Source organism: Pseudomonas sp. NPDC087697, from assembly GCF_044743155.1.
In the GTDB taxonomy this organism is placed as follows: domain Bacteria; phylum Pseudomonadota; class Gammaproteobacteria; order Pseudomonadales; family Pseudomonadaceae; genus Aquipseudomonas.
Map to the genome: position 1 here is coordinate 1 of NZ_JBIUVW010000002.1, position 57,671 is coordinate 57,671.

General features: G+C 59.5%; 39 protein-coding genes and 3 pseudogenes (1 of these 42 running past the window's edge). 22 read left to right on the forward strand and 20 right to left on the reverse strand.

What is annotated here, in order from left to right; translation table 11 throughout:
- Positions 1-111 precede the first annotated feature (111 nt).
- The 5 genes from ACIPIN_RS02295 to ACIPIN_RS02315 form a co-directional block, all read right to left on the reverse strand.
- Positions 112-1,263 carry an HlyD family secretion protein gene (locus ACIPIN_RS02295; protein WP_401114725.1) on the reverse strand — a complete coding sequence of 384 codons (1,152 nt, stop codon included), beginning with the start codon at positions 1,261-1,263 and terminating at the stop codon, positions 112-114.
- Positions 1,260-2,927, reverse strand: coding sequence for an MFS transporter (locus ACIPIN_RS02300; RefSeq protein ID WP_401114728.1), 1,668 nt, complete (start codon positions 2,925-2,927; stop codon positions 1,260-1,262). Before ACIPIN_RS02300 ends, ACIPIN_RS02295 begins: the two co-directional genes overlap by 4 nt.
- A gap of 83 nt (positions 2,928-3,010) precedes the next feature.
- Complete coding sequence (locus tag ACIPIN_RS02305; protein WP_401114731.1) at positions 3,011-3,811, reverse strand: sulfite exporter TauE/SafE family protein; 801 nt, start codon at positions 3,809-3,811, stop codon at positions 3,011-3,013.
- Positions 3,812-3,820: 9 nt separating this feature from the next.
- On the reverse strand, positions 3,821-5,065 hold the full coding sequence (locus ACIPIN_RS02310; RefSeq protein WP_401114734.1) for an FAD-dependent oxidoreductase: 1,245 nt from the start codon (positions 5,063-5,065) through the stop codon (positions 3,821-3,823).
- 46 nt (positions 5,066-5,111) lie between these two features.
- Complete coding sequence (locus tag ACIPIN_RS02315) at positions 5,112-5,447, reverse strand: helix-turn-helix transcriptional regulator (RefSeq protein WP_123424882.1); 336 nt, start codon at positions 5,445-5,447, stop codon at positions 5,112-5,114.
- A 103-nt stretch (positions 5,448-5,550) separates the two neighbouring features.
- Between ACIPIN_RS02315 and ACIPIN_RS02320 the strand changes: the two genes are divergently transcribed.
- The 11 genes from ACIPIN_RS02320 (at position 5,551) to ACIPIN_RS02370 (ending at position 23,167) form a co-directional block, all read left to right on the forward strand.
- Positions 5,551-6,414: an MBL fold metallo-hydrolase gene (locus ACIPIN_RS02320; protein ID WP_401114737.1), complete on the forward strand. Its 864-nt coding sequence runs from the start codon at positions 5,551-5,553 to the stop codon at positions 6,412-6,414.
- 555 nt (positions 6,415-6,969) lie between these two features.
- Positions 6,970-8,538, forward strand: coding sequence for a glycogen synthase GlgA (gene glgA / locus ACIPIN_RS02325; RefSeq protein WP_401114740.1), 1,569 nt, complete (start codon positions 6,970-6,972; stop codon positions 8,536-8,538).
- A gap of 13 nt (positions 8,539-8,551) precedes the next feature.
- Positions 8,552-10,357 (forward strand): malto-oligosyltrehalose trehalohydrolase, encoded by a 1,806-nt coding sequence (treZ, locus tag ACIPIN_RS02330; RefSeq protein ID WP_401114743.1) that lies wholly within the window; start codon positions 8,552-8,554, stop codon positions 10,355-10,357.
- Positions 10,354-12,435 (forward strand): 4-alpha-glucanotransferase, encoded by a 2,082-nt coding sequence (gene malQ / locus ACIPIN_RS02335; protein WP_401114746.1) that lies wholly within the window; start codon positions 10,354-10,356, stop codon positions 12,433-12,435. The genes treZ and malQ overlap by 4 nt, the downstream gene beginning before the upstream one ends.
- The gene (locus ACIPIN_RS02340) at positions 12,432-15,218 is read left to right on the forward strand and encodes a malto-oligosyltrehalose synthase (protein WP_401114749.1); all 2,787 of its coding nucleotides are present in this window, start codon (positions 12,432-12,434) and stop codon (positions 15,216-15,218) included. The genes malQ and ACIPIN_RS02340 overlap by 4 nt, the downstream gene beginning before the upstream one ends.
- Before the next feature lie 21 nt (positions 15,219-15,239).
- Positions 15,240-15,548 (forward strand): DUF2934 domain-containing protein, encoded by a 309-nt coding sequence (locus tag ACIPIN_RS02345; RefSeq protein ID WP_401114751.1) that lies wholly within the window; start codon positions 15,240-15,242, stop codon positions 15,546-15,548.
- A gap of 122 nt (positions 15,549-15,670) precedes the next feature.
- Positions 15,671-17,830: a glycogen debranching protein GlgX gene (gene glgX, locus ACIPIN_RS02350; protein ID WP_401114753.1), complete on the forward strand. Its 2,160-nt coding sequence runs from the start codon at positions 15,671-15,673 to the stop codon at positions 17,828-17,830.
- A 231-nt stretch (positions 17,831-18,061) separates the two neighbouring features.
- Complete coding sequence (locus tag ACIPIN_RS02355) at positions 18,062-18,820, forward strand: PIG-L deacetylase family protein (RefSeq protein ID WP_401114756.1); 759 nt, start codon at positions 18,062-18,064, stop codon at positions 18,818-18,820.
- Positions 18,821-18,917: 97 nt separating this feature from the next.
- Complete coding sequence (locus ACIPIN_RS02360; protein WP_401114758.1) at positions 18,918-19,718, forward strand: endonuclease/exonuclease/phosphatase family protein; 801 nt, start codon at positions 18,918-18,920, stop codon at positions 19,716-19,718.
- A gap of 248 nt (positions 19,719-19,966) precedes the next feature.
- Complete coding sequence (proS, locus tag ACIPIN_RS02365; protein WP_401114760.1) at positions 19,967-21,457, forward strand: proline--tRNA ligase; 1,491 nt, start codon at positions 19,967-19,969, stop codon at positions 21,455-21,457.
- A 642-nt stretch (positions 21,458-22,099) separates the two neighbouring features.
- Complete coding sequence (locus ACIPIN_RS02370) at positions 22,100-23,167, forward strand: autotransporter domain-containing protein (RefSeq protein ID WP_401114763.1); 1,068 nt, start codon at positions 22,100-22,102, stop codon at positions 23,165-23,167.
- A 61-nt stretch (positions 23,168-23,228) separates the two neighbouring features.
- Here ACIPIN_RS02370 and glgB read toward each other — a convergent pair whose 3' ends face one another.
- The 3 genes from glgB to ACIPIN_RS02385 form a co-directional block, all read right to left on the reverse strand.
- Positions 23,229-25,448: a 1,4-alpha-glucan branching protein GlgB gene (glgB, locus tag ACIPIN_RS02375; RefSeq protein ID WP_401114766.1), complete on the reverse strand. Its 2,220-nt coding sequence runs from the start codon at positions 25,446-25,448 to the stop codon at positions 23,229-23,231.
- A 10-nt stretch (positions 25,449-25,458) separates the two neighbouring features.
- Positions 25,459-28,800 (reverse strand): maltose alpha-D-glucosyltransferase, encoded by a 3,342-nt coding sequence (gene treS / locus ACIPIN_RS02380; RefSeq protein ID WP_401114768.1) that lies wholly within the window; start codon positions 28,798-28,800, stop codon positions 25,459-25,461.
- A 151-nt stretch (positions 28,801-28,951) separates the two neighbouring features.
- Positions 28,952-30,949, reverse strand: coding sequence for an alpha-1,4-glucan--maltose-1-phosphate maltosyltransferase (locus ACIPIN_RS02385; protein ID WP_401114771.1), 1,998 nt, complete (start codon positions 30,947-30,949; stop codon positions 28,952-28,954).
- Between the two features lie 124 nt (positions 30,950-31,073).
- On the opposite strand from ACIPIN_RS02385, the pseudogene ACIPIN_RS02390 reads away from it, so the two are divergent.
- The 3 genes and pseudogenes from ACIPIN_RS02390 to mapR form a co-directional block, all read left to right on the forward strand.
- A pseudogene (locus ACIPIN_RS02390) lies at positions 31,074-31,168 on the forward strand (DUF3203 family protein); the annotation flags it as partial.
- A 195-nt stretch (positions 31,169-31,363) separates the two neighbouring features.
- Positions 31,364-32,776, forward strand: a complete 1,413-nt coding sequence (gene ccoG, locus ACIPIN_RS02395) for a cytochrome c oxidase accessory protein CcoG (protein WP_401114774.1) — start codon at positions 31,364-31,366, stop codon at positions 32,774-32,776.
- A gap of 97 nt (positions 32,777-32,873) precedes the next feature.
- On the forward strand, positions 32,874-34,283 hold the full coding sequence (gene mapR, locus ACIPIN_RS02400) for a GntR family transcriptional regulator MpaR (RefSeq protein ID WP_401114776.1): 1,410 nt from the start codon (positions 32,874-32,876) through the stop codon (positions 34,281-34,283).
- Between the two features lie 122 nt (positions 34,284-34,405).
- Here mapR and ACIPIN_RS02405 read toward each other — a convergent pair whose 3' ends face one another.
- The gene (locus ACIPIN_RS02405; RefSeq protein ID WP_401114778.1) at positions 34,406-35,152 is read right to left on the reverse strand and encodes an SDR family oxidoreductase; all 747 of its coding nucleotides are present in this window, start codon (positions 35,150-35,152) and stop codon (positions 34,406-34,408) included.
- Here ACIPIN_RS02405 and ACIPIN_RS02410 point away from each other — a divergent pair.
- Complete coding sequence (locus ACIPIN_RS02410) at positions 35,151-35,294, forward strand: hypothetical protein (RefSeq protein WP_401114781.1); 144 nt, start codon at positions 35,151-35,153, stop codon at positions 35,292-35,294. The two genes, ACIPIN_RS02405 and ACIPIN_RS02410, sit on opposite strands and share 2 nt — an antisense overlap.
- Positions 35,295-35,368: 74 nt before the next feature.
- Here the strand turns inward: ACIPIN_RS02410 and ACIPIN_RS02415 are convergent, their stop codons facing one another.
- From ACIPIN_RS02415 to ACIPIN_RS02445, 7 genes are all read right to left on the reverse strand, one after another.
- The gene (locus ACIPIN_RS02415; protein ID WP_401114783.1) at positions 35,369-37,450 is read right to left on the reverse strand and encodes a putative bifunctional diguanylate cyclase/phosphodiesterase; all 2,082 of its coding nucleotides are present in this window, start codon (positions 37,448-37,450) and stop codon (positions 35,369-35,371) included.
- Between the two features lie 242 nt (positions 37,451-37,692).
- On the reverse strand, positions 37,693-39,186 hold the full coding sequence (locus ACIPIN_RS02420; RefSeq protein WP_401114786.1) for an efflux transporter outer membrane subunit: 1,494 nt from the start codon (positions 39,184-39,186) through the stop codon (positions 37,693-37,695).
- Positions 39,183-42,290 carry an efflux RND transporter permease subunit gene (locus ACIPIN_RS02425; RefSeq protein ID WP_401114789.1) on the reverse strand — a complete coding sequence of 1,036 codons (3,108 nt, stop codon included), beginning with the start codon at positions 42,288-42,290 and terminating at the stop codon, positions 39,183-39,185. Before ACIPIN_RS02425 ends, ACIPIN_RS02420 begins: the two co-directional genes overlap by 4 nt.
- Entirely contained in the window at positions 42,287-45,391 is a 3,105-nt protein-coding gene (locus ACIPIN_RS02430; protein ID WP_401114792.1) for an MdtB/MuxB family multidrug efflux RND transporter permease subunit, read from the reverse strand. The genes ACIPIN_RS02425 and ACIPIN_RS02430 overlap by 4 nt, the downstream gene beginning before the upstream one ends.
- Positions 45,388-46,728: an MdtA/MuxA family multidrug efflux RND transporter periplasmic adaptor subunit gene (locus ACIPIN_RS02435; protein WP_401114795.1), complete on the reverse strand. Its 1,341-nt coding sequence runs from the start codon at positions 46,726-46,728 to the stop codon at positions 45,388-45,390. The genes ACIPIN_RS02430 and ACIPIN_RS02435 overlap by 4 nt, the downstream gene beginning before the upstream one ends.
- A gap of 177 nt (positions 46,729-46,905) precedes the next feature.
- Positions 46,906-47,406: a thiol peroxidase gene (gene tpx / locus ACIPIN_RS02440; RefSeq protein WP_007940656.1), complete on the reverse strand. Its 501-nt coding sequence runs from the start codon at positions 47,404-47,406 to the stop codon at positions 46,906-46,908.
- 265 nt (positions 47,407-47,671) lie between these two features.
- A complete protein-coding gene (locus ACIPIN_RS02445; RefSeq protein WP_401114798.1) occupies positions 47,672-48,115 on the reverse strand; it encodes a polyketide cyclase in 444 nt (147 codons plus the stop codon).
- Between the two features lie 153 nt (positions 48,116-48,268).
- On the opposite strand from ACIPIN_RS02445, the gene ACIPIN_RS02450 reads away from it, so the two are divergent.
- The 5 genes and pseudogenes from ACIPIN_RS02450 (at position 48,269) to ACIPIN_RS02470 (ending at position 51,973) form a co-directional block, all read left to right on the forward strand.
- Positions 48,269-48,463: a hypothetical protein gene (locus ACIPIN_RS02450; protein WP_401114800.1), complete on the forward strand. Its 195-nt coding sequence runs from the start codon at positions 48,269-48,271 to the stop codon at positions 48,461-48,463.
- A gap of 33 nt (positions 48,464-48,496) precedes the next feature.
- On the forward strand, positions 48,497-49,903 hold the full coding sequence (locus ACIPIN_RS02455; protein WP_401114802.1) for a DUF1254 domain-containing protein: 1,407 nt from the start codon (positions 48,497-48,499) through the stop codon (positions 49,901-49,903).
- An 86-nt stretch (positions 49,904-49,989) separates the two neighbouring features.
- A pseudogene (locus tag ACIPIN_RS02460) lies at positions 49,990-50,946 on the forward strand (multiheme c-type cytochrome); the annotation flags it as partial.
- A 30-nt stretch (positions 50,947-50,976) separates the two neighbouring features.
- Positions 50,977-51,150 (forward strand): annotated as a pseudogene (locus ACIPIN_RS02465) (tetratricopeptide repeat protein); the annotation flags it as partial.
- A 322-nt stretch (positions 51,151-51,472) separates the two neighbouring features.
- Entirely contained in the window at positions 51,473-51,973 is a 501-nt protein-coding gene (locus ACIPIN_RS02470; protein WP_401114804.1) for a hypothetical protein, read from the forward strand.
- Between the two features lie 54 nt (positions 51,974-52,027).
- Here the strand turns inward: ACIPIN_RS02470 and ACIPIN_RS02475 are convergent, their stop codons facing one another.
- Positions 52,028-52,522, reverse strand: a complete 495-nt coding sequence (locus tag ACIPIN_RS02475) for a DUF934 domain-containing protein (protein WP_401114807.1) — start codon at positions 52,520-52,522, stop codon at positions 52,028-52,030.
- Complete coding sequence (locus tag ACIPIN_RS02480; RefSeq protein ID WP_401114809.1) at positions 52,519-54,192, reverse strand: nitrite/sulfite reductase; 1,674 nt, start codon at positions 54,190-54,192, stop codon at positions 52,519-52,521. The genes ACIPIN_RS02475 and ACIPIN_RS02480 overlap by 4 nt, the downstream gene beginning before the upstream one ends.
- 431 nt (positions 54,193-54,623) lie before the next feature.
- On the opposite strand from ACIPIN_RS02480, the gene ccoN reads away from it, so the two are divergent.
- Together ccoN and ACIPIN_RS02490 are read left to right on the forward strand one after the other, a co-directional pair.
- Positions 54,624-56,051 (forward strand): cytochrome-c oxidase, cbb3-type subunit I, encoded by a 1,428-nt coding sequence (ccoN, locus tag ACIPIN_RS02485; protein WP_401114812.1) that lies wholly within the window; start codon positions 54,624-54,626, stop codon positions 56,049-56,051.
- 58 nt (positions 56,052-56,109) lie between these two features.
- Positions 56,110-56,331 carry a cbb3-type cytochrome c oxidase subunit 3 gene (locus tag ACIPIN_RS02490; RefSeq protein WP_401114815.1) on the forward strand — a complete coding sequence of 74 codons (222 nt, stop codon included), beginning with the start codon at positions 56,110-56,112 and terminating at the stop codon, positions 56,329-56,331.
- 133 nt (positions 56,332-56,464) lie between these two features.
- Here ACIPIN_RS02490 and ACIPIN_RS02495 read toward each other — a convergent pair whose 3' ends face one another.
- Entirely contained in the window at positions 56,465-56,959 is a 495-nt protein-coding gene (locus tag ACIPIN_RS02495) for a hypothetical protein (RefSeq protein ID WP_401114817.1), read from the reverse strand.
- A 70-nt stretch (positions 56,960-57,029) separates the two neighbouring features.
- Positions 57,030-57,671, reverse strand: partial view of a helix-turn-helix domain-containing protein gene (locus tag ACIPIN_RS02500; protein ID WP_401114820.1) — the 3' portion only. The gene runs 129 nt beyond the window's last position; 642 of the gene's 771 nt are visible here — the last part of the coding sequence; its start codon lies beyond the right edge, outside the window; its stop codon occupies positions 57,030-57,032.

Here is a 57,671-nt window from a genome sequence, read left to right on the forward strand (position 1 = left end):
GCCTAAGGAGCTGCGCGGCTTCCAGGTCCCTCCCTCGATGATCAGTCGAGAACTATCGCTCCTGACGGAGCGATAGTCGAGATACAAGGAGCTGCGTCAGCGCTCAGGCCTCTACGGATTGTCAGCGACAGCATCGCCTTGCCCGGAGGTATCGATACTCACCACCACCGACATCCCCGGCCGCAGGCGTTCGCTCTGCGCCTGGTCCGCGTCGACGGTGATGCGCACCGGCACGCGCTGGGCGATTTTGACGAAGTTGCCGGTCGCGTTGTCGGCTTGCAACAGGCTGAACTCGGAGTCGGTGGCCGGTGAAATGCGCTGTACCCGACCGTGAAATTTCTGGTGGTTCAGGGCGTCGACGGTGAAGTTTGCCGGTTGGCCAATATGAATGTTGTTCATCTGGGTTTCTTTCATGTTGGCGATCACCCACAACTGACTCGGCACCAGTGCCATCAACTGCGCGCCAGAGTTGACGTAGGCGCCAAGGCGCACGCCGATCTGCCCGAGCTGGCCGTCTTGCGGGGCAACCACGCGGGTGTTGGACAGATCGATCCGCGCCAGCTCAACCGCCGCTTCGGCGCTGGCCACCGCCGCCTCCAGCGAACCTCGATTGACGATCACCGTTTGCAGGTCCTGCCGGGCGATTTCCAGACTGGCCTGGGCCTGAGCCACCGCGGCGATGGTTTGCGCGTTGGCCGCACGGGTCACGTCCAGCTCACGCTTTGAGACCGATCCGTCGCTGATCAACGCTTCGTTACGCCGCAAGTCCGCCGCGCTTTTTTGCACCTGAGCCTGACTGTCGGTCAGCGCCGCCTGGCGTAACTTGATGGTCGCCTCGGCGCTGTTGCGTTGCTGCACCGCATTGGCCAGCGCGGCTTTCTGCACCGCCAATTGCGCCAGCGACTGATCCAGGCGTTGCTTGTAGATCCGGTCATCCAGCCGCACCAGCAGGTCGCCGGTCTTGACGAACTGGAAGTCCTGCACCGGCACTTCAAACACGTAGCCGCTGAGTTGCGGACCAATAATTGTCACCTGGCCGCGAACCAGCGCGTTTTCGGTGCTTTCAATGGCGCTGCCGAACGGCGGCAACTGCCAGGCATACAGCACGATCAACACCCCGACGATGGCAATCGCAGCAAAGCCCAGTGACGAAATGATCCGCACCGGCAGCGAACGCGGCTCGGTGCCGGGTATTTTAGGTGGTGCCACGCCTTCGGGCGTCGAGGCGATGGCGTTGGTGGTTGTGGTGATGGGATCGGTCATGAAGAAGAGGCACCGCTGGAGGGAACGGAAGTCGGACTGGCCGGCGCGGGAGCGACAGCTTTGGTCGTGCTCAGCAGCCACAAGCTGCGAATGAAGATCCAGAGCATGGTCAGCATCGCGATCACCGCGATCAGCATGAACACATCGTTGTAGGCCATGACATTCGCCTCCCGGGTCGCGGCGGCTGCCAGGGTACGCATGCCCTGAGTGGTGCGGGCCGACGGGTCGGCGATGCTCGACGCGTAACTCGCGCTGCTGCCTTGCAGACGGCTGAGCACTTGCGGGTCGATCAAGGTCAGGCGCTCGACGATATGACTGGAATGGAATTTTTCCCGGGCGATCTGGAACGTCCCCAACAGTGCAGCGCCAATCAAGCCGCCGAGGTTCTGACAAATCCCGAACAGCACTGAAAAACTCACCAGATTGCGCGGATTGGTCAACACATTGCGGGTACCGAGCACCATGGTCGGCCCGAGGAAAAACGTCCCGCCAAAGGCCAGCAAAAACTGGCTGAGGTACATGTTCTCCGGGCGTGTCAGGTTGCTCGAGAAACTGTCCATCACGGAACCCGTGGCCATCAGCGCCAGGGAAATAATCAACGGCATCAACAGGTGCGAGGGATGGATGGTCAGCGTGCTGGTGGCCAGGCCGGCGACGCTGCCCAACAGCATCACCACGTAAAGGCTGTGCATCTGCTGGCTGCCCAGGTTCAGGGTTTGCAGCAAACCTACGGCCCCGGTGGACTGTTCGGTAAGCACCATGCGGATGAGGATCACCGCCAAGGCCAGGCGAATCATCACCCCGCTGCCCAGCCAGCGAGTCATCAGCATTGGGTTGCTGCGGTTATGCTCGATGGCCAGTCCCGCCATGATCAACACAATCGAGGCGGCCGAGGCGACGCCGATCCACGGCGCTTCCAGCCACCAGTCGATACGGCCCAACGACAACACGGCGCAGAGCAGCGCCACCCCGCCCGCCAACAAAGTGAAGGTCAGAAAGTCGAGTTTTTCGAAGGTTTTGAAGCGGTCGCCCGGCGGCAACTTGAGCATGAACACACAGCCCAATGAGGCCAGCGCCATGCCCAGCTCAAACAGATAGAGCCCGCGCCATTCGGCGATCTGCAACAGGTCCTCGGAAAACAGCCGAGCGAGTGGCAACGCCAGTTGCGAGGTACCCAGGCCCAGCACCAGCGCCTTCATTCGCCACTTCGCCGGGAAAGCCTGAATCATGTAATACAAACCCAGCGAACTCAGCGCCGCGCCGACCATCCCGTGGGCGGCGCGCACCGCAATCGCCGAACTCAGGTCGTTGACGAACAAATGGCCGAAGGTCACCAACGCATACAGCACCAGGAACACTTCGGTGAACGCCCGCAGGCCGTACTGCTGACGAAACTTCACCAGCAGCAGGTTCATCGAGACGTTGGTCATCACGTAAGCCGCTGGCAGCCAGGCCATCTCGGCGGTCGTTGCCCCCAGCGCCCCTTGCAGGTAAGGCAGATTGGCGACCACCAACGCGTTACCCAAACCACCGGTCAACGCCACCAGCAACCCGACCAACGCATAGGCCAGCCGCTTTTGCGTGGGGTGCAAAGGCGTCGAGGGGGAACCGGGCAGGCTTGGCCGTTCGTGGGGCTGCCAGTTGCGCGGGGCGTAGTGGTCCATTCAGTGACCTTGTCATCGGTATAGAAGGCAGTAAACCTGAGCCGGAGATTTCTTGCCAGTTCGCTGCACAGCAACCACTGATTTCAGGCCTTGAGTAACATATAACCGGCGACAACCAGGCAAACGCTGGCAAACCCCACTTGAAGTGCCCGGGCCGGAACCCGGGCGCATAACCGCCGACCCACTACCATCCCGACGATGCTGGCGACGATGAACCCCGCACCCAGGGCATCGATGGTCACCCCGGCATGAAAGGCGCCAATCACCCCGATTGCCGAGATCAGGCTGATGACCATCAACGAGGTAGCAACAATGCCACGCATCTGTACATCAGTCAGTTGCTTGAACGCCGGGACGATCAGGAAACCGCCGCCAACCCCGAGCAAGCCTGAAACCACCCCGGTCACCGCCCCCAGCGCAGCCAAGGTTGCGGTGCATTTGGCGGTCCAGGACAAGCGACCGGTCTGTTGATCGAGCATGCAGTTTTTTTGGCCCCACGAGGCACTGCCGTGGTCACTCGGCCCGACCTGCGGCGACTCGCGACGCAGCATCCGCCAGGCGACGATCACCATCAGCAGGCTGAACAGGATCATCAGATTTTTTTCCGGTAGCTGATGGGCGAAGTAGATCCCCACCGGAGAAAACACCGCACCCAATAAGGCAATCAACAACGCCGCACGGTAACGCACCAAGCCATGGCGCAAGCCGTCGATGGCGCCGACCGCCGCCGCACTGCCCACCGCAAACAACGCCACCGGCGCTGCGTGGGTCATGCTCCAGCCCAACCCGAGCACCAAGGCCGGCACCGCAAGAATGCCCCCGCCGGCCCCGGTCAACCCCAGGATCAGGCCCATTACCACGCCAAACAATGTCGCCAGCAGCATAGGATTCTCTCAATCGACCTTGGACACACGAGTCAGCCACTCGCGACCTTTGAGCATGCCGTTCCAGTAAAACCACGGCAGCAGAGTCGCCTTGAGAAACCACGCAGAACGCCGTGCCACGGCCGGGTCTAAGGGAAAGGTCGGCAGCAGCTTACCGGCATAGCCGAACTCGGCGAGGATCACCTTGCCCTTCTCCACCGTCAGCGGGCAGGAGCCGTAACCGTCGTACGCAAGCGGCAAGGGTTGCTGCTTGCGCTGGGCTAACAGGTTTTGCGCCACCACGACGATTTGCTTGCGCACCGCGGCGGCTGTTTTGGCATTACTGGTGGAGCAGACATCGCCCAGGGCGAACACTTCGGGATAACGCACGTGTTGCAGGCTGTGAACATCCACTTCACACCAGCCGGCGGCATCGGCCAGCGGACTGTGGCGAACGAAGTCCGGCGACACCTGTGGTGGCACCACGTGCAGCAGATCGAATTTCTTCGCTTGCAGCGTTATCTCTCCGGCGGCGTCCTTGACCTCGAACCAGGCGGTTTGCGCCGGCCCGTCGACCTTCACCAGATTCGAATTGAACGCCAGTCGAGCGCGGTATTTCTCGATGTACTTCATCAAGGGAGGGACGAAAGTCGCTACGCCGAACAACGCGGCGCCGGCCAGGTTGAACTCGACGTCGACATGCTTCAGCACACCTTGTCTGAGCCAGTGATCACACGACAGGTACAGCGCCTTTTGGGGCGCACCGGCGCATTTGATCGGAATCGCCGGCTGGGTAAAGATCGCCTTGCCACCGCGCAGACCTTTGACCAGTTGCCAGGTATAGGCCGCGTGCCGGTAGCTGTAGTTGGACGTGACACCGTGTTGCCCGAGGGCCTCTTGCAGGCCTTCGATTTTCTCCCAGGCCAGTCGCAAGCCGGGACACACGATGAGGTTTTGATAGGACACGTTGCGGCCGTCATCGAGGGTCAGCAAACGGCTCTCGGGGTCGACGTTGCTGACCGCGGCCTGCAACCATTGAGCCTGACGCGGCATCACCGCAGACATTGGCCGCACGGTGTTCTTGAGTTCATGGGCGCCGCCGCCGACCAAGGTCCAGGCTGGCTGGTAATAGTGCTCGGCGCTGGGTTCGATGACGCTGATGTTCAAGCCCGGATCGCGCTTGAGCAGGCTGGCGACGAAGCCGATACCGGCAGTACCGCCGCCTATCACCACGATGTCGGCACTGATGGTCTGGCCCCAGTGTTGATCGTTCATAGGTTGTTCCTTGTGGCTGCACGCAAGGGTCGTTGCCCGGAAAGGCTCACGCCCAGCTTTTTATCACCGCGCCGCAATACAGGCCGGAGAGTGTTTTCATCACCTGAATCACTTCGTGACTGGCCAGGCCGTAGAAAATGTATTTGCCTTCACGCCGAGTGCTCACCAACCCTTCGTCGCGTAAAATACCCAACTGCTGGGACAGCGTCGGCTGACGCACGCCGGTCATGGTTTCCAACTCGCCGACGTTGCGCTCGCCCTGGGTCAACTGGCAGAGAATCAGCAGGCGGTCCTCATTGGCCAAAGCCTTGAGCAGCGCACAGGCCTTGGAGGCCGAGGCACGCAGTTGCGCCACTTCACCTTCGCTAAGACTGGATTGCATTTGCAGATAACCTTAGTCGTCACTTAAGCTGCAGACATTATGTTTAAACATAAAGTGTTGCAACCCTTTGCGTCTTTCTGCCATCCAGCCGAGGCCCGCCACCATGCCAGCGTTGATCCAAGCCTTCCTAGACGACGCCTCGTCGACTTACACCTATGTGATCTATGAACACGACGGCGGCCCGTGCGCGATTGTCGATTCGGTGCTCGATTACCACCCGGCGTCCGGTCGGACCGCCACCACTCAGGCTGACCGGGTGATTGCTTTTGTCCGCGAGCACCAGTTGCAAACCCAATGGCTGCTGGAAACCCACGCCCACGCCGATCACCTGTCCGCCGCGCCTTACCTGCGCCGCGAGCTGGGTGGCAAGATCGCCATCGGCCAGTCCATCAGCAAGGTGCAGAACGTCTTCAAGACTCTGTTCAACCTTGAGCCAGAGTTTCGTAGCGACGGTTCACAGTTCGACTATTTGTTTGCGCCGGACGAGGAGTTTGCCATCGGCAACCTCAAGGCCAAGGCGCTGCATGTGCCAGGACACACTCCGGCAGACATGGCCTATCTGATCGACAATGAATTGATTCTGGTGGGCGACACGCTGTTCATGCCTGACGTCGGCACCGCCCGCTGCGACTTCCCCGGTGGTAACGCCAATCAGCTGTTCGCATCGATGCACCAGCTACTGGCCTTCCCCGCCGACACCCGTCTCTATGTCTGCCACGACTACCCGCCAGCCGGCCGCACTTCCCAGTGCATGACCACCGTCGGTGAGCAACGCAAAAGCAATATTCATGTGCATGACGGCATCGACGAAGCGGCGTTCGTCGAGATGCGCACACGGCGCGATGAGGGCTTATGCATGCCGACGCTGATGCTGCCGGCGATTCAGGTGAATGTACGGGCCGGAAACTTCCCGCCGGCGGAAGACAACGGCATTGTCTACCTGAAGATCCCGATGAATAAGTTCTGACTCAACACATTACCTGCGCAGCAACGGCAGCTATGCCGCCACTACCGGATCTGCAATGCCTGAGAGAGATACTGGTGCTTTGATATTAGCCCGCAGCCCGCACCAATACAGTGCAGAAAATTCTGTTGCTGCGCCCCACTCTCTGGCAACCCTCTCCCTCTTTTCGTGCCATGGCTGCGAAAAACCTGCACTTCGTCGGTGCGGATCAACCTCGTAAGCCCGGAAATCACGAGGTCAGAACCGATTGTCGAACAATTTCAAAACGTCACACACCCCGCTCTAAGTTCTGACCTAGACTCCATTTCGTGACTGGAAACCGGCCGGTCATTTTGTGGGGAAAAACTCGAAACTTTCTGCCGAAGTAACGGGTCAGGTTAAAGGTGGGGCCGCAGCACTGGTGCAATCCTTGCAACGACCACTACAGCCTTTGAGATTCAGCGCATCGACCAGCGATTGCTGTTCATTGCGTAGCGCTTTTGCGCCCGGCCACAGGAACTGGCCGCCTGCATCATGGGGTGAGATGCCTGAAACAGATCAATAAAACGGGAGAAACACATGAACGGTGCCGCTTTAGAAATCCAGGGAGAGCGTTCTCACCAGCAAATCGGCGAGCCGACCTCGATGTCGGTTCTTGCCCCGGGTGCGAAAACGGTACTGCCCGCTCCACGTCAGAATCCGAACAAAAAGAAAGTGCTGTTTGTCACCTCGGAAATCGCCGATCTGGTAAAGACCGGCGGCCTGGGTGACGTGTCTGCGGCATTGCCGCGCGCCATGGCTCACTTGCACGATGTTCGGGTGTTGATCCCCGGTTATCCGCAAGTGATGCACAGCGAAAACCCGATCCACATCATCGGCGAGTTGGGTGGTCATGCCGCCTTGCCGCCCTGCAAGATTGGCCGCATGGACATGCCGGACGGGCTGGTCATCTACGTTTTGATCTGCCCCGAATTGTACGAACGTGAAGGCTCGCCTTACGGCGCCAACAATGGCCGTGACTGGCCGGATAACCACATTCGTTTTGCCCGTCTGGGTCTGGCCGCCGCCGACATCGCCGCCAACCTGGCACACATTCACTGGTGCCCGGATCTGGTGCACGCCCACGATTGGCCCGCAGGCTTAGCTCCGGCCTACATGCACTGGCGCGGTCAGCGCACGCCGACGCTGTTCACCATTCATAACCTCGCTTACCAAGGTGTAGTAAGCCTGGCGTCCTGCCCCGAACTGGGTATTCCCGAACATGCCCTGCAACAGGAAGGCATGGAGTTCTACGGCAAACTGTCGTTCCTCAAGGCTGGTATGGCCTATTCGAGTCATATCACCACCGTCAGCGCGACCTACGCCCAGGAAATCACCACCCCGGCCTTCGGCTGCGGTCTCGACGGCTTCCTCGCCAGCAAGACCCAGCAAGGTCTGCTCAGCGGCATCCCGAATGGCATCGACGAAAGTTGGGATGCCGCGACCGATCCCCACCTGTTTTGCCCGTTCAGCATCGGCGACTGGGACGGTAAAGCGGTGAATGCCGCCCACGTACGCGAGCTGTTCGGCCTGAAGGACTCCAAGGGTCCGCTGTTCGCCGTGGTCTCGCGACTGGTCTACCAAAAAGGCCTGGACCTGACCGAAGCCGTGTCCGAGTTCATCGTCTCTTCGGGTGGGCAAATCGCGATCATCGGCCGTGGCGAGCCGGAAGAAGAGCAAGCCATGCGCGCCCTGGCCCTGCGCTTTCCGGGACAAATCGGTGTGCGCATCGGCTTTGACGAAACCGATGCGCGGCGGATGTTTGCCGGCAGTGATTTCCTGTTGATGCCCTCACGCTATGAACCCTGCGGCTTGAGCCAGATGTATGCGCAACGCTTTGGCTCGTTGCCGGTAGCGCGCAACACCGGCGGCCTGGCCGATACCATCGAAAATGGCGTCACCGGTTTTCTCTTCGACGAATCCACCGTTGCCAGCTACGAGGAAGCCTTGCGCCGGGCGTTCAAGGTGTTCGCCTTCCCGGCCCTGTTGAACGCCATGCGCTGCCGGGCCATGGCCGCGCCGTTCAATTGGTGCAAAGCGGTCGAACCCTACGCTGAACTCTATGAACAACTTGTCGCGAAGGCATTAGGTAAGTCGGTCAAGCAATAAGAGGGATTCTTGAATGCCGTTACGGACTCTGGAAACCTGGCCCCACGGCGCCGTCATGCTGGATGCCGAGCACACCCGTTTCGCCCTGTGGGCGCCAGATGCGTTTTATGTGAGTGTCGAGCTTGAAGACGGGCAATCGCTGCCGATGCTGCCCCAGGCGGACGGCTGGTTCGTGATCGAAACCCGTTGCCCGGCCGACACCCGCTATCGCTACAACATCGATGGCGAACGGGACGTGCCAGACCCCGCGTCCCGAGCCCAGGCCGGTGGTCTGGATTCACCGAGCGTGGTGGTTGACCCTCACGCTTACCGCTGGCAGCACCTTTTCTGGCAAGGCCGGCCCTGGCATGAAGCGGTGATCTACGAACTGCACGTTGGCTTGCTGGGCGGTTTCGCCGAGGTTGAAAAACACCTGCCACGATTGGCCGAGCTAGGCGTTACAGCGATCGAGCTGATGCCGCTGGCGCAGTTTCCCGGTGAGCGCAATTGGGGCTACGACGGCGTGCTGCCCTATGCGCCGCAGTCTTCATATGGCACCCCTGAAGCCCTCAAGCATTTGATCGATACCGCTCATGGTCTGGGCCTGGCGGTGATCATTGATGTGGTTTACAACCACTTCGGCCCGGACGGCAATTACCTGCATCACTATGCCAAGGGCTTTTTCCGCGAAGACCTGCACACGCCTTGGGGCGCAGCCATTGATTTTCGGCGGCGCGAGGTGCGCGACTTCTTTATCGACAATGCGTTGATGTGGCTGCTTGAGTACCGTTTCGACGGCTTGCGTCTGGATGCAGTACACGCCATCGAAGATCCGGATTTCCTTCAGGAACTGGCAGCCCAGGTGCGTCAGCACATCGATCCGCCACGTCATGTCTGGCTCACCGTGGAAAACGAGCGCAACCAGGCCAGCCTGCTGGAACAGGGCTTCGACGCGCAGTGGAACGACGATGGGCACAATGCGCTGCACGTGTTGCTGACCGGAGAAACCGAGGCCTATTACGCTGACTTCGCCGAGCAACCCACCGAGCAACTGGCCCGCTGCCTGAGCCAGGGCTTCGCCTATCAGGGCCACACCAATCGCCACGGTCATGTGCGAGGCGAACCCAGCGGGCATTTACCACCCAGTGCCTTCGTGCTGTTTCTGCAGAACCACGACCAGATCGGCAACCGTGCCTTTGGCGAGCGCCTCCATCAGTTGACCGCGCCTCAGGCACTGCACGCTGCGACGGTACTTTTGCTGTTGTCACCGATGATCCCGTTGTTGTTCATGGGCGACGAATGCGCCGCTGACGAGCCGTTTCTGTTTTTCACCAGCCACCACGGCGAACTGGCCAGGTTAGTGCGAGAAGGTCGACGCAACGAGTTCGCGGCCTTCAGCGCCTTTGCCGATCCACACAAGCGCGAACAGATTCCCGACCCGAACGCATCACACACCTTCAACGCTTCGCGTCCGACACTGACGGCAGCTGGAGCGGTGACCAGGCAAGCGACACAGACGCTCTATCGACAGCTACTGCTGATCCGTCATCAAGAAATCATCCCGCGCCTGCCCGGTGCTCGCGCCCTGGGCGCCACGGTGCTGGCAACAGGCGCGGTGAGCGCGCGCTGGCACATGGGCGACGGCAGCCTGTTGTGCATCGACCTGAACCTCAGCGCGGAGCCTGTGCCCCATTCGCCACAACCCCACACCCAACTACTTTTCGACTACCCGCAGCAGTCCTTCGAATACCTGCAACAAGGCACCCTCGTCCCATACTGCGCGCTTGTCAGCCTGACGGCAGCGGCACCGTTGCTACCCCCCACTGGAGAGCGCCCATGAGCGATATGCAACTGGAAATCCTCGCCAGCCGAGCAGGCCTGGCGGTCGACTGGATCGACGCCAACGGCCGACCGCAGAAAGTCGCTCCGGCAGCGCTGCGAGCAGTCCTCAACGGGCTCGGCCACCCGGCCGGTAGCGCTCAGGAAATCGACGCCAGCCTGCTGGAACTGCAACAGAACCAACAGAACAAACACTTGCCACCATTGATGACCGTCGACGTCGGAGCCGGGCTCGCCCTTGCGCATTACTTTGCCCCTGAAACGCCCTGTGAGATTCATCTGGAAGATGGCGCGATCCTCAATCTGAAACTTGATGCCAACGCGATGCTGCCGGGATTGATCCCGGTCGGCTATCAGGACGTTCGCATCGCCGGCCAATGCTTCACGCTCGCCGTCGCCCCCTTGCAGTGTCATAGCGTGGCCACCGCCGTTGACAGCCAGACACCCCGCGCCTGGGGCCTGAGCGTGCAGCTGTATTCATTGCGGCGCCCCGGTGACGGTGGCTTCGGAGACATGCAGGCACTGGAAAACCTCGCTCGCGTTGCCGGTGAACGCGGTGCCGACGCGTTAGCGATCAGCCCGCTGCACGCGATGTTCAGCAACGACACGCAGCGCTACAGCCCCTATTCGCCCTCCAGCCGTTTGTTCCTCAACAGTCTCTACGCCTCACCAGGGGAAATTCTCGGCGAGCGCGCCCTGCGTCTGGCCATCGACGCCACCGAATTGGCCGACGAACTGAAGAAACTGGAAGAACAACCGCTGATTGACTGGCCAGCCGCTGCCAAGGCCAAACAGCAATTGTTGCAAGCGCTGTATGAAGGGTTCTCCCGGGGTGATCATCCATTGCACGCGGACTTCAGCAGTTTTCGCCACAGCGGTGGCGAGGCCCTGGAAAACCACTGCCGTTTCGAGGCGCTCCAGGAAGCCTGTGCCGCCCTTGGCGAAAGCCTCGACTGGCGCCAGTGGCCTGAACACTGGCGCGATCCGCGCAGTGTCGAACTGGCGGCATTTGCCGAGCAAAATGCCGGACGCATCGGTTTCTACGCCTTTTGCCAATGGTTGATTTCCCGCAGCTTGCAACGCGCGCAAACCGTTGCCCGCAGCAGCGGCATGGGCATCGGCTTGATCGCAGACCTGGCCGTCGGCGCGGATGGCGGTGGCAGCCAGGCCTGGAGTCGTCAGGATGAATTGCTCGCGGCCCTCACCGTCGGCGCACCACCGGACATTCTCAACCGCACGGGTCAAGGCTGGGGGATTTCTGCGTTTTCCCCTGAAGGGCTGATCCGTAACGGCTTTCGCGCGTTCATCGAGATGCTGCGGGCCAATTTTGCCCATGCGGGCGGTCTGCGTATCGACCATGTCATGGGGCTGCAACGGCTGTGGGTGATCCCCCTCGGTGCGCCACCGAGTGACGGCGCGTACTTGTATTACCCGGTGGACGACCTGCTGCGTTTGCTGACGCTGGAGTCCCACCGGCATCAGGCGATCGTACTTGGCGAAGACCTCGGCACCGTGCCCGACGGCCTGCGCGACAAACTCATCGCCCGCTCGATCCTGGGTATGCGCGTGCTGCTGTTCGAGCAGGACCACGGAGCGCGCTTCAAACCGATTCTCGATTGGCCGGACAACGCGCTGGCCACCACCAGCACCCATGACCTGCCAACGCTCAACGGTTGGTGGCATGGCCGCGACATCGAGTGGAATGTCCGACTGGGACTGGTCGACTGCGATGGCGAACACCAATGGCGCGAGCACCGCCAGCGTGAGCGCGAAGGCTTGCGTCGAGCCCTGAGTCAGGACCCACAAAATTTCCGTGAGGAAACCCACGAGACCGACCAGGTGCTCGACGCCAGCGTACGCTTCCTTGGCCATACCCGCGCGCCGTTGGTGTTGCTGCCGCTGGAAGATGCGCTGGGCATCGATGAGCAGGCCAACCTCCCCGGTACCACCGACAGTCACCCGAACTGGCGTCGGCGCTTGTCTGATGAAAGCGAAGTGCTGCTCGACGATGCGGACGCCGCACGACGCCTGGAGTTGCTCGCCTGCGCACGACTTCAGGCGGCCGAGCGTGATCAATGAGCGAGACGCACACCCCGCCGGTCCGAGCGACACTGCGCGTGCAGTTTCATCACAGGTTCACCCTGGATGACGCGGTGCCGCTGGTGCCGTATTTCGCCGGTTTAGGGATCAGCCACCTGTATGCCTCGCCGCTGCTGAGTGCGCGGGCCGGGTCGATGCACGGCTACGACGTGGTCGACCCGACCCGGGTCAATCCCGAACTGGGTGGCGAGGCAGCCCTGCGGCGACTGGTCAGTGCCCTGCGGGTACAGAACATGGGGCTGATTCTGGACATCGTGTCCAACCACATGGCCGTGGGTGGCGCCGACAATCCCTGGTGGCTGGACTTGCTCGAATGGGGGCGACTGAGTCCCTATGGCGAATTTTTCGACATTCAATGGCACTCGCCAGACCCGCTGCTCGAAGGTCAGCTATTACTGCCGTTTCTGGGCAGCGACTACGGCGTCACCCTACAGGACGGCACACTCTCGCTGTGCTTCGATCCAGGACGGGGCAGCTTCCATGTCGAACACTATGAGCATCACTTCCCGATTTGCCCCACCGACTACGCTGAACTGCTCAAACCTGACGACTCACTCGATGCCGAACACTCACTGCAACTCAAAACATTGGCCGATCAATTCACCACCCTGCACTACCAGATCGATGCCCATTCCCTTGCGCGCCCCTTGCAGCAAACACTGACAACACTGGCGACTGATCCGCCGATCCGGCGCTGCATCGAGCACAACCTCAGCCTCCACGACTCCCGCCAGCCCGAAGGTTTCAGTCGACTGCACGAGCTGCTCGAACGCCAGAGCTATCGCCTGGCCAGTTGGCGCACGGCAGCCGACGACATCAACTGGCGGCGCTTCTTCGACGTCAATGAACTCGCTGGGCTGCGGGTTGAACGCCCGGCCGTGTTCGAGGCTACCCACGCAAAGATTTTCGAGCTGATTTCCGAGGGGCTGGTGGATGGTTTGCGTATCGACCACATCGACGGTCTCGCCGACCCGCGTGGTTACTGCCGCAAACTCAGACGCCGGGTAAACGCTGTGGCACCGTCGCAGCGCGTGCCGATCTATGTCGAAAAAATCCTCGGCGAAGGTGAAACCCTGCACCGCGACTGGCAGATCGACGGCACCACGGGTTATGAGTTTATGAATCAGTTGTCGTTGCTGCAACACGACCCGCAAGGCGAGCGGGTCCTTGGCGAACTGTGGAGCCGGCACACCGAGCGGCCCGCGGCGTTCACCGAGGAAGCACAGCTGGCACGGCAGCAGATTCTCAACGGCTCGCTGGCCGGCGACTTCGAAAGTGTCGCGCAGGCCTTGCTGCAAGTGGCCCGCGATGACCTGATGAGCCGGGATTTGACCCTCGGTGCAATCCGTCGGGCATTGCAGGAACTGATTGTGCATTTCCCGGTGTACCGAACATACATCAGCCCGCGTGGGCGTTCGGCGCAAGACGAGGTATTTTTTCAGCACGCCATGAACGGCGCGCACCAGACCTTGAGCGAAGCCGACTGGCCGGTGCTCGACTATCTGGCGCAGTGGCTGGGCGGGCAGCCTTGGCGCGAGCGCCCGGTGGGCCGTCAACGCAAGATCCTCAAGCATGCCTGCGTGCGCTTTCAGCAACTGACCTCGCCGGCCGCCGCCAAAGCAGTGGAAGACACCGCTTTCTATCGCTCAGGCGTGCTGTTGTCGCGTAACGATGTCGGCTTCAACGCCGAGCAGTTCAGCGCCCCACTCGCCGACTTCCACGCAGCGTGCAGCCAACGCCTCGCAGAGTTTGCGGACAGTCTGCTGGCCACCGCCACCCATGACCACAAACGCGGCGAAGACAGCCGGGCACGTTTGGCGCTGCTCAGCGAGCGCAGTGCCTGGTACGTCGAACAGGTCGAAGACTGGCGGATACAGGCCGCCGCCCTGCGCAGTGATCCGTCGATGCCCTCGGCCGCTGATGAACTGATTCTCTACCAAACCTTGCTCGCCAGTTGGCCGCTGGAGCTTCATTGCGATGACCAGCAGTCGCTGACGACCTACGCCGAACGCCTGGGGCAATGGCAGCAAAAAGCCCTGCGCGAAGCCAAACTCCAGAGCAGTTGGAGCGCGCCGAATGAGCCTTATGAACAGGCCGCGCGAGCATTCCTCGAACGCCTTCTGCTCAGTCCCGAAGGCCTGCCATTACGCGGCGCCGTCGCCAGCGCTGCGCAAGCGATTGCGTGCGGCGGCGCGCTCAATGGGTTGGCGCAAACCTTGCTGCGTATGACGGTACCGGGGGTTCCGGACCTATATCAGGGCAATGAGTTTTGGGACTTCAGCCTGGTGGACCCGGACAATCGGCGACCGGTGGATTTCACCGTCCGCCAGGAAGCATTGCAAACCTCGGTGGACACTGAACAGTTGTTGCACAACTGGCGCGACGGGCACATCAAGCAAGCGCTGATCGCTCGCACGTTGGCGGTACGCGCGCAATACCCGCAGCTGTTTCGGCGGGGCAGTTATCACGCGTTGCAGGTGGTGGGCAGCCAGGCTGAACGGGTGTTGGCTTTCGCCCGTGAACTGAACGGCCAACGGGCGATTGTCCTGGTGCCGGTGCGGGTTGCTTTGCTGCTGGAAAGCAGTGCCATACCGAAGGTGCCTGCCCTGCTCTGGGGCGACACCCGAGTCAAACTGCCGTTCACCGCTGTAGGCGAAAAGCTGAAGGGACTTTTTACAACAGGTGCAGTCACACACCACAAGGAGTTGCTGATTAGCGCCGCGCTGGGAGACTTCCCGGTCAATCTGTTTATCCAGACTTGAGTTCAACTCAGGAGCATTGCGATGAGTACCGATGACAAACGCGTTCGTGAATTTGCCTATCAGATCTGGGAATCCGAGGGGAAACCCGAAGGCCAGGAAGCACGCCACTGGGAGATGGCGTGCAAGCTGGCAGAAGCCGAAGCCCTGGCCCCGACCAAGCCTGCCAAGACCGCCAAAACCAATAGCGGCAAAACAGCGGCCAGCAAACCGACGGCGGCCAAGCCCAAAACCAAAGCCAAACCCGCAGTGGCCGCCAAGGTAGTGACATCGCCAGGTGAAAAGCCCGCGGCCGCGAAAAAGCCTCGAGCACCGAGCAATCCGGCCAGTTGAGGGTGCCCACGCACTCATCCTGATTGACCGCGTGGCGAGCAGGCTCGCCACTTCGGGACGGCTCGGCCTTGAGAAACCCGCAATGCCGGAGCCAACACCCAAGCCCAATTGCAGGAGCAATTATGGCCACGCCAAAAAAAACCGAGCCAGAACCTCACGTCGAGGCCTCGCGAATCCGTGAAGGCTTGCCCTTCCCGCTCGGTGCAACCTGGGATGGTCTGGGAGTCAACTTCGCGATATTTTCGGCTAACGCCACCAAGGTCGAACTCTGTCTGTTCGACGATGCCGGTGAAGTCGAGCTCGAACGTATCGAGCTGCCGGAATACACCGACGAAATCTTTCACGGCTATTTGCCGGATGCTCATCCGGGGCTGATCTATGGCTACCGGGTTTATGGGACTTACGACCCGCAAAACGGTCACCGCTTCAACCACCACAAATTGTTGATCGACCCCTACGCCAAGCAGTTGGTGGGGCAATTGAAGTGGTCTGAAGCCTTGTTTGGCTACACCATCGGCCACCCCGATGCCGACCTCAGTTTCGATACGCGCGACAGTGCGCCCTTCGTACCCAAGTGCAAGGTCATCGACCCGGCGCACACCTGGGGTCACGACCATCGGGTCAGTGTGCCGTGGGATCGAACGATCATTTATGAGACTCACGTACGCGGCATCAGCATGCGTCACCCATCCGTCCCGGAAGCGGTCCGCGGGACCTTCGCCGGGTTGATGGTCGATGACCTGCTGGAACACATCCGCAAACTTGGCGTGTCCTCGGTCGAGTTGCTGCCGATTCACGCTTTCGTCAACGACCAGCACCTGTTGCACAAGGGCATGACCAATTACTGGGGCTACAACAGCATCGCCTTCTTCGCCCCCGATCCGCGCTACCTGGCCAGTGGCAAGATCGCCGAGTTCAAGGAAATGGCTGCGCACCTGCACGAAGCCAACCTGGAAGTGATTCTGGACGTGGTGTACAACCACACCGCCGAGGGCAATGAACAAGGCCCGACCCTGTCAATGCGCGGCATCGACAATGTCTCCTACTATCGACTGAAGCCCGATGACAAACGCTTCTATATCAACGACTCCGGCACCGGCAACACCCTCGACCTGAGCCATCCCTGTGTGCTGCAAATGGTCACCGATTCGCTGCGTTACTGGGCCTCGGAAATGCACGTCGACGGTTTCCGCTTCGACCTGGCGACCATCCTCGGGCGTTATCACGACGGTTTCGACGAACGTCACAGCTTCCTCGTCGCCTGCCGTCAGGACCCGATTCTGCGTCAGGTGAAACTGATCGCCGAGCCTTGGGACATTGGCCCCGGCGGCTATCAGGTGGGCGGCTTTCCGCCGGGCTGGGTCGAATGGAACGATCGTTTTCGCGACACCGTGCGTGCATTCTGGAAAGGCGATGATGGCCAGCTCGCCGACTTTGCCGGACGCATGACCGCGTCGGGTGAGATGTTCAATCAACGCGGTCGCCGGCCATACGCCTCAATGAACTTCGTCACCGCCCATGACGGCTTCACCTTGAATGACCTGGTCTCCTACAACGACAAGCACAACGAAGCCAACGACGAGAACAATCAGGACGGCACCAATTACAACCTGTCCTGGAACCACGGCGTTGAAGGCCCCACCGACGATCCCGAGATCAACGCGCTACGCCAGCGGCAGATGCGCAATTTTTTCGCCACCCTGCTACTGGCCCAGGGCACGCCGATGCTGGTGGCCGGTGACGAATTTGCCCGAACCCAGTACGGCAACAACAACGCCTACTGTCAGGACAGCGAAATTGGCTGGGTCAACTGGGACTTGAGCGAAGACGGCAAGGCCTTGCTCAAATTCGTCAAACGCCTGATCAAGCTGCGCCTGACCTATCCGGTTCTGCGTCGTGGACGCTTTCTGGTGGGTAATTACAACGAGGACATTGGCGTCAAGGACGTCACCTGGCTGGCACCGGATGGCAACGAAATGTCCACCGAACAATGGCAGGACGGCCACGGGCGGTGCCTTGGCATGTTGCTTGATGGTCGCGCCCAGGAAACCGGAATCCGCCGCAAAGGCGCCGACGCCACCTTGCTGCTGGTGGTCAACGCCCACCACGACATCGTTAACTTTCATCTGCCAGAAGTGCCTGACGGCGGTTTCTGGACGTGCATGATCGACACCAACCAGCCATCGATTCGGGGCCAGGAGCGGTTCGATTTCAGTCACGAATACTCCGTGACCGGACGCTCGTTGCTGTTGTTCGAGTTACAACATGAGGACGAAGACTGATACCGCTCACTGGCAGCGATCGTCGGCGCTTGAGTAAACCAAGTGATGAAAAAACGCTCTTTGAAGGGGGACGGGGGCGACGAATGGTGATGTATGAGCAATACTCTGCTCGCAGCAATCCAGGGTTTGGAGCGCTGTGCCCTGCGATCATCTGGCCGCAAGGGGTCTGCGCCGGCGTGCTCAGCCAGCCGCAATACGTGTGACGGCAAACCAGAACAAGGACGTATCGCCATGAAATCCACTACCCTCGTCGACAGCAGTTTGCCTGCGCAGATCTGGAACGCTGCCCGGCAACTGGACAATATTCCAGTCATCAACACCTCTACCCTGATCCCCGCTGGCGCTCGTGCCGTGGTGATCGCCCCGCATCCGGGTGATGAAGTGGTGACCTGCGGTGGCCTGCTGCAGTTGCTCGCCACCCTCGGCCATCCCCTGCAATTGATCTCGGTTACCGACGGCAGCGCCAGTCATCCGGGCTCTAACCTGTGGTCGGAGAAGCGCCTGAGTGTATTCCGCCCTCAGGAAAGCGTCGAAGCCCTGCGCCGTCTCGGTTTGCCCATGCATAGCCTGAAATGGATCCGCGGCGGTTTTACCGACAACGCGCTGGCCGAGCGTGAACTCCAATTGACGCAATTCATCGCGCGCTACCTGCGGCCAGGTGATGTGGTGTTCACCACCTGGAGCGAGGACGGCATCATCGACCATGACACGGTGGGTCGGGCCACCGCAAAAGCCGCCCGCATGGTTGGAGCGAGTGTCAATGAAGTGCCGGTCTGGGCCTGGCACTGGCCCGCACGCGATCAGGGGCTGATTCCCTGGCACCGCGCCCGCAAAGTCCGCCTCGACACCTGGACCGTCGCGCGCAAGTGCCACGCCACCCATGCGTACGCCAGCCAGCTGAATGGTGAACCGGAAATCGGCATCGCACCGAAGCTGCCCAGGGTTATTCTGGAGCGGATGCGTCAACCCTATGAAATCGTTTTTGTGTGATCGTGAAAGGCGTGATGCCTTGGCCCCGTCTAAAACTCTGAACTGCCGGCCAATGCATCAGTCGCATGGATAACCCGCCCGATTCAGTGGAGAGAACGTGAGCCCCGATTCAGACCGGCACACCGCCAATCCAGGTTCGATGAATACGCCGCCGACCATTCATCGCCTCAGGGTTCTGACGGTCAATACCCACAAGGGCTTCACGGCCCTCAACCGGCGTTTCATTCTTCCGGAACTGCGTGAAGCCGTGCGCAGCACCTCTGCCGATCTGGTGTTTTTACAGGAAGTGCTCGGCGAACATGATCGCCACGCCACGCGCCATAACAATTGGCCGCAGACCTCGCAGTACGAGTTCCTCGCCGATAGCATGTGGAGCGACTTCGCCTACGGCCGCAACGCGGTGTATCCCGACGGACATCACGGTAATGCGCTGCTGTCCAAATACCCGATCCGCCACCATCGCAACCTCGATGTCTCCATCACCGGGCCCGAGCGCCGTGGGCTGCTGCACTGCGTGCTCGATGTACCGGGGCACGCCGAAGTACACGCGATCTGTGTCCACCTGAGCCTGCTGGAAAGCCATCGCCAATTGCAGCTGGCCTTGCTCTGTCAACTGATCGAGTCGCTGCCCGGTGACGCCCCCGTGATCATCGCCGGCGACTTCAATGACTGGCAGCTTCAAGGCAACACCACACTCGCGCAACGCGACGATCTGCACGAAGCCTTCGAGCGCCACCACGGACGCCCGGCCAAGACCTACCCGGCACGCTTTCCACTGCTACGCCTGGACCGCATCTACCTGCGCAACGCCAGCAGTCACGAGCCGAAGATTCTAGGGAACAAGCCGTGGACCCACCTCTCCGACCATCTGCCGCTGGCGGTTGAAGTGCATTTCTAATGGTTCTGCTCGGGCTTGCGGGTGAAATCCTCGGTTTCTTCTTACTACGGAATAACGCTCCAGATTGCCGAATGAACCACACCTTTAAACACTTTACCCCATCAGAAAGCAGACTTATCTGAAAGAAATTTCCCAAATAACCAAACAAAAACATGAACACTTGAAATTTCAATCTCCAAAAAATATACATACATCTACACAGCACCAGATCCAAAATCACACGCAGCCTTTTCTAGGCCTGAGGCATTATGAAAAACGCGATATCGCCTACAAGAAATGAAAACTTTTCCGAATGGTATCAACAAGTCGTTAGCCAGGCTGAACTTGCTGAAAACTCTCCCGTTAGAGGTTGCATGGTCATCCGCCCTTGGGGCTACGGAATCTGGGAACTGATTCAACGAGAGCTTGATCAAAAATTCAAAGCGTCAGGGCATTCGAACGCATACTTTCCACTTTTGATCCCGTTATCCTTCCTTCAGAAAGAAGCAGAGCATGTAGATGGTTTTGCCAAAGAGTGTGCAGTTGTAACCCATCATCGACTCGAACAATCAGCCAATGGAAAACTAATCCCTGCCGGTGAACTGGAAGAACCACTCATCATAAGACCCACCAGCGAAACAGTTATCGGCGCCTCGTTTTCAAGGTGGGTGCAAAGCTACCGAGACTTACCCTTGCTCATCAATCAGTGGGCCAATGTGCTCCGCTGGGAAATGCGTCCAAGGATCTTCCTCAGAACGTCGGAGTTCCTGTGGCAGGAAGGCCATACCGTTCATGCGTCCAAAGCAGAGGCCCTGGACGAGACATTGAAAATGCTCGATATCTATGAGCGTTTCACCGTCGACCATCTGGCCATACCGGTTATCAAGGGTGAAAAGTGTTCATGGGAACGATTTCCAGGTGCCGTCAGTACCTACACCATCGAAGCGATGATGCAGGACAGCAAGGCTTTGCAGGCCGGGACCTCGCATTTTTTAGGTCAAAACTTCGCCGAGGCCTCGGACATTCGTTTCGTCAACAAGGAAGGGATCAAGGAACTTGCCTGGACAACCTCATGGGGCGTTTCAACCCGATTGATTGGTGCGATGATCATGGCCCACGGAGATGACGATGGACTGGTAATACCGCCGTTGGTAGCACCAACGCAGATCATCATCGTTCCGATAGTGCGCAATGAGCAGGATGCCGAAGCTATCCATGCTTACTGCGATGATCTGAAAAAGAAGATCTCACGCAAGAAAATCAAGGGACAGAACCTCAGAGTCAGCGTCGATAAACGCGAGATGAATGGTAGCGAGAAGAAGTGGTATCACATAAAGCGCGGCGTGCCTGTTCGGGTGGAAGTCGGGATAAAAGAGCTGGAGCAGAACACGGTCTCTTATTCTTGCAGGGATAACGCCAAGAGCCTTTTCAAGATTGACTCGGAGGTCTTTATAAAAGAAATCCCACGCACACTGCTCACCCTTCAGAAGTCAATGCTGGACCGTGCAAAATCAAAGCTTTCCGAGCACACCAAAACAGTGACAAGCCTTGAAGAGTTCAAGAAAGCCTTCAAACCAAAAGACAAATTGAATGCTTTCGTTCTGGCACCTTTCATTGAGGACGAAGAAGTTGAAAAGGCTATTGGGGAGTTCGGCGTAACAGTCCGCTGCATTCCTTTGGTTCAACCCAAGGCCACAGCAACCTGTTTGTTCACTGGAAAGCCCACCAATACGTGGGCTCTTTACGCGAAGTCATATTAATCCCCTTTCAATCTTATGAAAGCATGAGTGTCTACACATCTTTTCGCTCTAACCTCCGTAGCAGCTGCCGAGCCTGCGAGGCTGCGTTCGGCTGCGAAGCAGTCGTTGAATCAGGCAGCGCGTTCTTCCAGAGAAAACGTTGATCCAGGATTTGCGAGGACTTCGTCCTCGAACGTAGCCTCGCAGGCTCGGCAGCTGCTACGGACGTAGTCTTTCACCGTATTTCAAAGTTATGCAGATACCTATGCTTATGGACGGCAAGCCGGTCAGAGGAGGACCTCTCAAAGAAGCCTCTCGCAGCACCACTCACGCTTTGGATCAAGGCCTTCCGGACGTGAAAAAAGCCTCTGATTTGACGTCAAAAAATGATTCTCCAGATAAACAACAACTTAGATAATTACCAATAATCAGTCATTTACAGAGCCTAATTTAGTCATACCGCTCATCGTTCAATTTCTTGACGCAATGCCAGCGGTCTTCTTAGCTAAACCGTACTACCCCCGGAATTACCTTCTGGGGCAAGCCTCGGAAACCCGCTGCAGCGGGCCGCCGGGTTTTGCCTCAATGAAATCGGTCGCCCCTCATTCGGGGTAGGAGAGACGCCAAATAGAGATATGGCACGCGATTGCAAGGTAGACGTCCATGAATACCTCCTTCATCCAACACGAGATCAAAGTTTCCCTGTACACCGTTTCCACTTCGCTGCTGCTGTGCACGTCCATGGAGGTTCAGGCGTCGTCTGTCGAGGACGAGACGATCCCCTGGTATCAGCAAGATGTCCCGGCGTTCACCCTGCCGACACCCAATACGAGTAACAGCATCCGCTTCATCCGAGATCCCGGACTTGATAACCAGTTGCTGACAGTCGAGCAAGCCGCTCCTTCAGCCTGGGATCGGGTTTACGGCCAACCCGCCAGGAACGCGGAACGCGATGTTCTCAACTCACAGTTTTCCGGCATGACCGGCGCCGAAGTCAAAGGCCCGGCGGTGCTTACCCTGCAAAACAACAGCGGCAGCACTCAGCGCGTGGGTCTGGTGGGCGGCACAAACCAGTTTCAGAGCAATGGCAATGGCCTGTTGATCGGCCCTGCCATCGCCGACCCGAACAATACTCTCAATGTACAAGGCCCCAACCTTGGCGCCTATTGGAGCCTGACCGGCGCAAGCGGCTGGCACGTGGACTTGACCGCCAGCGGTGGTCGGGTCAATGGCTACAGCCTCAATGATCAGGGCCAGCGCCAAGCCGCCGAAGGCAGCGCAATGTCCCTCTCGGTGGAAGGTGGATTTCCCATCGGCATCAGCGAAAACTGGGTAATCGAACCCCAGGCGGAGTTGATCAACCAGCGTATTACCCTGGACACCCCGTATGCCGGTAGTGGCAATGCGTCATCCAGTGACTTGACGTCCTGGAGCGGCAGGGTCGGTGCAAGCTTGAAAGGGAGTTATGACATCAAGGGCCTGCCGGTCGAACCCTATGTTCGTACCAACTTCTGGCACACGGTCAATACCAGCGATACCGTGACCCTCGGTCAGGTCGACAAGCTCAGCAGCAGCAGCCGAAACTCGTCCACGGTCGAACTGGGGCTGGGGTTGGTGGCCAGAGTCACGCCCTCTGTCAGCCTGTATGTCAGCGGCGACTACAGCGCCGCTACCATTGCCAACGATTTGAATGGGTTGATGGGCAGTATTGGGGTGCGGATGCGTTGGTGACTCCCCCGATCGTTCCCGCGCGTCTGCGCGGGAACGATCCTTCGCAGTCCATCAGCCGACATCAACCCTCCGGACGCAGAATCAACACCGCCAACGGCGGTAAATTCAGCACCAACGACAACGCCTGGCCATGGCTGCCCTCCTCTTCGGTAAACACACCGCCGCCATTACCGTAATTGGAGCCAGCATAGATCCCTGCGTCGCTGTTGATCACCTCATTCCAGCGCCCGGCAAACGGCACACCAATCCGATAGGCCGGACGCGGCACCGGCGTGAAGTTGGCCACCACCAACACCGGCCGCCCTTCCTTGCTCCAGCGCAGCCAGGCGTAGACGCTGTTGATCGCGTCATCACCGATCAGCCATTGGAAGCCCTGCGGCACATCGTCCTGATCGTGCAGTGCCGGTTCTTCGCGGTAGAGCTGATTGAGGTCGGTCACCAGTTTTTGCACACCGCGGTGTTCCGGGTATTGCAGCAAGTACCAATCCAGCTGCTGATCGTGATTCCATTCGCGCCACTGGCCGAACTCACAGCCCATGAACAGCAGTTTTTTACCCGGATGCGCCCACATAAAACTCAGGTAAGCGCGCAAGTTGGCGAACTTCTGCCAGCGATCACCGGGCATCTTGTCGATCAGCGAATGTTTGCCGTGCACCACTTCGTCGTGGGAAATCGGCAGGATGAAGCGCTCGGACCAGGCGTAAACCAGACCAAAGCTCAGCTCGTTGTGATGATGGGCGCGGTAGACCGGGTCCTGCTGAATGTAATGCAGCGAATCGTGCATCCAGCCCATGTTCCACTTGTAGTCGAAGCCCAACCCGCCTTGCTGCGTACCCTGGCTGACACCCGGCCAGGCCGTGGATTCCTCGGCAATCACCAGGGCACCGGGGGCTTCGAGGTCGACTACATCGTTGAGGTGGCGGACAAAATCGATAGCTTCGAGGTTCTCCCGACCGCCATGGCGATTGGGTACCCACTCGCCGGCCTTGCGCGAATAGTCGCGATACAGCATCGAGGCCACCGCATCGACCCGCAGTCCATCGACGTGAAAATGTTTGAGCCAGTGCAACGCCGACGCCAGCATGAAGCCATGCACTTCGGTACGTCCGAGGTTGTAAATCAGCGTGTCCCAGTCCTGGTGAAAGCCTTCCAGCGGGTTGCCGTACTCGTATAGCGCGGTGCCGTCGAACTGTGCCAGGCCATGGGTATCGGTGGGGAAATGCGCCGGCACCCAGTCGAGGATCACCCCGATGTTGGCCAGGTGGCAGGCGTTGACGAACGCGGCAAAGTCACTGGGCGAGCCGTAACGGGCGCTTGGGGCGAATTGCGACAGCGGCTGATAACCCCAGGAACCGCCGAACGGGTGCTCCATGATCGGCATCAGTTCGATATGAGTAAAACCGAGTTTCTGCACATAAGGGATCAGATACTCGGCCAACTCGCCCCAGCTGTATTGACGCGCCACTTCGCCGACGTCGTCCACTTCGCACTGCCAGGAACCCGCATGCAGCTCGTAAATCGACAGCGGCGCGCTCGGGTGGTGGCGCTCACCGCGCGACTGCATCCAGTCCTGATCCTGCCAGTCGATGCGCAATGGTGAGGCGACTTTCGAGGCGGTGTCCGGCGGCAGCTGTGTCGCCAGTGCCATGGGGTCTGCCTTGAGCGGCAAAATCCCCTGGGCACCAAGAATTTCGTACTTGTATGCCTCACCCGCCTGCAAACGCGGAACAAACAGCTCCCACACGCCTGACGGATGACGCAGCCGCATCGGATGACGGCGACCATCCCAAATATTGAAATCACCGACCACCGAGACCCGGCGGGCATTCGGCGCCCACACCGCAAAGCGCACGCCGTCAACACCGTCGACGTTCTTCAACTGCGCTCCCAGGCACGCACTGAGATCCCGATGATTGCCCTCGGCGAACAGATACAAATCCATCTCGCCCAACAACGGACCGAAGCTGTAAGGATCCTCGGCAGTTTGCTCGCCGCCAGCCCAATGGATGCGTAAGAGATAAGCCTGAGGCCGATCGAAATGCGCGACGAACAACCCTGGCACCTCGGTGGCGTTCAAGCTGCCGAGCTCTTCGCCGGAGTCACGGGCGATCACCTGCACGCTCAAGGCATCCGGAAGGTAGGCGCGAATGAACTGACCGCCCGCCCCGTCTGCGTGTGGTCCGAGTATCGCAAAGGGGTCCTGGTGCTCGGCACGCACCAGCGCCTCAATGTCTCGCGCTGTCGGTAGCAGCGCTTCTTTCACATGTCCCCGCTCCATCATGACGGCTCCTTCATAACTGCTCTCCACCGCTATAGGAAAAGGGTTTGAGTCCACTCAACAACCCATACAAACCGTGCAATGGCACGGGCAACCAGGCGGGACGATTTTCGGCTTCATACACCACTTCATAGGCCGCCTTCTCGAGGCTGAACAACGCCAGTGCGGCGTCTTCGGCATCCGGGTCTTGCCATGCATGAGCAAGACTAGCTGTTGCCTGCCGATACGCCTGAACAAACACTACCTTAGCCTCACGCAAATAACGTTCCGTCACCCGCTGACGTGCCGCCAGCGTCTGCACTGTGCCATCCACGCCCTGCGCGTTCAGCGCCATCGCCGCCGCGTAATCGAACGAGCGCAGCACACCGCTCACATCCTTGTACGGACTGTGTTTACCCCTTCGCTCATGCAACGGTCGCGCCGGCTCACCTTCGAAATCGATCAGGTAGGCATCGCCCTTGATCACCAGCACCTGGCCCAGGTGTAAATCACCGTGAACCCGCATCTGCAAACCGCCCACGGCTTTTGCCGCCAGATCCTGAATGTACTTGAGGACAGTTTTTCTCTGCTCCAGCAAACGCACTACCAACACCTGATCCGCCGCGCTCAACCTGACCTGATGCTGTTTGAGCAACTGCAAGGCATGCTCCAGTTGTGCACCAATCGCTTTGGCCGACGCCTGCTGATCCTTGTGCGTGGTGACCCGCGAACCAAACGCCGGATTGTCACTGGGTGCTGCCAATAGCTGGTGCATTTCCCCGAGGCGTTGACCGAGCATGCCCGCGAAATCTTTCAATTCAGTGAGCGCGTTGTAGTGCTGTTCCTGCTCGGAGATTGCCTCGGCCAACTCATCGCGAATCGCCCGCTCAAGGTTGTTTTGCGTCCACTCCCAGGCGTCGCCCTGATTGCTCAGATAACCTTGGGCGATCATCAACAGATTGTCTTCGCCTTGCAGATCGCGGCGGATTACCGAGCCGAGCAACGGTGAAATATGCTCGAACCCGGCAGCGGTCAGGTAAGCGCCCATCTCCAGTTCCGGGTGCACGCCGCTGGCCACTTTGCGGATCAGCTTCAGCACCAGACTGCCACCAATCACCACGGAGCTATTGGATTGTTCGGCCGACAGGTAGCGCACATCCGGGTCAGCACCCAGACCGAGCTCCGCCAGCCCGGCGGTCGGCTCGAAACGAATTTCGCCGTCGCTTGCGGCCAGCACCGTGTGCGCCTGCATCGCCTGCAACACCGCGCGAATGAATGTGTCGAGACTGAATGCGTCCGTCACCAGCCCCACCTGCCGGCCGCGCCGCACCCGCGCCAAGGCAAGCTGCTGCGGCAATGCGGTGCCGACCTGGTCTTCGGCCAGAAATCCGAATGGCAACTGATAACGACTGGTCTGACCGTTGCTGGTCACCTCGATTTCGCTGAACAGCACCGGATGCAGCGGATCACCAAAACGCACACCGTAAGCGATGTGCACCGTTTCGATACTGGAGTCCTTGCCGGCGAACCAACGTCGATTGTGCAACCAGCTCGGCAGCGCGCTTTGCTCCAGAATGGTGCGCGACGGGGCTTCGAGCAGCTCCTCCATGCGCTTTTTTAGTACCAGGGTGGTGAAGTCCGGCAGACTTTGCGCGGGTTCGACGTGCCAGCTCGGCATCTGGTTTTCCACCGCCAGCACAAACCAATAAAAACCATACGGTGCCAGGGTCAGCAGAAAATTGAGCTGGCCAATCGGCGGGAAGGCGTTACCGCCGAGCATTTCCACCGGGACCATGCCGGCGAACGCTGAAAGGTCCAGCTCGGCCGCCTGTGCACTGCGCGAGACGTTGGCCACGCAGAGGATGATTTCGTGCTTGCCGTCATCACCGGTGTACTCCCGTGTATAGGCAAGAATCCGGCGGTTGCTCGGCGAGAGCATTTTCAAGCTGCCCCGGCCGAACGCCCTGGACTGTTTGCGGATCGCCAGCATGCGCCGGGTCCAGTTCAGCAGTGAGTGCGGATCGCCGGCCTGGGTTTCGACGTTCACCGACAGGTAACCGTAGAGCGGGTCCATGATCGGCGGCAGCACCAGGCTCGCCGGGTCGGCGCGGGAGAAACCGCCATTACGGTCGATCGACCACTGCATCGGCGTGCGCACCCCATCGCGGTCACCGAGATAGATGTTGTCGCCCATGCCGATTTCGTCGCCGTAGTACAGAGTTGGCGTCCCTGGCATCGACAGCAGCAGGCTGTTGAGCAACTCGACGCGGCGTCGATCACGCTCCATCAGCGGTGCCAGGCGCCGGCGAATGCCGAGGTTGATCCGCGCACGGCGGTCGGCCGCGTAGTAGTTCCACAGGTAATCGCGCTCCTTGTCGGTGACCATCTCCAGCGTCAGCTCATCATGGTTGCGCAGGAAAATCGCCCATTGGCAGTTGGCCGGGATCTCCGGTGTCTGGCGCAGGATATCGGTGATCGGAAAACGGTCTTCCTGAGCCAGCGCCATGTACATGCGTGGCATCAACGGGAAGTGGAAGGCCATGTGGCATTCGTCGCCGTCATCACCGTGGGTGTCACCAAAGTACAACTGAGTGTCTTCCGGCCATTGATTGGCCTCGGCCAGCAGCATGCGATCCGGGTAATGGGCGTCGATCTCGACGCGAATCCGCTTGAGCACGTCGTGGGTCTCGGGCAGGTTCTCGTTGTTGGTGCCGTCGCGCTCGATCAGGTAGGGAATTGCATCCAGACGCAGGCCGTCGATGCCCATGTCCAGCCAGTAGCGCATCACCGAGAGCACCGCTTTCATGACCTGCGGGTTGTCGAAGTTCAGGTCCGGTTGATGCGAATAAAAACGGTGCCAGAAGTACTGGCCGGCCACCGGGTCCCAGGTCCAGTTGGACTTTTCGGTGTCGAGAAAAATGATCCGCGTGCCGTCGTACTTTTGATCGTCATCGGACCAGACATAAAAGTCCCGCGCCGCCGAACCTGGCTTGGCCTTGCGCGCCCGCTGAAACCAGGGGTGTTGATCAGAGGTGTGGTTGATGACCAACTCGGTGATCACCCGCAAACCGCGTTGGTGGGCCTCGGCAATAAAGCGCTTGGCGTCGGCGAGGGTCCCGTAATCGCGGTGCACGCCACGGTATTCGGCAATATCGTAGCCATCATCGCGGCGCGGCGAGGGGTAGAACGGAAGCAGCCAAATGGTGTTGACGCCCAGATCGGCAATGTAATCCAGTTTGGCGATCAAACCGGGAAAGTCGCCGATCCCGTCGTTATTGGAGTCGAAATAAGACTTTACGTGAACCTGATAAATCACCGCATCCTTGTACCAGAGCGGGTCATTGCTGAAGGTGGCTGACCTGGGTTTCTTCGCCATTGGAAACTCCTGCTGAATGGGTTAACCGCAGCCTTTGTGGTGAGGGAGCTTGCTCCCGCTCGGCTGCGAAGCAGTCGCCGATCTTGAGCACGTGGGGTCGCTGCGCAACCCAGCGGGAGCAAGCTCCCTCGCCACAAAAGCCAATCCGGCTTCAGCCTTTCGATATCCGCCATATCCCGAACGGCTGGTTCCACGGTTCGATGCGCATCCATTGGGTTTTGCCGTACCAGGTCCAGCGGTGGCCGTTCATCAGGTCTTCACCTTGGGTGACCGCGTCGTCACTCAGTCCCATCTCCCACAGCGGCAATTCGAAATGCGCTTCCTGGGCGTTGAACGGGTCGAGGCTCACCGCCACCAGAATGAAGTTACTGCCATCGGCACTGCGTTTGCCGAAGTACAGAATGTTGTCGTTCCACGCCGTGTAGACCTGCAAACCCAAATGGCTGTGCAGCGCCGGATTCTGTCGGCGAATGCGGTTGAGCTGGGCGATCTCGGCGATGATGTTGCCCGGTGCGTTGAAGTCCCGAACACGGATTTCATACTTCTCGGAGTCGAGGTATTCCTCCTTGCCCGGCACTGGCGCCGACTCGCACAGCTCAAACCCCGAATACATGCCCCACAGGCCCGAGCCCATAGTCGCCAGCACCGCGCGGATCAGAAACCCGGCACGGCCCGAGTCATGGAGGAAACCCGGATTGATGTCAGGTGTATTGACGAAAAAGTTTGGCCGAAAGCACTCGCGCCAGGGCGACTGGTTCAGTTCGGTGAAGTACGTCGCCAATTCGTGTTTGGTGTTACGCCAGGTGAAGTAGGTGTAGCTCTGGGAATAACCGACCTTGCCCAGGCGCGCCATCATCGCCGGGGTGGTGAACGCTTCGGCGAGGAAAATCACCTCGGGATACAGCGCCCGAACATCAGCGATCAACCACTGCCAGAACGGCAGGGGTTTAGTGTGGGGATTGTCGACGCGGAACATCGTCACACCCTCCTTGACCCAGCCGACCACGATGTCCCTTAGCTCCAGCCACAGGCTGGGGATCGCTTCGGTGGCGTAGAAGTCGACATTGACGATGTCCTGGTATTTCTTCGGTGGATTCTCGGCGTATTTGATGGTGCCGTCCGGCCGCCAGTTGAACCAGCCCGGATGCTGCTTCAGCCACGGGTGATCCTGGGAGCATTGAATCGCGAAATCCAAAGCAATCTCCAACCCGTGTGCGGCAGCGGCCGCGACCAGACGACGGAAGTCCTCGCGACTGCCCAACTGCGGATGAATTGCCTCGTGACCACCTTCTACACCACCGATGGCATACGGGCTGCCGTGGTCATCAGGACCGGCGGTCAGGGAGTTGTTGGGGCCTTTGCGATAGCTGCGACCAATCGGGTGGATCGGCGGGAAGTACAGCACGTCAAAGCCCATGTCCTGGATCATCGCCAGGCGCGAATGCACATCGTTGAACGTGCCATGACGTGCTGGATCGTCGGTGATCGAGCGGGGAAACAGCTCATACCAACTGGCGAACTGCGCACGTTCGCGCTCGACGTCCAGCGGGTACTCCGGACTCAGACTGAGATAGGGACGGTGATCGGCCTCGGCCATCAATCCGGCACTGCGTGGGTGCAGAAACAGCGCAACTTGCTCGGTTTCAAGCAGCCCGACCAGCTCATGGTGCAGCGCCGCCAACTGTTCGCTCAACTGACCGTCACTGCGCTCTGCCGCCTGCAGCACTTGGGTGCGCCCTTCTTGCAGCTCCAGGCTGACCGGCACACCCGCGACATGCTTTTTCTCCAGCTCATGACAGAAACTGGCGAACTGATCGATCCAGGCCTCGATACAAAACCGATACTGCCCCGGTGCAGCGACGCTGAACTGGCCTTGCCAGGCGTTATTGCCCAGATCGGTCATCACTTCGCATTGCCAGATCGAATCAGCCTCGGTACGCCAACGCACGCGCACCGCCAGCGTGTCGTGGCCATCGGCAAAAACCTTGCTGGTTACCGTCACGGCCTGCCCTTCGATGGCCTTGACCGCAAACTGGCCGCCATCAATCACCGGCATCGTGTTCTCGATGACAATCCGCGGCAGCAGCAAGGCCTGCGACAGTGGCAGTTGCGGGTTGTATTGCAGTTCAGTCGGTTTTTCAGTCGTCATCGAGCATCGCCCCTTACGCCCCATGGACGCTCTTGTGCTTGATCGTGTACTGCCTGCATGACGCTACTTAGGTTCCGAGCACCCGGCCGAGGGAAAAGTTCAGCGGGATGTTTGCCGAGCGTACTACATCACCGAAGCAGAAGCCGACGCATCAACCGTAGCAGGTGCCACCGATGGTCGTCGGCATCTGAAGGTAACAGCAGTGATTCGGTGATTTGACTGACGCAGATCACAGACCGCCGCAGACGCCTGAGATAGGGGCTGCTGCCGCGCCAACCGGGGTGCATCAAGTTGTCGCAGGGGCGGATCAGATACGCATCTGATCCGCTTTTTAATCCAATACCTGAGTCTGTTATGCAAACAGATCGGTGGTCATAGTTCATCTGCCTGATGGAGGCTGATGAGCGAAAGACCATGAGCGATAGAATCCCCGTCCGATTAGTAGAAACATTCGAGCCTTCGCGTCCAAAGATGAAGGCCAAATCCAGCGACAACCAGATTCACACCCGCAGCTTCACCGGTTTGTTCCGCACCTTGCGCCTGAGCGGTACGGGGTTTCTGTTTCTGGCGTTTTTCGGCACTGTGTGGCTGAACTGGGGTGGCCGACAGGCCGTGCTCTGGGATCTGTCGGAAAGCAAATTCCACATCTTCGGCGCGACCTTCTGGCCACAGGATTTCATCCTGCTCTCGGCGCTGTTGATCATCTGCGCGTTCGGCCTGTTCGCGATCACCGTGTTCGCCGGGCGAGTCTGGTGCGGCTATACCTGCCCGCAGAGTTCCTTCACCTGGCTGTTCATGTGGTGCGAAAAAGTCACCGAGGGCGAGCGCAACCAGCGGATCAAGCTGCAAGCCGCACCCTGGGGCCTGAACAAACTGCTGCGTCGCTCGGCCAAGCACACAATGTGGCTGGCCATCAGCGTGCTGACCGGCCTGACCTTTGTCGGCTACTTCACCCCCATTCGCCCACTGGCCAATGAACTGCTGACCCTGCAAATGGGTGGGGTCAGTCTGTTCTGGGTGCTGTTCTTCACTGGCGCGACCTACGTCAATGCGGGTTGGCTGCGTGAAGCCGTGTGCATGCACATGTGTCCGTATGCGCGGTTTCAGAGCGTGATGTTCGACAAAGACACCTTGACCATCTCCTACGACGCCGCCCGTGGCGAAAGCCGTGGCCCGCGCAAGCGCGAGGTGAAGCCGGCCGACGTGGGGCTGGGCGATTGCATCGACTGTCATGTGTGCGTGCAGGTCTGTCCGACCGGCATCGACATCCGCGACGGTTTGCAGATGGAATGTATCGGCTGCGCGGCGTGTATCGATGCCTGCGATTCGATCATGGACAAAATGGGCTACGCCCGTGGCCTGATCAGCTATACCTCCGAGCATGAATTGCAAGGTGGCAAGACCCACCTGCTGCGGCCTCGGTTGATCGGCTACACCGCCGTGCTGGTGGTGATGATCGGCGCACTGGCGCTGGCCCTGATGGAGCGGCCGATGGTGTCGCTGGACGTCAGCAAGGACCGTGGCCTGTTTCGCGAAAACAGCCAGGGGCAGATCGAAAACATCTACAGCCTCAAAGTCATCAACAAGACCCAGCAGCGCCAGGACTATCGTTTGTCCCTGGTGGATGGCGACGGCTTCCAGTTGCAGGGCAAGACCGAACTGAGCCTGGCACCGGGAGAAATCGTTGATGTGCCGGTTTCAGTGGCCATGACCACCGACAAGCCCAGCAGCAGCTCGCAGAAGATCAGCTTCAAAATCACTGACAGCGATGAACCTTCGGTGAGCAGCGTGGCGCAAAGCCGTTTTGTTGCACCGTTGAATCGTTGAGCCTTTAAGATGCAGAGCCTAAAAGATCGTCCGAACGCGGCCCGAACCTTCGGCAGCTCCTACATTGTTTTCTAAATGATACCAACCCGGGCACCCGATGAAACGCTACGAGAAATTCGCTGACGACATAGCTGAACTGATCCGCTCCGGGGTGCTCGGCCCTGGCCAGCGCGTTCCCTCGGTACGTTACGCCAGCCAGACTTACGGGGTCAGCCCGTCCACCGTGTTTCAGGCCTATTACCTGCTGGAACGTCGCGGGCTGATCCGCGCCCGGCCGCGCTCCGGCTACTTCGTCAACACCCACGCACCGAGTCCGTTCTCGGAGCCGGTGATCAGCAGCCAGGTCAGCGAGTCCACCGAAGTCGACGTCAGCGAACTGGTGTTCTCGGTGCTCGACTCGATCAAGGACCCGAACACCGTACCCTTCGGCTCGGCCTTCCCGAGCCCGACGCTATTCCCGTTGCAACGGCTGTCTCGCTCGCTGGCCAGTGCCGCCAGGGAGATGGATCCGCGCATGGTGGTCACCGACATGTCGCCGGGCAATCCGCAATTGCGTCGGCAAATCGCACTGCGCTACATGGTCGGCGGCCTGATGTTGCCCATGGAAGAATTGCTGATCACCAACGGCGCACTGGAAGCGCTGAACCTGTGCCTGCAAGCGGTGACCGAACCCGGCGACCTGGTGGCCATTGAAGCACCGGCGTTCTACGCCAGCCTGCAAGTGCTTGAGCGACTCAAGCTCAAAGCGGTGGAAATCCCCGTGCATCCGCGTGACGGCATTGACCTCGGTGTGCTGGCGCAAACCCTTGAACGCCATCCGATCAAAGCCTGCTGGTGCATGACCAGTTTCCAGAACCCGATGGGCGCGACCATGCCCGAGGCCAAGAAACAGGAGTTGGTCGAGTTGTTGCGCAGCCATCAGGTGCCGCTGATCGAAGACGACGTCTACGCCGAACTCTATTACGGCCAGCAAGCGCCGAAACCGGCCAAAGCCTTCGACACCGAAGGGCTGGTGATGCACTGCGGCTCGTTCGCCAAGAGCCTCGCCCCCGGTTACCGCATCGGCTGGGTCGCCGCCGGGCGCTATGCGCAGAAGATCGAACGGCTGAAGCTGATGACCTCGCTCTGCGCCTCGATGCCGGCCCAGGCGGCGATCGCCGATTACCTGCAACACGGTGGCTACGACCGCCACCTGCGCAAACTACGCTACGCCCTCGAAGAACAGCAAAGCGCCATGCTGGCCGCCATCGCCCGCTACTTCCCGGCCCAGACCCGCGTCAGCCAACCGGCCGGCGGCTACTTCCTGTGGCTGGAATTGCCGGCACAGATGGACTCGTTGAAGCTGTTCCAGATGGCGTTGGCCCAAGGCATCAGCATTGCGCCGGGGCCGATTTTTTCACCGACCCAGCGGTTCAGGAATTGTATTCGGTTGAATTACGGCAGCCCGTGGACCGAGGATGCCGAGAAGGCAATGGAGACGTTGGGGCGGATTGTGCGGTCGTTCTGAGACTTGAGTCGCCCCGACCGTGGCTATCGCGAGCAGGCTCGCTCCCACATGTGAAATGCATTCCCCTGTGGGAGCGAGCCTGCTCGCGATGAGGGTGGCACTGACAAAGCAAAACCTGAGGTTTAACGCCCTCCCGCCAGATCGATAAACGTCCCGGTCGCATAAGAAGCCTTGTCTGACAGTAACCAGATAATCGCCTCGGCCACTTCATCCGGGCGGCCGCCACGGGCCATGGGAATGCCCGACTCAAGCTTGCTGACCCGATCCGGATCGCCGCTCAGGGCGTGGAAATCGGTGTAGATGTAGCCGGGACGTACGGCGTTGACGCGGATGCCTTCGCCAGCGACTTCCTTGGACAGGCCGATGGTGAACGTATCCAGCGCGCCCTTGGAGGCCGCGTAGTCGACGTATTCGCCCGGTGAGCCAAGGCGCGAAGCGACCGAGGAGACGTTGACGATGCTGCCGCCCTGCCCGCCATGTTTGGGTGACATGCGCAGCAGCGCATGCTTGGCGCAGAGAATCGGCGCCAGGACGTTGGTTTTGAGGATTTTCAGAATGCGAAATTCGGACATTTCGTCGACCCGCGACTTTTGCCCGACGGTGCCGGCGTTGTTCACCAGCGCGGTGACTCGGCCCAGCTCGGTGTCGACGCGATGGAACAGGCTGATCACTTCGTCTTCGATGCTGACGTCAGCACGTACCGCAATCGCCTGGGCGCCGAGCGCACGGACTTGTTCGAGGACCTGTTGCGCGGCCTGCTCATCGGCCTGGTAGTTGATGCAAATTCGATAGCCCTGCTCAGCCGCCAAGAGCGCTGTAGCGGCGCCAATACCGCGACCGCCACCGGTGATGACGATGACTTTGTCCATGCTGATTACCCCCATTCAAACCCGAAGCCTTGCGCCGCAAGGATACCTGCCAGCGCCGGGTTTTGCATGGACTGCGAGTTTGCGCCGTGCCTGGACCGCCGCCATCGCTGGCAAGCCAGGCTCCTACGGGCTTGAGGTGTAATCGAGATTGATGGCCGACGAAGATCCTGTAGGAGCACGGCTTGCCGGCGATGGCGATCTCATGGTGGCCAGTGTTCAGCCCGTTGCCAATTGCTCGGCCCGGTGGATGTCGACCATGAACCTGTCGGCCGGTAACGGGTGGCCCAGCAGGTAGCCCTGCAACGAATCACAGCCCAACTGGGTCAGGAAGTCCTGTTGCACATCGGTTTCCACACCTTCGGCGACGATGCGCAAACCCAATGCCTGACCGAGGGCGACGATGGCCGAGACGATCGCCGCATCATCACTGTCACGCTCCAGGTCGCGGACAAAACCACGGTCAATCTTCAGCTCATTGGCCGGCAGGCGCTTGAGGTACATCAAGCTCGAATAACCGGTACCAAAGTCGTCGATGGACAGATCGACACCCATTTCCGAGAGCTGCCGGAGCACCGTCATGCTCGCGTCGGCATCGCTCATGGCGGTGGTTTCGGTAATTTCCAGGGTCAGGCTGTTGGCGGGCAAACGGTGGGTGGCCAGGGCTTTGGCGACGCTTTGAACCAGCCCGACATGGCAGAACTGCAACGCCGAGAGATTCACCGCAATTCGCCAGTGGGTGTAACCCTGGACGTGCCAGAGGTGCATTTGCCGGCACGCTTCGTTGAGCACCCAGTCGCCGATCGGGATGATCAACCCGGTTTTCTCCGCCAGCTCGATGAACTTGTCCGGCAGCAGCATGCCCTGGGTCGGATGTTCCCAACGCAACAAGGCCTCGGCACCGACGGGCAGACCATTGCTGGCGTCAAACTTGGGTTGGTAGTGCAGGCTGAATTGCTGTTGCTCGACCGCATTACGCAAATCCTGCAGCATTTGCAGTTGCTTGCGGGCGTTGGTGTTCATAGAGGCATCGAAGAAGCTGTAGCCGTTCTTGCCCGTGCCTTTAGCGTGGTACATCGCCGCATCGGCATTCATCAACAGCTCTTGCGGGGTCTGTCCGTTGCCAGGGTACACGGCAATGCCCACGCTGGCAGAGATCTGCACGTCGTGTTCAGCAACCCGGAACGAGCGCGAGATCAAACCCACCTGACGCGCCGCCAGACGCAAGGCATCGTCGGGTTCCGCGAGCTGCACCAGCAATACGAATTCGTCACCGCCAATCCGCGCCAGCGTGTCCTGGCTGCGCAGGTCCTCGCGTAAACGCACCCCGACTTCGCGCAGCAACTGGTCACCTATATGGTGACCAAAGGCATCGTTGACCGGTTTGAAACCGTCCAGATCGATGAACATCAACGCGAAACAACCGCCCTGCTCCTGCACCACATGCATGGCTTGATCGATGCGATCGGCCAGCAGCACACGGTTCGGCAACCCGGTCAGGGTGTCGTGCAACGCCAGTTGGGTGAGTTCGCGGTTGGCCAGGGTCAGTGAGTTGGCCAGCTCGGCGGTGCGTGCTTCAAGACGCGCATCGAGGATCGAGGTCAGCAACGCGATGCTCAACACCGCCAGGGTGGTGATCAGCACCAGGTTGTCCAGGCCCTTGCCACTCAAACCGTCGAGTGCGGCGCCACAAAAGCTGCCATCGGCAAAACGCGCTGCCGCCATCGCGGTGTAGTGCATGCCAACAATAGCGAAACCCATGACTACTGCTGCGCCGCCACGCGCGAAGCTCACATACGGGGTGTTCTGGCGCAAACGAAAGGCGATCCACAACGCCGCGGCCGAAGCGCCGACCGCGATCACCAACGAGGCGCCAAACAATGTCGGATCGTAATCAATGCCTGGTTGCATGCGCATGGCGGCCATGCCGGTGTAGTGCATGCCGCTGATGCCCGCGCCCATGATCAATGCGCCAAACGTCAGTTGCCAGCCCGGCAGACGCGGCTGGCTGACCAGCCACAACGCGAACCCGCAGGACAGAATAGCGATCACCAAAGACAAAAAGGTGATGCCGATATCGTACCCGAGAATAATCGGCAGCCTGAACGCCAGCATGCCAATGAAATGCATGGACCATACGCCCACCCCCATGGCCAACGCACCACCCGCCGTCCACAGGTGAACCGCCCGACCTTTGGCCGTTGCGATGCGTCCGGTGAGGTCCAGGGCGGTATAGGAGGCAAGAATCGCCACACAGAGGGAGATCAAAACCAGGGCGGGGGAATAGCTACCGATGAGCATCAGAACTTCTCGTGGCCGCCCCGTCGGACTGCATCCATGCTCGTTGGGGCAAAGTGCGCGATTGTACTGGTTCCAACCACGAACGCACTCACAAAGTAACCAAAAGGCCATTAGTGCGACGGACAGTCTGTATCGAGTCGAACATGCCCTTACAGCTGAAATGATTCAGCCGATTTGCGCCGGTTGCACTCGAACGGGAGGGCCGGTGGAAGCAAGCTCCCTCGCCACATCTACGCCCCTGCCTACTCTTTCTCGCTGGGCTGAGTCTGGCCATCCCAGCCACCGCCCAATGCGGCGATCAAGTTCACGCTGGCAATCAGCCGGCTTTGCTGCAAGGTCAGTACGCTACGCTCGTTGCTCAGGGCCGTGGCCTGGACCACCACTACATCGAGGTAGGCGATCAATCCGGCCTTGTACTGGTTCTGGGTCAGTCGCAACGACTCGCGAGCCGCGTCCAGCGCTTCCTGACGCACGGCCGCCTCGTCTTCCAGCACCTTGAGCTGCACCAGATAGTTTTCGACTTCGCGGAATCCGTCGAGCACGGTTTGCCGATACTTGGCCACGGTCTGGTCGTATACCGCCTCGCTGCGGTCGACTTCCGCCGAGCGCTGGCCGCCGTCGAACAAGGTCATGGCGAGTTTCGGTCCCACCGACCAGAAACGGTTCGGCAAGCTGATCAGGTCGGAATACGTGCTACTGCTGTAGCCGCCACTCAGACTCAAGGTCAGGTCCGGGTAGTAAGCGGCTTTAGCCACGCCTATATTGGCGTTGGCGGCGATGACCGAACGTTCGGCCGAGGCGATGTCCGGGCGGCGCTCCAACAGTTGCGATGGCAAGTTCAAAGGAACCTGCGGCAATGTCGGGATGTTCTGGGTTTCAGCCAGATTGAATTCAGCCGGCGGCAAGCCGATCAGCACCGCAATCGCGTTCTCGAACTGCGCACGCTGCCAGATCAGATCGACCATGTCGGCCTGAGTACTTTTAAGCTGGGTTTGCGCCTGGGCTACCGCGTCCTTGCCCGACACACCTGCGCGGTACTGGTTTTCGGTCATTGTCAGCGAACGCTGATAATTTTCGACCGTGGCTTGCAACAGGCGCTTTTGCTGGTCGATCACCCGTAATTGCAGGTAGTTCTGCACCAGCTCCGATTGTTGACTCAGGCGCATCGCGGCCAGGTCGGCAAAGCTCGCTTCGGCGCTGGCCTTATCGGCTTCCAGGCCACGACGCAATTTGCCCCAGACGTCCGCTTCCCAACTCACTCCAAGCTGAGTGTTATAGGTGTCGCGGATGCCGCTGCTGGTACTGCTCAGACTCGAACTGCTGCTGCCGGTGCCCTGGCTGGAGCGGGTTTTCCCGGCGCTCAAATTGCCGGTTGGAAAAAATGCACCCCGGGCGCTGCGTACCAACGCCTGAGCCTGGCGGTATTGAGCTTCAGACTGGGCAACGGTCTGGTTGGCACTGTTAAGTTTGTCGACCAGCCCGTTGAGCTGCTGATCACCGTACAGTTCCCACCAGGCGCCACGCGCCAATGAGTCACTCGGAGTCGCCTGACGCCAGCCTTCTGCCTGCTTGTACTGTGCAGGCTCGGCCACTTGCGGACGCTGATAATCCGGGCCGATGGCGCAGGCACTGAGCATCAAGACGCTGAGCGAAAGACTCAGCAAGCGCGAGCCTCGGGCCGAAACCAGGCCCCGGGCCATCGGTGCGTCGAGGTTGAACAGGCAACGGTCAGTCATAGCGGAGTTTCCAGAGAAGCATCGGTACGAACCCCACGCCAGCGGTTGACCCGATGGCGCAAACGGTCGAGATAAAGGTAAACCACCGGGGTGGTGAAAAGGGTCAGCACCTGGCTGAAGATCAACCCGCCGATGATGGTCAGGCCCAGTGGCTGGCGCATTTCCGCGCCTTCGGCGGTGCTGAGCAACAAGGGCAAGGCGCCTAGAATCGCCGCCAGGGTGGTCATCAGAATCGGCCGCAGACGCAACAGGCACGCGCTGCGAATCGACTCCAGCGCTTCCATGCCCTGATGGCGTTCAAGCTGTAGCGCGAGGTCGATCATCAGAATGGCGTTTTTCTTCACCACACCGATCAGCAGAAACAGCCCGAGCAGCGAAATCAGGCTGAACTCACCGCCCAGCACATAGATCGACAGCAACGCGCCGACACCCGCCGAAGGCAATGTCGAAAGAATGGTCAGCGGGTGCACGTAACTTTCGTACAGCACGCCCAACACCAGATACACCGCCACCAGCGCACCGAGAATCATCCATGGCTGACTCTTCTGGGTCGCGGCAAAGGCGTCGGCAGTACCGGCCATCTTGGCGATCACTTCTTCCGGCAGCCCCAGCTTGGCAATCGCCCGTTCGATGGCGGCCGAGCCTTGTTGGACGGTGACGCCTTCGGCCATATCAAAGGAAACGCTCTCGGAAGCGAACTGCCCTTCATGGCTGACCCGGTCGTTTTCCTCGCTGTTTTCATAGTGGGCAATCGCCGACAGTGGAATGCGCGCGCCCGCAGCAGTAATGACCTGAACCTGATTGAGGGTGATCGGGTCCTGCGCGTATTTCGGATTGACCTCCATCACCACCTGATACTGGTTGAGGCTGTCGTAAATGGTCGAGATCTGTCGCTGGCTATAGGCATTGTTCAGTACCGTGGTCACCATGGCCATGTCGATGCCCAGGCGTTTGGCCTGGTCACGATCGACCACCAGCGTCACCTGCGCCGCACCTCGCCCTTCGCGGGCGTCAATGGCCGTCAGTTCGGGCAGCGCCTTGAGCGCCGCGACGACTTTCGGGTACCACTCGCGCAACGCCGATAGATCACCGCTTTGCAGGATGTAGGTGTATTGCGAGGTGGTCTGTTCGCGACCACCGCCAAACTGCAAGTCCTGGTCGGCCATCAGCATCAATTGGGCACCGGGAACCTTGGGCATTTCCTTGCGCAACCGCTCGATGACCTTCTGCGCAGAGATATTGCGTTCCTTGATCGGCTTCAAGCGCACCAGCATGAAAGCGTTATTGGTGCCATTGGTACCACCAATGAAACCGGCAACACTTTCCACCGCATCGTCTTTCAACACCGCGCGGCGGAAGATTTCCATTTTCGGCTGCATTACATTGAACGACAGACCATTGTCACCACGGACAAAACCGATCAGTTGGCCGGTGTCCTGTTGCGGCAGAAAGGTCTTGGGCACCACCACATACAAGGCAATGTTGACGCCAATGGTGATAAACAGGCTGAGTAGCGTCAGCCGCCGATGACGCAACACCCAATCCAGACTGCTGGCATAGTGTTTGACCATCCAGTCGTTGGCCCGCTGGCTGGCGCGCTGCAAACGGTTTTCCTCGCCTGGCGTGTGGGGTTTCAGCCAGCGCGCACAGAGCATCGGCGTCAGGGTCAGCGACACCACCAGCGAAACCACAATAGATGCCGCCAGGGTGATCGAGAACTCACGAAACAGGCTCTCGATGATCCCGCCCATGAACAGAATCGACAGGAACACCGCCACCAGCGAGACGTTCATCGACAGCAAGGTAAAACCGACTTCCTTGGCGCCCAGGTACGCCGCCTTCATCGGCGCGATCCCTGCGTCGATGTGCCGCGAGATGTTTTCCAACACCACGATGGCATCGTCCACCACCAGTCCCGTGGCCAAAATCAGCGCCATCAGCGACAGGTTGTTCAGCGAGAATCCGTTGAGGTACATCACCGCGAAAGTACCGACCAGCGACACCGGCACTGCCAGCGTCGGGATCAACGACGCGCGGAAGTTACCAAGGAACAGGAATACCACCAGAATCACCAGTGCCACGGCAATCAGCAGGGTCATTTCCGCTTCGTGCAGGGTCGCCTTGATCACCGGTGAGCGATCCATCGCCAGGTTCAGCTTGACGCTGGCCGGTAATACCGCCTGCAACGCCGGCAACTGCGCCTTGATATCGTTGACTGTTTTGATGATGTTGGCACCGGCCTGGCGGTTGATCACCAACAGCACCGCCGCGTCATCGTTGAAAAAACCGCTGTTGTAACGGTCTTCGACGCTGTCACGAACCTTGGCCACATCGCTCAGGCGCAACGCCGAGCCATTCTGGTAACGAATGATCAGCGGTTCATAATCCTTGGCCTTCTCCAACTGGTCGTTGGCCTGCACCTGCCACATCCGCTGATCGTCTTCGATCGAGCCTTTGGGCCGGCGCACGTTGGCGTTGGCAATGGTGTTGCGTACATCATCCAGCGCTACGCCGTACTGGTTCAGCAGTTGTGGCTCAAGTTCGATACGTACTGCCGGCAACGAGCTACCGCCGATTTGCACTTCGCCGACACCGGGCACCTGAGACAGGCTTTGCGAGAGGATCGTCGAGGCCAGGTCGTAGAGCTGACCTTTTTCCAGCACGTCCGAGGTCAGCGACAGCACCATGATCGGCGCCTGGGACGGGTTGACCTTTTTATAGGTCGGCATGCTGCGCATACCGCTGGGTAGCAGGTTGCGCGAGGCGTTGATCGCCGCCTGCACTTCCCGCGCCGCGCCGTTGATGTCGCGGTCCATGTCAAATTGCAGGATCACCCGGGTCGAGCCCTGGCTGGAACGGCTGCTCATCGTGTTGACCCCGGCGATGGCACCGAAGGATCGCTCCAAAGGCGTCGCCACGGTCGACGCCATGACCTCGGGGCTCGCGCCCGGCAAACTCGCCGAAACCACGATCACCGGAAAGTCCATTTGCGGCAGCGGCGACACGGGCAGCAAGCCGAAACTCACACCGCCCAGCAGCATGATCGCCAGGCTCAGTAACATGGTTGCTACCGGCCGGCGAATGAAAGGTCCGGACAGGTTCATGGCTGCTCTACCGGCTCTAGACGCTCAGGCGCAGGCCGCCAGCGCCGACCGAGGCGGTCGAAATACAGGTAGATAACCGGCGTGGTAAACAGCGTCAACACCTGGCTCACCAGCAGGCCACCGACCATCACCAGACCCAATGGCTGGCGCAGTTCGGCGCCGGAGCCCGTGGCAAGCATCAACGGCACAGCGCCAAACAACGCGGCCAGGGTGGTCATCAGAATCGGTCGAAAGCGCAGCAGCGCCGCCTGATAGATCGCCGTCGCCGGGTCCATGCCCTGATTGCGCTCGGCGTCGAGGGCGAAGTCGATCATCATGATCGCGTTCTTCTTGACGATGCCGATCAGCAAGATGATGCCGATGATCGCGATCATGCCCAGATCATTGCCGCTGAGAATCAATGCCAGCAAAGCACCGACCGCCGCTGAAGGCAGCGTCGAGAGAATGGTGATCGGGTGAATGTAGCTCTCGTAAAGCACGCCGAGCACGATGTACATGGTCACCACCGCCGCCAGAATCAGCAGCAAGGTGCTCGACAGCGAGGCCTCGAACGCCTGAGCCGCGCCTTGGAACTGCGTCTGCACGCCGAGCGGCATGCCGATGTCCTTCTGCACCTTGTTGATCAGCTCGACGGCCTGACCCAATGCCACGCCGGGCGCAAGGTTGAAGGACATCATCACCGCCGGGAACTGACCGATATGCGCAATCGCCAATTGCGCCTGACGCTCTTCAACGTGGGCCAGGCTGGACAACCGCACCTGACCGCCACTGGTGGTCTTGACGTGAATCTGCTCCAGCGCCTGCGGGCCGATCTTCTGGCCGTCCTGCGCCTGCAACACCACGCGGTACTGGCTGGCCTGGGTGTAAATGGTCGAGATCTGGCGCTGGCCGAAAGCGTCGTACAGCGCGTCGGTGATGTTCGACACCGAAACCCCGATCCGCGAAGCCGCATCGCGGTCGATCACCAGATAGACCTGCAAGCCCTTGTCCTGCAAATCGCTGGCAACGTCGGTCAACTCTGGCTGTTTGGCCAGCGCCTCGACCAGTCGTCCGCTCCACAGGCTGAGCAGGTCGGCATCCGGTGACGACATGCTGAATTGGTACTGCGTACGGCTGACCCGGTCTTCGATGGTCAAGTCCTGCACCGGCTGCATGAACAGGCGAATGCCCACCAGTTTGTCCAGCTGCGGCTGCAACCGGTTGATCACCTGGGCCGCGCTCAGGTCGCGGTCTTTGTGCGGTTTGAGGTTGATCAGCAAACGCCCGCTGTTGAGGGTGGCGTTGTCGCCGTCGACACCGATATAGGACGACAGGCTTTGCACCGCCGGGTCGGCCAGAATGACCTTGGCCAGTTCCTGCTGACGCTGGCTCATGGCGGCAAAGGAAATCGACTGCGGCGCCTCGGAAATACCCTGGATCACCCCGGTGTCCTGCACCGGGAAGAAGCCCTTGGGCACAACGATATACAGGAACACCGTCAGGCCCAGGGTGGCGATGGCCACCAGCAGGGTCAGCGGCTGATGCTTGAGCACCCACTGCAACTTGCGCCCGTAGGCGGCGATCAGCCAGTCGATCCACGCACCGCTGGCCCGGTAGAAACGGCCCTGTTCTTCTGCCTTGGGTTCACGCTTGAGCAACCGCGCGCACATCATCGGCGTCAGGGTCAGGGAAACCACCAGGGAAATCAGGATCGCCACCGCCAGGGTAATCGCAAACTCACGGAACAGCCGTCCGACCACATCGGCCATGAACAACAGCGGAATCAATACCGCGATCAGCGACAAGGTCAGCGAGATCAGGGTGAAGCCGATCTGCTTGGCGCCCTTGAGCGCTGCTTGCAGCGGACTGTCGCCCTCCTCGATGAAGCGCGAGATGTTTTCCAGCATGACGATCGCGTCGTCCACCACAAAACCGGTGGCAATGGTCAATGCCATCAAGGTCAGGTTGTTGACCGAGAAACCGGCCAGGTACATCACGCCAAAGGTGCCGATCAGCGACAACGGCACCGCAATCGACGGAATGATCGTGGCACTGGCCCGGCGCAAGAACAGGAATGTCACCATCACCACCAGGGCGATGGCGATCAGCAGCTCGTGCTGCACGTCGGTGACGGAAGCGCGGATGGTCTGGGTACGGTCGGTCAGCACGGTCACGTCGAGGCCGGCCGGCAGGTTATCGGTGATGCTTGGCAACAGGGCCTTGATCCGGTCGACCACCTCGATCACGTTGGCACCCGGTTGGCGCTGGATGTTCAACAGCACGGCCTGATTTTCGTTGGCCCACGCGGCGAGACGATCGTTTTCGGCGCCGTCGACGATCTGCGCGACATCCTTGAGCCGCAACGGCGCGCCGTTTTTATAGGCCAGAATCAGTTCGGCGTAGTCCTTGGGCGAGGTCAACTGATCGTTGGCATCGAGCATCGAGACCCGGGTCGGACCGTCGAAGTTGCCTTTGGGCTGGTTGACGTTGGACGCGCCGATCAAGGTGCGCACGTCCGACAGGTTCAAACCGTTGGCCGCCAGGGCTTCAGGATTGACCTTGATTCGCACGGCCTGACGTTGGCCACCAGCGATGCTGACCATGCCGACGCCACTGATCTGGGCGATTTTCTGCGCCATGCGCGTGTCGACCAGATCATTGAGTTTGGGCAGCAGCATGGTTTTGGAGGTGATCGCCAGGGTCAGTACCGGGGTGTCCGCCGGGTTGACCTTGTTGTACACCGGTGGTGCCGGCAAGTCCTTGGGCAACAGGTTGGTCGCCGCGTTGATCGCCGCCTGCACCTGCTGCTCGGCGACGTCCATGTTGATATCGAGGCTGAAGCGCAGGGTCAGCACCGAGGCGCCGCCGGAACTGGTCGAGGCCATTTGGGTCAGACCGGGCATTTGCCCGAACTGGCGTTCAAGTGGCGCGGTGACCGCACTGGTCATCACATCCGGACTGGCGCCCGGGTACAGAGTCATGACCCGAATGGTCGGGTAATCGACCTGAGGCAGTGCCGAGACCGGCAACAACTTGTAGGCGATCATGCCGGCCAGAACGATGGCCAGCATGCTCAGAGTGGTGGCTACCGGGCGAAGGATAAACAGCCGCGAGATGTTCATGCGCGGCCCTTTTGCGCCTTGCCAGTGGCTTTCGGATCAGTCGCGGCGTTTGCCGATGGGCCCTGGCTTTCGGTCGGGGTCGGGGTCGGGGTCGGGGTCGGGGTCGCGGGCGCGGCATTACTGCTGTCGTTGACCACCTCGACTTCACTGCCCTCCTTGAGGCGGTCAGTGCCTTCCAGCACCACGCGATCTCCAGCTTTCAAACCTTCCTTGATCACCGTGTTGTCGCCATCGCTGGCGCCGATTTTCAACGGGCGAATGGTGACTTTCTTGTCACCGTCCAGGGCGTAGACGAAGGTGCCGTTGGTGCCGAACTGAATGGCTGCCGAAGGCGCCAGCACCACACCTTTGAGGGTGTCGGCCAGCAGTCGGACGTTGACGAACTGATTCGGGAACAGCGCCAGATCGCGATTGTCGTAGCGTGCCTTGAACTTCAGCGTGCCGGTGGTGGTGTCGATCTGGTTGTCCAGGCTCTGCAAGACACCGCTGGCCTGCAATTTGGTGTCGCCACGATCCCAGGCCTCAACCGGCAGCCTGGCACCTGAGTGGTAGCGGGCCAGCACGGTTTCGAGACTGTTTTCCGGCAAGGTAAAGATCACGCTGATCGGCTGGGTCTGGGTGATGACCGCCAGGAACGTGGTGTCATTGGCAGCCACCAGGTTGCCGACGTCCAACTGCCGCAGACCGACACGCCCGGTAATCGGGGCGCGGATTTTGGTGAATTCCAGATTGAGCTTGGCGTCGTTGACCGCTGCCTGATTGGTCTTGACCGTGCCCTGGTACTGCCCCACCAGCGCAACTGCGGTGTCGAGGGTCTGTTTGGCGATACTGTCTTGCGCATACAAGCCGCGATAGCGCTCTACATCCACCAGTGCGTTTTTCAACTGTGCCTGGTTCTGCAACAACGTGCCTTCGGCCTGGAGCAAGGCGTTCTGGTAAGGACGCGGGTCGATCTCGGCGAGCAGGTCGCCAGCCTTGACCATCTGCCCTTCTTCAAACGCAATCTTCACCAACTCGCCGCCCACGCGGCTGCGCACATTAATGGTGTTCAGTGCAGTGACAGTGCCCAGGGCCTTGTAGTACAGCGGGAAATCACCCACCACGGCTGGAGCGACCCGAACCGGGACCGGTCCGGTGGCACCGCCGAAACCCGGACGCATCCCGCCAGACTTGCCGACATGCCCGGCCGCTGCTTTTTTTGCAGGGGCGCCCTTATGAGCCGCACCGCCTGGCCAGAACTTCCAGCACAGGCCGGCAATGACCAACAGGACCAGTAGGCCGAATAGCCAGCGACGGGGATGACGGGAAGCAGAGGATTGCATGGAATGATCAACCATTGGGGCGTGTGGGCATCTTTATACGGAAGGCTGAAAGATAAGCACTGACGGAGTTTAAGCAAAGCGCCTTTACCGGCAATTTACCTTCAGCCTGCTTTTGCGAGTATTTGCTAAACCACTGAAGCACAAATGAAAACGGCCTGGACAGAGCCAGGCCGTTAATAATTGTAAAACCTGTTACTTCAGAACGGCCAACGCAGCTTCGTAGTTTGGCTCTTCTGCGATTTCTTTAACCAGTTCGCTGTGCAGCACGTTGTCGTTTTCGTCGAGAACGACCACTGCGCGGGCGGTCAGACCTTTGAGTGGGCCGTCGGCAATGGCAACGCCGTAGTTTTCGATGAACTCGGCACCGCGCAGGGTCGACAGGTTCTGGACGTTTTCCAGACCTTCAGCACCGCAGAAACGCGCCTGGGCGAACGGCAGGTCAGCCGAGATGCACAGGACAACGGTGTTGGCCACATCGTTGGCCTGAGCGTTGAACTTGCGTACCGACGTGGCGCAGGTCGGGGTGTCGATGCTTGGGAAGATGTTCAGCACCTTGCGCTTGCCGGCGAAGCTTGCCAGGGTCACATCGGACAGATTGCCGGCAACCAGGGAAAAGGCTGGTGCCTTGGAACCGGCTTGTGGCAGTTGGCCGTTGACTTGAACCGGATTGCCTTTGAGAGTGACTTGAGCCATGAACGGAGTCCTTTTAAGCAGTGGTGGATGAACAGCAGTAAAGAATTTTCAAGAGCCGGAAGTTAACCACGAAATTATCCGACGACCTATGGCCAGATACAAATTGTGATAAGTCGTTGCGCAAACTGGATACAACGCTAACAACCAACACAAAAACTTGTGGGAGCGGGCTTGCTCGCGAAGAACGATGACGCGGAAAACCTGATGTACCGCGGCGCTCCCTTCGCGAGCAAGCCCGCTCCCACAGGGACTGGAACACGCTGCACTATCCCAGCAACCGAAGCATATTGCGATGCCGGGCGCGGAAAATCCGACGCATGTAGGCATTGACCATCAACCACTCCAAAGGTGCACCGCCAATGGCCGCATAGGTCACCCGATCGGTGTACAGCGTCCCGTCCTCCACGGCTGCGACCCGGTGTTCATGGCGAAATGCACTCATCGGTCCCTTGAGCATTTCATCGATGAAATGGCTGTCGCTGACCTCGCGTATCGCCACGGTCCAGGTCGCCGGAATGAAGCCGAACATCCAGTGACGGAAACTGAACTCACGACCGGCGGTGATACGTAAATCGTTCACGTCGATGTTGCCCAATGGCGTCACCCGTTCCGGGAAAATTTTCGGGAAGTTGCTGCCCTCAAGGCAAAAATCGAGAACTTGCGTGGGCGTACGCCCTTTTATCAGTGTGGTGAGTTCCAGAACAGGCATTGGCAGCGACCTTCCTATGAGCGCGAATGCCGGTAGATTAGCATTCGCCACTTGAAGTCTTACAATGGGCAGTCGAACGCAAAGGCAATGGCCTGCCGCGGTTCACTGTGTTCGCCGGGATCAACGTTACCTTCGGAAAGTAAGGAGATTGTTATGCGTACTTTGATTCGCGTGCTCGGTTTCAGTGTGATGGCATTGTCTGCCAGTTGCGGTGTTGGCGCTCAGGCGCAGAGCCTCGAGACACAACATGACCGGGTAACGACCCCGAGTGACGTGCGCCTTTGTGCAGTAACCAAAACTTTTTTCGACAAAAGCTGGAAACTCGACGACATTACGGCCCTCCAATAACACCTGAATCGCGCTCATCCATAGGACTGTGCAATGACCATCGAAAAACCGTCCCGCCTGCTGCTCGCTGGCCTCTCTCTATTACTGAGCGCAAGCGCCTGGGCAGATTTCAGCGCCAGCCCCGAAGAAGCCCGGGGGATCGCCAAAGAGGCGTACCTCTACGGCTTCCCGGTAGTGGAAATGTACAAGACCCTGTACACCCAGGCGGTGGACAAGAGCGGCCCGAACTTCAAGGCACCGTTCAACCATATCAGCAATACGGCAAAGGTGTTCACCACCAAGGACACCGCGTTCGTTACACCCAACCCGGATACCCCCTACTCCTTCATCTGGATGGACCTGCGTAAAGAACCGGTGGTTCTGACGCTGCCACAGATCGCCGAAGAGCGTTACTACTCGGTACAATTGGTCGACCTCTACACCCAGAACTTTGCTTACCTGGGCACCCGCAGCACCGGCAACAAGGGCGGGACCTTCATGATTGCCGGTCCCGATTGGCAAGGTCAGCAACCGGTCAAGATCGATCGCCTGGTGCGCAGTGAAAGCAACATTGCCTATGCCCTGTACCGCACGCAGCTGTTCGATGAAAAAGACCTGGAGAAGGTCAAGAAAATCCAGCATGGCTACAAGGTTCAGACGCTGAGCCAATATCTGGGAGAGCCGGCTCCGGCCACTGCGCCAAAAATCGACTGGCCAAAGCCGACTCCCACCATGAGCGACAGCCCGGAGCTGTTCCGCTACCTGAACTTCATGCTCGGCTTCGCCCCGGCGCAAGACGTTGAAAAAGACCTGCTGGCACGCTTCGCGAAAATAGGCATTGTTGCCGGCCAGCCGTTCGACCTCAAAACCCTCACCGCCGAACAGCGCAAGGCCCTCGACGACGGTATCGCCGATGCCAAGGCCGAGTTCGCGGCATTCAAAAAAGACAAGGTCGATACCCATCAGGTGACCCGTGGTGATCTCTTCGGCACCCGTGATCACCTCAACAACAATTACCTGTACCGCTACGCTGGCGCCAATATAGGGATCTTTGGCAACTCCGCCGATGAAGCGACCAATTTCAGCTATCTCGTCGACAACCAGGGCAAACCGGCCAACGGCGCAAGAAAAAGCTACACCCTGCACTTTGACAAAGACCAGTTGCCACCGGCTGATGCGTTCTGGTCGCTGACCATGTACGACGGCAAATCCAAGCAGCTGGTGCCCAACCACAAGAAACGCTACCTGATCAACTCGCGCATGCTGTCCACACTCAAGCGCGACCCGGACGGTGGCCTGACCCTTTACTTGCAGCATTCCGAACCGCTCAAGGATCAGCGAAGCAACTGGCTGCCGGCTCCGCACGGCCCGTTCTACGCAGTCTTGCGCCTGTACCTGCCCCAGCCTCAAGTCGGCAACGGTCAATGGAAACTGCCACCGTTGACGCCTATCAACCCTTAGCTCTTAGGCCCGGCACCGCCAACCCACGGTAATCGAGAAACGAAACAATGGGGGCATTTTCAAGACTGGGTACGTTCAGCGCCGCCCTGCTGCTGATCGCCATGGCGGGCCTCGGCTGGTTTCTCTACGCCAGCCAACCCGCGCCTGTCGCCTATGTCCCGCCCAGCGTGGCACCCGCCTCTGTGGTGAAGGCGTCACCCGCACCGGCGTCGCCGGCGACCCTGGTCGATGAGCAACAGTGCCAGGGTTGCCACACCGAACAGGTCAAGGACTGGAAAGGCTCCCATCACCAATTGGCGATGCAGGCCGCCACTGCCGAAACGGTACTGGCCAACTTCAACAACAGCAGCTTCAAGGGCGGGAACGAGTCCACACGGTTCTTTCGCAAGGATGACGGTTTTTGGGTCAATACCCCAGGTGCAAACGGCAAGAACGCCGACTTCAAAGTGGCCTACACCTTTGGCATCGCGCCGCTACAACAATACCTGATCGAAGTCGGTGAAGGTCGCTTGCAGGCCTTGGGCGTGGCGTGGAATACCGAGAAAAACCGTTGGTTCCACCTCTATCCGGGTCAGGGTGTCAACTTCAAGAACCCGCTGCACTGGAGCAAGCCAAACCAGAACGCCAACTTCATGTGCATCGAATGCCACACCACCGGCTTCAAGCGCAATTTTGATGCGGCGACCAATACCTTCGCCAGTCAGTGGAACAGCCTCGGCGTCGGTTGTCAGGCCTGCCATGGTCCGGCCTCGAATCACCTTGAATGGGCGGCGAAAAAAGGCGACCTGATCCACTCAGATTTTGCTGTCGACCTCAAAGACAAGAACGCCACCACCGAAATCGAAACCTGCGCCCGTTGCCACGCGCGCCGCGCGCCTTTGGGTGATGGTTACACCGTGGGCAAGCGCTTGATGGACGACTACCTGCCCAGCGTACTGACCCGCGAGCTGTACGCGCTGGACGGCAAGATCAAGGATGAAGTGTTCGAACACGGCTCGTTTCTGCAAAGCAAAATGTTCGACAAGGGCGTGCGTTGCAGCAACGTGCTGGCCGTCGCCTTGCACGACAGTGGCAAGATTGATGAAGCCTGTGAGCAACTGGAGAAACTGATCAAGCTGCAACCGGCCAACCGCAATGCGCGGCTGTCACTGATCCAGTATTACCTGGACAACGGTCAGGAACCCAAAGCCCAGGTATTGCTGCAAGGCTGGAAGAAGTTGAACCCCTGGGACCCGGCGTTGAAGTAATACTCAGAGGCTGAGCAATCGGGCTGTTCGCTTAAGCGGGCACGATCTTTCCTCGACAGTGCGACCAGCAACGCCCCCTCCGTCCTGAATCAAACACTCAGTCATTGTCCGAACGCTGCTGGTCTCTGAGACAAAGGGTGCTGCGCCGCGTCGTTGTCGCCATGTCATCCGACATAAAAAATCTGCACATTTTAAGTGATAGCCATGCGCCATTAGTGGTAGAGTTCGCGCCGTCCAAAACAAGGCACATCAATACCTCTGCGAGTTCGCATGAAGCGAATCTCGGCCAATGATGGCAATGCCCCCCGACCCAAGGAAAACAATGAAAGTCATCCGCACACTGCTCAATGTTACCGCGCTCACTACACTGATCCTGACCTCAGGATGCGCGAGCATCGTTGGCGACAGCAAATACCCGGTGAACGTTACCAGCACACCGAGCGGTGCCAGCTTCACCATCAAAAACAAAGACGGCGTCGTGGTGCACAACGGCTCCACGCCTAACACTGTGACCCTGCCGTCGGGCCGTGGCTACTTCAAGGGCGAGGACTACACCATCACGTTCAAGAAGGACGGCTACGCCGATAGCACTGCCAAGCTGGAAACCAGCATGAGCGGCTGGTACTGGGGCAACCTCCTGCTTGGTGGCGTGATCGGCATGCTCGTCGTCGACCCAATGACCGGTGCCATGTACAAACTGCCGACCGAAGCCACCAGCAATATGGGTAGCCCGCTGACAGCGCAAGCCCCCAAAAATCTGACCCTGCTGGAAATCGACCAGGTTTCGCCAAGCGACCGGTCCAAGCTGATCCGCATCAACTGATTGCGCCCGGCACATTTCGCCTTCCGGAATGTGCCGCCTTCGCCCGACGCTTGCTCAGCGTCGGCGAAACAACGGTCGTGGCTCGATCACCGAGCGACCGTAATGCACACTCATCCCCACCAGCCCCTTGAGGGCATCTTCAGCGCATTTGTCGTCACGTACCGCGAAGGCATCGAAACCGCATTGGCGCATATGGCTGAGCTGGTCGCGCAGGACATCGCCAATCGCCCGCAACTCACCCGCCCAACCCAAACGCGTTCGCAACAGGTAAGCCTGGCTGTAAGCCCGGCCATCGCGAAAATTCGGAAAATCCAGCGCAATCATGGGTAACAGTTTGAGCCACGGCTTGAGACTTTCGACCTCGTCATCCGGCCCCAACCAGACCGCGTCTCGCGAGGGATGATGTTCGATTCGGCGCTTCAGCCACAGGGCCAGCGGCAAGATAAGCGCTCCGTCTGGCAGTTCGCTTTCCAAATCCCTGACCAGCGTCCACGGATCGTCGTCGATTTTGAGTGCAACACCTTCCTCCAACCGCAGCAGATTGTTCATACCACCACCTCCAGGCTCTTGGGGTAAATGCGCTCCTTGAACGGTTCCAGACCGATGCGCTGCAAGGTATCGACAAACAGCTCTTCGCTCTCGCGGTAACGAGCGAAGGTCGCGATGATCCGTTCGATCACCTGCGGTACTTCGGCGGCGCTGAACGATGGACCGATGACTTTGCCCAGCGCGCTGTTCTTGCCCTGGGCGCCACCGAGGGTGATCTGGTACCACTCGCTGCCATTCTTATCGACGCCGAGAATGCCGATATTGCCGATGTGGTGGTGCCCACAGGCATTCATGCAGCCGGAGATGTTGAGGCTGATGTCACCGAGGTCGTGGAGGTAATCCAGGTCATCGAAGCGTGCCTGGATCGCTTGGGCGATAGGGATCGACTTGGCATTGGCCAGTGCGCAGAAATCCCCACCGGGGCAGGCGATGATATCGGTCAGCAAGCCGATGTTGGCGCAGCCCAATCCGCGCTGGCAGGCCAGGCACCACAACGCATACAAGTCAGCCTTGGGCACATCCGGCAGGACAATGTTCTGTTCATGGGCGATGCGAATTTCACCAAAACCGAACTGCTCGGACCAGTCGGCCACCGCGTCCATCTGCGCGTCGGTGACATCACCGGGCGGCGAGGCCACGCCGGGTTTGGTCGACAGCACCACGCTGGTGTAGCCAGGCACTTTGTGCGGCTGCACGTTACGGGCGACCCAGCGCGCGAACACAGGGTTCTCGGTCAAGCAAGTGCCGAAGTCCAGGTCGGTGTCGGCCAGTTGCTCATAGGTGGGCGGTACGAATGCGCTGGCGACGCGCTGGTATTCGACGTCGGTCAATTGCGCCGGGCCGTCCTTGAGGTGTTGCCATTCCTGCTCGACTTCCTGAGCGAAGGCCTCGATCCCCAGTGCTTTGACCAGAATCTTGATCCGCGCCTTGTACTTGTTGTCGCGCCGGCCGTGGCGGTTATAAACCCGCAACACCGCCTCGACGTAGGACAGCAAATGCTGCCACGGCAACCCTTCACGGATCTGCAAACCGAGAATCGGCGTGCGCCCCAGACCGCCGCCGACGATCACTCGCAGCAACATCTGCCCCGCCGCATCGCGGTAAAGGTAGAGGCCGATGTCATGCATCATGATTGCCGCACGGTCCTGTTTCGCCGAGCAGATGGCGATCTTGAATTTGCGTGGCAAAAACAGGAACTCCGGGTTGATGGTCGACCACTGACGGAGGATTTCCGCCAAGGGACGCGGATCAATCAACTCGTCCGCCGCGACACCGGCAAAGGCTTCGGTGGTGATGTTGCGCACGCAGTTGCCGGAGGTCTGGATCGCATGCATTTCGACCTGGGCCAGGCGTTCGAGGATGTCCGGCACCTGGGCCAGTTCGATCCAGTTGAACTGCATGTTCTGCCGGGTAGTGAAGTGCCCGTAACCCCGATCGTAATCCCGGGCGATGCTCGCCAGCGTACGCATCTGTGTCGCACTCAGGGTGCCGTAGGGAATGGCAACCCGCAGCATGTAGGCGTGCTTTTGCATGTACAAACCGTTTTGCAGGCGCAACGGCAAAAACTCTTCCTCACTCAGGTGACCTGCCATGAAGCGTTCGACCTGATCGCGAAATTGCGCAACCCGCTCAAAGACCAGGGCCCGGTCGTAGTCATCGTATTGATACATGGTCCTACCTCATCAGTGCTGACCCGAAACCCACACAACACGTAGCAGCTGTCGAGCCCGCGAGGCTGCGTTCGAGGACGAAGTCCTCGCAAATCCTGTGCACGCGGTTTGCCTGGAAACACGTGTTGCCCGACTTTACGACTGCTTCGCAGCCGAACGCAGCCTCGCGGGCTCGACAGCTGCTACGGGGTGAGTAACCGAGGGTTCTTGTGTGGTGGTGACTATGAATCAGCAGCTCAGGTGGTTACAGATTCAGCTAAAAACAAAAAAACCATATCAGAACGCGGCAGATCACCGCAGGCAGGCCCTACATCTGATCCGTATTAATGCTGTTTTTCTGAGTCTGTTTTGTTTATCCCATGCTTTCTACAGTGAACCGCATGCCAGACCGGGTGGCCTGGCAAGACTTTGCAACCGTGGAAGCATTGACCATGAGCACAGCAGCAATCGGACAGGCCTATAACTACAAGGTCGTCCGCCAATTCGTCGTGGCAACAGTGGTATGGGGCGTTATCGGGATGGCGATGGGCGTGTGGATCGCCTCGCAACTGGTGTGGCCGGAGGCGAATCTCGACTTGCCCTGGACCACCTTTGGCCGCTTGCGTCCGTTACACACCAGTCTGGTGATTTTCGGTTTTGCCGGCAGCGCGCAGTTTGCCGCCAGTTACTACGCGGTGCAGCGTACCTGCCAGGTACGGCTGTACTCCGACAGACTCGCCGCCTTCACCTTCTGGGGCTGGCAGTCGGTGATCGTCAGCATGCTGATCACCCTCCCGCTGAGCTACACCACCACCAAGGAATACGCCGAGATCGAATTCTCCGGCGCGGTGTGGATGACGGTGGTCTGGGTCGCCTACGCCATTGTGTTCTTCTCCACCGTGGTGCAGCGCAAGACCAAACACATCTACGTCGGCAACTGGTTCTTCGGCGCGTTCATTGTGGTGATCGCCATGCTGCATGTGGTCAATCACCTGTCGATTCCGGTGGGCTGGTTCAAGTCCTATCCGGTGTATTCCGGGGCCACCGATGCGATGGTGCAGTGGTGGTACGGACACAACGCGGTGGGCTTCTTCCTGACCACCGGTTTCCTCGGGATGATGTATTACTTCGTGCCGAAACAGGTCGGTCGGCCGGTGTATTCCTATCGGTTGTCGATCGTGCACTTCTGGGCGCTGATCACCCTGTACATCTGGGCCGGCCCGCACCACTTGCACTACACCGCGCTGCCGGACTGGGCGCAGTCGCTGGGCATGGCCATGTCGCTGATCCTGCTGGCACCCAGCTGGGGCGGGATGATCAACGGCATGATGACCCTTTCGGGCGCCTGGCATAAGTTGCGCACCGACCCGATCCTGCGGTTTCTGGTGCTGTCGCTGGCGTTCTACGGCATGTCGACCTTCGAAGGGCCGATGATGGCGATCAAGACGGTCAACGCGCTGTCTCACTACACCGACTGGACCATCGGCCACGTACACGCCGGAGCCTTGGGCTGGGTGGCGATGATCACTTTCGGTTCGCTGTATCACATGATCCCGAAAGTCTTCGGCCGGACGCAGATGCACAGCATCGGCCTGATCAACGCGCACTTCTGGCTCGCCACCATCGGCACGGTGTTGTACATCGCCTCGATGTGGGTCAACGGCATCACCCAGGGCCTGATGTGGCGCGCCATCAACGACGACGGTACGCTCACCTACTCCTTCGTCGAGACCTTACAGGCCAGCCATCCGGGCTTCATCGTGCGTTTCATCGGTGGTGTGTTCTTCCTCAGCGGGATGCTGCTGATGACTTACAACACCTGGCGCACGGTGCGGGTCGCCAACCTGAAAGTCGCCGAGAGCGACGTGCAGATCGCTTGATTCGACCCACGACGCAAGCCGCTCAGGCTTGCGTCTTTCACCTCAGGGAATATTCGTCATGATCGAAGTCATGTTGGATCTGCTAGGCGTGGCGTGCCTGTATTTATCGGTGGAGTACTGCTTGAGGCATCAGTCGGCCGAGAGTCTGGACGATGCCAGCCTGATTCCGTTTGCCGATGACCCGGAAGTGGCACGACGGGTGGAGCTGGCGACGGGCAAGACCGTCAAGGCTGTTGCACCTGAAGAGGCAAAGCCAGGCTGGGGAAATCTGGAGATTTGATGCAGTCCAATGTGGGAGCGAGCCTGCTCGCGATGGCGGCGTTACATCCGACATTTATGCTGAATGTAATGGCCTCTTCGCGAGCAGGCTCGCTCCCACATGGGTTACTTGCCGGTCACAAAACCTGTATTGCTCAACCCCGATCGCGAGGTATCAAGAGCTGCAACTGCTGCGCCAGAAAATTCGCATCGAAGGCAAAGGTGTCCGGGTCTTTCAGACCATTGGTCTTGCGCCACTGCCAGTCAGTGGACGGAGGCTGGCACACCAGCGACACACTGCCGTAACGCGCAGCGGTCAGGCCCATCACTGCCAGTGAAATCAACCCACCGACACCCATCACTTCCGGCACGATTTCCACCGGTTTGCCGGCAATCAGAATGCTCAGTTTTTCAGTCTTGAAGGTCGAGCTTTCGACCGGCACATTCGCCCCGGACGCTACATAGGCTTCGCGGCTCACTTCCAGCAGGTGCGGGGCCTTGACCGGTTCCAGCCACTGTTCGATCTGCCCGAACAACTCGCCAATACGCGTCGCCCACACCGCCGATTGGGTTTCAAACAGCTGTTTCTTGTGCGCTTCGCTTTCTGCGTAGTGGCGAAGCATCTCACCCAGTTGCTGTACGTCGTCCATTGCTGTGTTCCTTTGGTTGAAGCAGTACTGCGGACTTTGAGCATGGCAGATGCGCGCTGCCTACGTACGACTAAAAGCGTGAGCGGTATAGGCTGGGGGTCATCCCCAGCAGTTTGCGAAACGCACTGCCCATGTGCGACTGATGGGCGAAACCGCTGTCCTGGGCGATTGCCGCCAGTGACAGCGAGCTGCGCTCGATCAGCCGCCGCGCCGCCTGAACCCGGACTTCGACCAGGTACGCGTGAGGCGTGAGGCCGATGACCCGGGTGAAGTCACGCAGTAAGCGCAGTTCGGTCTGGCCGCTGGTCGCCGCCAATTGCGCAAGGGTCAAAGGCTGGTCGTACTGTTCGGCGATCTGCTCCAGCACCCGCGAGAATGCGTGCGGCGCTTGGCGTTGAGGTTTATCGACGATCGGCAAGCCGACAAAGGCCAAGGCGCACTCGTCCAGCGCAAACCGATCAGGCTGTGGAGCGAGCAGCAACCGCCGGGCTTCGCGCCCCAGAGCCAACGCCTGAACATGCCCGCCAGACTGCACCCGTCGGGTGAACACGGATCTCGGCTCGTCAGCCAACGGCTCGCTCCAGCGCGCCAACAGGTATTCGCCACCCGTCGCCGATTCGGAAAACACTTCAACACCTGCCGGGGTATAGGCCAGCACGCCCGGCCAGGTGTCGAAATCCACCCGACGATCCGAATCAATCGCGTGCACGCC

Bases quoted from the DNA above. Each gene is read 5' to 3' on its own strand.
- ACIPIN_RS02295 (WP_401114725.1), bottom strand. From the start codon at position 1,263: ATGACCGATCCCATCACCACAACCACCAACGCCATCGCCTCGACGCCC.
- ACIPIN_RS02300 (WP_401114728.1), bottom strand. From the start codon at position 2,927: ATGGACCACTACGCCCCGCGCAACTGGCAGCCCCACGAACGGCCAAGC.
- ACIPIN_RS02305 (WP_401114731.1), bottom strand. From the start codon at position 3,811: ATGCTGCTGGCGACATTGTTTGGCGTGGTAATGGGCCTGATCCTGGGG.
- ACIPIN_RS02310 (WP_401114734.1), bottom strand. From the start codon at position 5,065: ATGAACGATCAACACTGGGGCCAGACCATCAGTGCCGACATCGTGGTG.
- ACIPIN_RS02315 (WP_123424882.1), bottom strand. From the start codon at position 5,447: ATGCAATCCAGTCTTAGCGAAGGTGAAGTGGCGCAACTGCGTGCCTCG.
- ACIPIN_RS02320 (WP_401114737.1), top strand. From the start codon at position 5,551: ATGCCAGCGTTGATCCAAGCCTTCCTAGACGACGCCTCGTCGACTTAC.
- glgA (WP_401114740.1), top strand. From the start codon at position 6,970: ATGAACGGTGCCGCTTTAGAAATCCAGGGAGAGCGTTCTCACCAGCAA.
- treZ (WP_401114743.1), top strand. From the start codon at position 8,552: ATGCCGTTACGGACTCTGGAAACCTGGCCCCACGGCGCCGTCATGCTG.
- malQ (WP_401114746.1), top strand. From the start codon at position 10,354: ATGAGCGATATGCAACTGGAAATCCTCGCCAGCCGAGCAGGCCTGGCG.
- ACIPIN_RS02340 (WP_401114749.1), top strand. From the start codon at position 12,432: ATGAGCGAGACGCACACCCCGCCGGTCCGAGCGACACTGCGCGTGCAG.
- ACIPIN_RS02345 (WP_401114751.1), top strand. From the start codon at position 15,240: ATGAGTACCGATGACAAACGCGTTCGTGAATTTGCCTATCAGATCTGG.
- glgX (WP_401114753.1), top strand. From the start codon at position 15,671: ATGGCCACGCCAAAAAAAACCGAGCCAGAACCTCACGTCGAGGCCTCG.
- ACIPIN_RS02355 (WP_401114756.1), top strand. From the start codon at position 18,062: ATGAAATCCACTACCCTCGTCGACAGCAGTTTGCCTGCGCAGATCTGG.
- proS (WP_401114760.1), top strand. From the start codon at position 19,967: ATGAAAAACGCGATATCGCCTACAAGAAATGAAAACTTTTCCGAATGG.
- ACIPIN_RS02370 (WP_401114763.1), top strand. From the start codon at position 22,100: ATGAATACCTCCTTCATCCAACACGAGATCAAAGTTTCCCTGTACACC.
- glgB (WP_401114766.1), bottom strand. From the start codon at position 25,448: ATGATGGAGCGGGGACATGTGAAAGAAGCGCTGCTACCGACAGCGCGA.
- treS (WP_401114768.1), bottom strand. From the start codon at position 28,800: ATGGCGAAGAAACCCAGGTCAGCCACCTTCAGCAATGACCCGCTCTGG.
- ACIPIN_RS02385 (WP_401114771.1), bottom strand. From the start codon at position 30,949: ATGACGACTGAAAAACCGACTGAACTGCAATACAACCCGCAACTGCCA.
- ccoG (WP_401114774.1), top strand. From the start codon at position 31,364: ATGAGCGATAGAATCCCCGTCCGATTAGTAGAAACATTCGAGCCTTCG.
- mapR (WP_401114776.1), top strand. From the start codon at position 32,874: ATGAAACGCTACGAGAAATTCGCTGACGACATAGCTGAACTGATCCGC.
- ACIPIN_RS02410 (WP_401114781.1), top strand. From the start codon at position 35,151: ATGCTGATTACCCCCATTCAAACCCGAAGCCTTGCGCCGCAAGGATAC.
- ACIPIN_RS02405 (WP_401114778.1), bottom strand. From the start codon at position 35,152: ATGGACAAAGTCATCGTCATCACCGGTGGCGGTCGCGGTATTGGCGCC.
- ACIPIN_RS02415 (WP_401114783.1), bottom strand. From the start codon at position 37,450: ATGCTCATCGGTAGCTATTCCCCCGCCCTGGTTTTGATCTCCCTCTGT.
- ACIPIN_RS02420 (WP_401114786.1), bottom strand. From the start codon at position 39,186: ATGACTGACCGTTGCCTGTTCAACCTCGACGCACCGATGGCCCGGGGC.
- ACIPIN_RS02425 (WP_401114789.1), bottom strand. From the start codon at position 42,290: ATGAACCTGTCCGGACCTTTCATTCGCCGGCCGGTAGCAACCATGTTA.
- ACIPIN_RS02430 (WP_401114792.1), bottom strand. From the start codon at position 45,391: ATGAACATCTCGCGGCTGTTTATCCTTCGCCCGGTAGCCACCACTCTG.
- ACIPIN_RS02435 (WP_401114795.1), bottom strand. From the start codon at position 46,728: ATGGTTGATCATTCCATGCAATCCTCTGCTTCCCGTCATCCCCGTCGC.
- tpx (WP_007940656.1), bottom strand. From the start codon at position 47,406: ATGGCTCAAGTCACTCTCAAAGGCAATCCGGTTCAAGTCAACGGCCAA.
- ACIPIN_RS02445 (WP_401114798.1), bottom strand. From the start codon at position 48,115: ATGCCTGTTCTGGAACTCACCACACTGATAAAAGGGCGTACGCCCACG.
- ACIPIN_RS02450 (WP_401114800.1), top strand. From the start codon at position 48,269: ATGCGTACTTTGATTCGCGTGCTCGGTTTCAGTGTGATGGCATTGTCT.
- ACIPIN_RS02455 (WP_401114802.1), top strand. From the start codon at position 48,497: ATGACCATCGAAAAACCGTCCCGCCTGCTGCTCGCTGGCCTCTCTCTA.
- ACIPIN_RS02470 (WP_401114804.1), top strand. From the start codon at position 51,473: ATGAAAGTCATCCGCACACTGCTCAATGTTACCGCGCTCACTACACTG.
- ACIPIN_RS02475 (WP_401114807.1), bottom strand. From the start codon at position 52,522: ATGAACAATCTGCTGCGGTTGGAGGAAGGTGTTGCACTCAAAATCGAC.
- ACIPIN_RS02480 (WP_401114809.1), bottom strand. From the start codon at position 54,192: ATGTATCAATACGATGACTACGACCGGGCCCTGGTCTTTGAGCGGGTT.
- ccoN (WP_401114812.1), top strand. From the start codon at position 54,624: ATGAGCACAGCAGCAATCGGACAGGCCTATAACTACAAGGTCGTCCGC.
- ACIPIN_RS02490 (WP_401114815.1), top strand. From the start codon at position 56,110: ATGATCGAAGTCATGTTGGATCTGCTAGGCGTGGCGTGCCTGTATTTA.
- ACIPIN_RS02495 (WP_401114817.1), bottom strand. From the start codon at position 56,959: ATGGACGACGTACAGCAACTGGGTGAGATGCTTCGCCACTACGCAGAA.